34 protein-coding genes are annotated in these 41,293 nt (G+C 47.7%); 22 read left to right on the top strand and 12 right to left on the bottom strand.

Annotated elements, in window-relative coordinates; genetic code table 11:
* Positions 1-196: 196 nt before the first annotated feature.
* A complete protein-coding gene (gene gppA / locus MHM95_RS18525) occupies positions 197-1,690 on the bottom strand; it encodes a guanosine-5'-triphosphate,3'-diphosphate diphosphatase (RefSeq protein WP_239385989.1) in 1,494 nt (497 codons plus the stop codon).
* A 55-nt stretch (positions 1,691-1,745) separates the two neighbouring features.
* On the bottom strand, positions 1,746-3,017 hold the full coding sequence (rhlB, locus tag MHM95_RS18520; RefSeq protein ID WP_022943567.1) for an ATP-dependent RNA helicase RhlB: 1,272 nt from the start codon (positions 3,015-3,017) through the stop codon (positions 1,746-1,748).
* A 91-nt stretch (positions 3,018-3,108) separates the two neighbouring features.
* Here rhlB and trxA point away from each other — a divergent pair, with 91 nt between their 5' ends.
* The 3 genes from trxA to MHM95_RS18505 all read left to right on the top strand — a co-directional run bounded on the left by trxA (position 3,109) and on the right by MHM95_RS18505 (position 6,248).
* Complete coding sequence (gene trxA / locus MHM95_RS18515; protein ID WP_022943568.1) at positions 3,109-3,435, top strand: thioredoxin TrxA; 327 nt, start codon at positions 3,109-3,111, stop codon at positions 3,433-3,435.
* 173 nt (positions 3,436-3,608) lie between these two features.
* A complete protein-coding gene (rho, locus tag MHM95_RS18510; RefSeq protein WP_022943569.1) occupies positions 3,609-4,868 on the top strand; it encodes a transcription termination factor Rho in 1,260 nt (419 codons plus the stop codon).
* A 117-nt stretch (positions 4,869-4,985) separates the two neighbouring features.
* Positions 4,986-6,248, top strand: coding sequence for a methyl-accepting chemotaxis protein (locus MHM95_RS18505; RefSeq protein WP_239385988.1), 1,263 nt, complete (start codon positions 4,986-4,988; stop codon positions 6,246-6,248).
* On the opposite strand, the gene MHM95_RS18500 is transcribed toward MHM95_RS18505, so the two are convergent.
* A complete protein-coding gene (locus MHM95_RS18500) occupies positions 6,240-9,026 on the bottom strand; it encodes an ATP-binding protein (protein WP_239385987.1) in 2,787 nt (928 codons plus the stop codon). The two genes, MHM95_RS18505 and MHM95_RS18500, sit on opposite strands and share 9 nt — an antisense overlap.
* A 72-nt stretch (positions 9,027-9,098) precedes the next feature.
* On the opposite strand from MHM95_RS18500, the gene MHM95_RS18495 reads away from it, so the two are divergent.
* From MHM95_RS18495 to MHM95_RS18475, 5 genes are all read left to right on the top strand, one after another.
* A complete protein-coding gene (locus MHM95_RS18495) occupies positions 9,099-9,698 on the top strand; it encodes a DNA-J related domain-containing protein (protein WP_152440082.1) in 600 nt (199 codons plus the stop codon).
* 51 nt (positions 9,699-9,749) lie between these two features.
* On the top strand, positions 9,750-11,819 hold the full coding sequence (locus tag MHM95_RS18490) for a TonB-dependent receptor (protein WP_152440081.1): 2,070 nt from the start codon (positions 9,750-9,752) through the stop codon (positions 11,817-11,819).
* A gap of 114 nt (positions 11,820-11,933) precedes the next feature.
* Positions 11,934-13,328 (top strand): M20/M25/M40 family metallo-hydrolase, encoded by a 1,395-nt coding sequence (locus tag MHM95_RS18485; protein ID WP_239385986.1) that lies wholly within the window; start codon positions 11,934-11,936, stop codon positions 13,326-13,328.
* 64 nt (positions 13,329-13,392) lie between these two features.
* On the top strand, positions 13,393-14,244 hold the full coding sequence (locus MHM95_RS18480; RefSeq protein ID WP_239385985.1) for a tetratricopeptide repeat protein: 852 nt from the start codon (positions 13,393-13,395) through the stop codon (positions 14,242-14,244).
* Between the two features lie 121 nt (positions 14,245-14,365).
* Entirely contained in the window at positions 14,366-15,652 is a 1,287-nt protein-coding gene (locus MHM95_RS18475) for a hypothetical protein (protein WP_239385984.1), read from the top strand.
* A 109-nt stretch (positions 15,653-15,761) separates the two neighbouring features.
* On the opposite strand, the gene MHM95_RS18470 is transcribed toward MHM95_RS18475, so the two are convergent.
* Positions 15,762-17,720: a S9 family peptidase gene (locus tag MHM95_RS18470; RefSeq protein WP_239385983.1), complete on the bottom strand. Its 1,959-nt coding sequence runs from the start codon at positions 17,718-17,720 to the stop codon at positions 15,762-15,764.
* 380 nt (positions 17,721-18,100) lie between these two features.
* On the opposite strand from MHM95_RS18470, the gene MHM95_RS18465 reads away from it, so the two are divergent.
* The 4 genes from MHM95_RS18465 to MHM95_RS18450 all read left to right on the top strand — a co-directional run bounded on the left by MHM95_RS18465 (position 18,101) and on the right by MHM95_RS18450 (position 21,279).
* Positions 18,101-18,406 carry an MliC family protein gene (locus MHM95_RS18465; protein ID WP_045979496.1) on the top strand — a complete coding sequence of 102 codons (306 nt, stop codon included), beginning with the start codon at positions 18,101-18,103 and terminating at the stop codon, positions 18,404-18,406.
* A 58-nt stretch (positions 18,407-18,464) separates the two neighbouring features.
* Positions 18,465-19,931: a 4-hydroxy-3-polyprenylbenzoate decarboxylase gene (gene ubiD / locus MHM95_RS18460; RefSeq protein WP_053911849.1), complete on the top strand. Its 1,467-nt coding sequence runs from the start codon at positions 18,465-18,467 to the stop codon at positions 19,929-19,931.
* A gap of 69 nt (positions 19,932-20,000) precedes the next feature.
* Entirely contained in the window at positions 20,001-20,714 is a 714-nt protein-coding gene (gene fre / locus MHM95_RS18455; protein WP_239385982.1) for an NAD(P)H-flavin reductase, read from the top strand.
* Between the two features lie 151 nt (positions 20,715-20,865).
* A complete protein-coding gene (locus tag MHM95_RS18450) occupies positions 20,866-21,279 on the top strand; it encodes a CBS domain-containing protein (RefSeq protein WP_138549049.1) in 414 nt (137 codons plus the stop codon).
* A 1-nt stretch (position 21,280) separates the two neighbouring features.
* Here MHM95_RS18450 and add read toward each other — a convergent pair whose 3' ends face one another.
* The 8 genes from add to cyaY form a co-directional block, all read right to left on the bottom strand.
* Entirely contained in the window at positions 21,281-22,285 is a 1,005-nt protein-coding gene (gene add, locus MHM95_RS18445) for an adenosine deaminase (protein ID WP_239385981.1), read from the bottom strand.
* 62 nt (positions 22,286-22,347) lie between these two features.
* Positions 22,348-25,014: an ATP-binding protein gene (locus tag MHM95_RS18440; RefSeq protein ID WP_239385980.1), complete on the bottom strand. Its 2,667-nt coding sequence runs from the start codon at positions 25,012-25,014 to the stop codon at positions 22,348-22,350.
* A 27-nt stretch (positions 25,015-25,041) separates the two neighbouring features.
* Positions 25,042-26,154, bottom strand: a complete 1,113-nt coding sequence (locus MHM95_RS18435) for a heme biosynthesis HemY N-terminal domain-containing protein (protein WP_239385979.1) — start codon at positions 26,152-26,154, stop codon at positions 25,042-25,044.
* 1 nt (position 26,155) lies between these two features.
* The gene (locus MHM95_RS18430; RefSeq protein WP_239385978.1) at positions 26,156-27,994 is read right to left on the bottom strand and encodes a uroporphyrinogen-III synthase; all 1,839 of its coding nucleotides are present in this window, start codon (positions 27,992-27,994) and stop codon (positions 26,156-26,158) included.
* Between the two features lie 15 nt (positions 27,995-28,009).
* The gene (gene hemC / locus MHM95_RS18425; RefSeq protein ID WP_045979489.1) at positions 28,010-28,951 is read right to left on the bottom strand and encodes a hydroxymethylbilane synthase; all 942 of its coding nucleotides are present in this window, start codon (positions 28,949-28,951) and stop codon (positions 28,010-28,012) included.
* Between the two features lie 18 nt (positions 28,952-28,969).
* On the bottom strand, positions 28,970-29,845 hold the full coding sequence (locus MHM95_RS18420; RefSeq protein ID WP_239385977.1) for a DUF2914 domain-containing protein: 876 nt from the start codon (positions 29,843-29,845) through the stop codon (positions 28,970-28,972).
* Between the two features lie 22 nt (positions 29,846-29,867).
* Positions 29,868-30,527, bottom strand: a complete 660-nt coding sequence (locus tag MHM95_RS18415) for an alpha/beta fold hydrolase (protein ID WP_235420180.1) — start codon at positions 30,525-30,527, stop codon at positions 29,868-29,870.
* On the bottom strand, positions 30,528-30,848 hold the full coding sequence (gene cyaY / locus MHM95_RS18410; protein ID WP_239385991.1) for an iron donor protein CyaY: 321 nt from the start codon (positions 30,846-30,848) through the stop codon (positions 30,528-30,530).
* Positions 30,849-30,994: 146 nt separating this feature from the next.
* Here cyaY and MHM95_RS18405 point away from each other — a divergent pair, with 146 nt between their 5' ends.
* The 10 genes from MHM95_RS18405 (at position 30,995) to MHM95_RS18360 (ending at position 41,071) form a co-directional block, all read left to right on the top strand.
* A complete protein-coding gene (locus MHM95_RS18405) occupies positions 30,995-31,180 on the top strand; it encodes a lipoprotein (RefSeq protein WP_022943589.1) in 186 nt (61 codons plus the stop codon).
* A gap of 66 nt (positions 31,181-31,246) precedes the next feature.
* Complete coding sequence (gene dapF / locus MHM95_RS18400) at positions 31,247-32,077, top strand: diaminopimelate epimerase (RefSeq protein WP_022943590.1); 831 nt, start codon at positions 31,247-31,249, stop codon at positions 32,075-32,077.
* Entirely contained in the window at positions 32,074-32,685 is a 612-nt protein-coding gene (locus tag MHM95_RS18395) for a DUF484 family protein (RefSeq protein ID WP_022943591.1), read from the top strand. Before dapF ends, MHM95_RS18395 begins: the two co-directional genes overlap by 4 nt.
* Positions 32,682-33,614 (top strand): tyrosine recombinase XerC, encoded by a 933-nt coding sequence (gene xerC / locus MHM95_RS18390; protein WP_275442115.1) that lies wholly within the window; start codon positions 32,682-32,684, stop codon positions 33,612-33,614. Before MHM95_RS18395 ends, xerC begins: the two co-directional genes overlap by 4 nt.
* A 2-nt stretch (positions 33,615-33,616) precedes the next feature.
* Positions 33,617-34,309, top strand: coding sequence for an HAD-IA family hydrolase (locus MHM95_RS18385; protein WP_130144806.1), 693 nt, complete (start codon positions 33,617-33,619; stop codon positions 34,307-34,309).
* Complete coding sequence (locus tag MHM95_RS18380) at positions 34,287-34,724, top strand: GNAT family N-acetyltransferase (RefSeq protein WP_239385976.1); 438 nt, start codon at positions 34,287-34,289, stop codon at positions 34,722-34,724. Before MHM95_RS18385 ends, MHM95_RS18380 begins: the two co-directional genes overlap by 23 nt.
* A gap of 142 nt (positions 34,725-34,866) precedes the next feature.
* Positions 34,867-37,032 carry a DNA helicase II gene (uvrD, locus tag MHM95_RS18375; RefSeq protein WP_239385975.1) on the top strand — a complete coding sequence of 722 codons (2,166 nt, stop codon included), beginning with the start codon at positions 34,867-34,869 and terminating at the stop codon, positions 37,030-37,032.
* A complete protein-coding gene (locus MHM95_RS18370) occupies positions 37,010-39,073 on the top strand; it encodes a GNAT family N-acetyltransferase (RefSeq protein WP_239385974.1) in 2,064 nt (687 codons plus the stop codon). Before uvrD ends, MHM95_RS18370 begins: the two co-directional genes overlap by 23 nt.
* Positions 39,074-39,081: 8 nt before the next feature.
* The gene (locus MHM95_RS18365; RefSeq protein ID WP_138549038.1) at positions 39,082-40,164 is read left to right on the top strand and encodes an ABC transporter substrate-binding protein; all 1,083 of its coding nucleotides are present in this window, start codon (positions 39,082-39,084) and stop codon (positions 40,162-40,164) included.
* 73 nt (positions 40,165-40,237) lie between these two features.
* Complete coding sequence (locus tag MHM95_RS18360; RefSeq protein WP_151172252.1) at positions 40,238-41,071, top strand: chemotaxis protein; 834 nt, start codon at positions 40,238-40,240, stop codon at positions 41,069-41,071.
* Positions 41,072-41,293 lie beyond the last annotated feature (222 nt).

The following is a 41,293-nucleotide window of genomic DNA, read 5'->3' as shown; positions in this document are numbered from 1 at the left end:
ACTCACCCAACTCGTTGAAGTGCTTGTTTATAAGCAGTCCGCCGTGTCGGTGGATGCGCATTATAGGGAGATTCGATTTCCACGCAACCCCTTTTTTAAAGAAAACTGCAAAAAATGGATCGTTTGCTTTTAATTTAGGCATTACGGCTTAAATTAATACAAAAAGCCGCTGTTCGGCGGCTTTATTGTGGGACTTTTATTGTTGGATGGTTAACTTCCAACCAGCATTACGTTGGTAGAGTGTCTCTTGGTTAAGTTCGCTTAGCATAAGCGGGTGTTGCTTTAACCATTGCGAGTCTATAGATAAGATGAGTGCCTCACCTTGAGCATTAATGGCTAGTTGCGGTAGAACATCGTCTTTACGGCGCATAGAGAGAATAACAGCTAAACGCAAAACTCTAACCAAACATATCGCTAGTTGTTGGTGCGCACCAAGGGACTCAAACTGGTTTGCACTCAAGTCCCCCTTGTGGCTTTGCACTAACATCGTCACTAATAAGTGCTGTTGACGAGTGAACCCTGGCATATCGGTATTTTTAAGAATATAAGCGCCGTGTTTTGGATATTGCTTATATTCAATTAATAAACCCACTTCATGGAGTTTTGCAGCGCTATGCAGTAAAGCGTGATCAGTCTCATTCAAATGCCAATCACTGGCCAGTTGTGTGGCGAGCAATTTGGCGATACAGGCTACGCGCTCACCCTGGCTATGATCTACATGGTAACGGGTAACAAAGCTGTCGATAGTACGTTGTCTAATATCTTTACGCTGTAGTTCGGGGATCATGCTATAGAGCACCCCTTCGCGAAGCGCACCACCGGCCAAGCCCATCGCTTCAATTTCTAACACTTCAAAGATAGCAATCAGGATTGCTAATCCAGAGACAAAGACCAAACGACGTTCTTCGCTTAAGCCAGGAAGTTGAAGGCTATCAATATTGCTATATTGTACCGTTAGCTGTCGAATATCATGGAGCTTATCCAGGGTCAGTGTTTCGTCCTGACGCTGTGCGACCATAATTTCTTGAATTGCTTGTACGGTGCCCGATGCACCAGCGGCATAGTCCCATCCGGTGTGTTTATACTTAGCGGCGATCGGCTCGACAATATTTTTCGCCGCAGCAATAGCAGCATTATAGTTTTCTTGGCTTAAAGCGCCGTCTTTGAAATAAGCTTCTAGGTAGGTAACACATCCCATATTGAGGCTTTGATAATGTATAGGGTGGGACCCTTCACCGATCACCACCTCGGTGCTCGCGCCACCAATATCAATAACCAGTTGCTTGCCACTGCATGAAGAAGTGTGTGCAACGCCTTGATAAATGGTTTTAGCTTCCTCTTCACCACTAATAACATTCACCGGGTGACCGAGAATCTCTTGCGCACGGTTCTTAAACTCTTCGGCGTTAGTGGCTAAGCGCAGCGTTGCCGTGGCAACAATGCACACCTGATGGGCAGGAATATCCTGCAAGCGTTCAGCAAATAAGGCCAAGCACTCCCAACCGCGCTCCATCGCCTCTTGGCTCAGGCACATTTGCGCGTCTAACCCTGCTGCAAGACGTACTTTACGTTTAACCCGACCAATTGTTTGCAAAGAGCCAGCAACGGTCTTAGCTATCAGCATGTGAAAACTGTTTGAGCCAAGATCGATTACCGCATATAAATCATCTTGGAGGGAAGGTTTCACCACTTGTTATTACCTCAAAAAAAGCTTGGCATAGGCCAAGCTTGGGGATCATTTACTTCTAACGCGGCTGACGACGCCGATTCTGCCCTTGGCCTTGGCCTCGACCGCCATTACGAGAGCGTCCTTGCGGCCCTCGGCGTTTAATCATTTTTGGTGCTTTGATGTCATCCAACAATGCACTCTTGTCATAATGGGATAATGGGATGCTGTGTTCTATATACTCTTCTATCTCTTGAAGGTTATATGCATACTGCTCACAGGCAAAGCTAATAGCGTGTCCTGAAGCACCAGCGCGCCCAGTTCGACCGATGCGATGCACATAGTCTTCGCAGTCATCCGGTAGGTCATAGTTAAATACATGACTTACTTCCGGGATATGCAATCCGCGAGCGGCTACATCCGTAGCTACCAGAAAGTCTAAATCACCTTTAGTGAATTGCGCCAGGATAGACTGACGTTTTTTCTGATTGACATCGCCTGTTAATAGCCCGACTCTGTGGTCGTCAGCTTTAAGCCATGCATATACCGTTTCGCAACTGTGTTTAGTATTAGCAAACACAATCGCTTTATCTGGCCATTCTTCTTCAATTAAGGTTAGCAGCAGCTTCATCTTGTCTTCTTGTGAAGGATGGAACAGCTCTTCTTGAATACGCTTACCCGTTTTCACATCCGGCTCAATTTGCACATGCTCTGGATTTGTCATGTGCTCAAACGCGAGCTCTTGGACACGATAAGACAGTGTCGCGGAGAACAATAAGTTCAGTCGCTCACTTGCTTCTGGCATCCGCCTAAACATATAACGGATGTCTTTAATAAAACCAAGGTCAAACATACGGTCGGCTTCATCAAGGACGACCACCTCAATATCATTGAGGGTGTAACAACCTTGCTTATAAAGGTCGATCAATCGTCCCGTGGTGCCAATTAAGATATCAACACCTTTTTCCAGCTGTGCCCGTTGTTTTTCATAATCCTCGCCACCATATAATAAACCTAGTTTAAGGTTGCAGTGTGGCGCCAAGATTTCTGCGTCTTTGTGGATCTGAATCGCGAGCTCCCGAGTGGGAGCCATGATCAGGGCTCTTGGTTGCTGACCCGATGGCTTTTGACTACGCAATAAGTAATGGCAAGTGGCCGTAAGAAACGCCAAAGTCTTGCCGGTGCCCGTTTGTGCCTGACCAGCAATATCTTGGCCAGCCATAATGTATGGCATACACTTTGCCTGAATTGGCGTGCAGTATTCAAAGCCACTTGCTTGCAATCCGGCAACCACTTCCGGTGCTAAAGCAAAGTCTGCAAATTTTTTATCGGTTAAATGTGTCTTATTCATAGCGATAAAGCATAACGCTTAAACTTGCAATAAGAAACAAGAGTGTTTAAATACGCACTAAATAAATTCGCCAAAATTAACGGAGAACGTGATGAGCGATAAAATTATCCAATTAACTGACGACAGCTTTGACGCTGACGTATTGCAATCAGACAAGCCTGTACTAGTCGACTTTTGGGCTGAATGGTGCGGACCTTGTAAAATGATTGCGCCAATCCTTGACGAAGTAGCTGGCGAATTTGACGGCCGTGTAAGCATTGGCAAACTCAACATCGACCAAAACGCAGGCACTCCGCCTAAGTTTGGTATTCGTGGTATTCCAACTTTATTGCTATTTAAAGATGGCCAAGTTGCAGCAACGAAAGTAGGTGCATTATCTAAAGCTCAGCTAGTTGAGTTCTTAGAGAACAACCTGTAATCACGCCGTTAAAAAAGGGCTTTGGCCCTTTTTTACTCTACAATTGTGTTTAAACACTGGACGATGCGCTTTCGAGCTGCTAGTTTATAACCCCAACAATCCTAAGTTTATCCAAAAACCTCACTCGGGATACTTCCATTTCGAGACGATAAATAGTTAAAGAACCCACCAATATGCATTTACGCGAACTGAAAGACAAGTCTATCAAAGAACTTGTAAAACTAGCCGAGTCTATGGGCTTAGAAAACGTAGCCCGCCTTAGAAAACAAGATATTATCTTCTCAATCTTAAAAGCGCACGCCAAAAGCGGTGAAAACATTTATGGCGGCGGTGTCTTGGAGATTTTGCAAGACGGCTTTGGCTTTTTACGTAGCTCTGAAGCCTCGTACCTAGCCGGCCCTGATGATATTTACGTCTCGCCAAGCCAAATTCGTCGTTTCAGTTTGCGTACTGGCGATACGATTGCGGGACTGATTCGTCCACCTAAGGATGGTGAACGCTACTTCGCACTATTAAAAGTGAACGAAGTTAACTTCGATAAACCTGAAAACTCCCGTACTAAAATCCTCTTCGAAAACCTTACTCCACTGCACGCAAACGAACGTTTACGCATGGAACGTGGTAATGGTAGTACCGAAGACATCACCGCACGGGTGCTGGATTTAGCCTCACCAATTGGTAAGGGTCAGCGAGCCCTGATTGTTGCTCCGCCAAAAGCGGGTAAAACCATGTTGCTGCAAAACATTGCCCAGTCTATCAGCTACAATCAGCCTGATTGTGAGTTGATGGTTTTACTGATTGACGAGCGCCCAGAAGAAGTAACAGAAATGCAGCGCTTGGTGAAAGGTGAAGTAGTAGCGTCAACATTTGATGAACCTGCCAGCCGTCACGTACAAGTAGCCGAAATGGTAATTGAGAAAGCCAAACGTCTGGTTGAGCACAAAAAAGACGTGGTTATTCTTTTAGACTCCATTACCCGTTTAGCCCGCGCCTACAACACCGTAATCCCATCATCAGGTAAAGTACTGACCGGTGGTGTTGATGCGAATGCGCTACATAAACCAAAACGCTTCTTCGGTGCAGCGCGTAATGTTGAAGAAGGGGGTAGCTTGACCATCATCGCTACAGCTCTAATTGATACCGGCTCAAAAATGGACGAGGTCATCTACGAAGAGTTTAAGGGTACAGGTAACATGGAACTGCACCTTAACCGTAAGATTGCAGAGAAACGCGTATTCCCAGCAATTGACTTCAATCGCTCAGGTACACGCCGCGAAGAATTACTCACCAAGGCAGATGAGCTTCAGAAGATGTGGATTTTACGTAAGATTGTCCATGACATGTCGGAAATCGATGCCATGGAATTCCTCATCGATAAGCTTGCCATGTGTAAAACCAACGATGAATTCTTTGATTCGATGAAGCGCAAGTAACAACTGCTTTAGCTTACTCGTAGGCCGTGACTGTTTTGCAGTCGCGGCCTTTTTTATTTTGCGCCTAGACGAGATTAGTCTATATCTTAGATAGGGCAAAATATAATCAGTAAGCTAATGAATCTTAGAAATTTTTACCTTCTCTTTGTGGCGGTATTAACATTCACGCAAGTGATAGTGGCCTACCAGTTCACGTCATCGTGGTGGCACACCGCACTTATTTTATTGCCCACTGTGGTTATCCTCGCCTTACTGATCTGCGTTTTGAAGCGAGGCTCTGTACAAGATCATGAGCTGACCGCTGCCCTAGCACAACATTTGGTGGATGGAGAAAAAGTGAACGTCAGTTTTCGCTTTGATGACAGCAAACACGCTCCCCAATCTTACCTGGTATTCAATAGCTGCTTAGCCACTATTGAGCACTTAATCATGGAGATTCATGCCAGCTCTGCACGCCTTCTTCCGATGGCTGATGAACTTACCGATACCTATTCCTCAGTCACTCAAAAAGCGATGATGCAAAGTACCCATGGTAACGACATGGTAAACTCATTTAATGACATGCTGCACATTACGACCCAACTCGGCGATGGCATTGACAATATTTGTGGCTCGTTGGAGCTGGCAACAAACTCAGTAAAGCAAACCAAAATCGATGCTGATAAAAGCCAGCGCAGCATGCAAACGTTATCATCACAGATAGCACAAACCAACGATGAATTAGCGCAGTTGCAACAAGACAGCGAAAAAATTAGTTCGGTGATTGATGTTATCAATGCCATTGCTGAACAAACCAATCTACTGGCATTAAACGCCGCGATTGAAGCGGCGCGCGCGGGGGAAATGGGCCGTGGCTTTGCTGTGGTCGCTGACGAAGTTCGCCACCTCGCCGCACGCACGACCAAATCCACCAGTGAAGTGCGGGAAATGGTGCACCATATTCAGCAAGGGACGCAGCGGGTCACCGAGTTGATGCAACAAAGCATCTCGCTGACACAGGAAACCGTTGAATTATCCGCGCAAGCGACTAACGAGGTCGACCAAATAGAGCATTCCATGCTCGACATTAGCGCCCATTCAGAACAAATCCGCAGTCAACTGCAGCAACAGCATACGTTGTCGGATAGAGCGCAAAGCTGCGTCGATGCCATGCAAGAGCTCAACTCAGACGCGCTGTCTAGCTCGCGGATACAATCAGTATCATCACAAGACTTGCTCAATCTCGCACAGTGTATAGAGCAGAAGATAAGCTTATTTATTACCAGTGAAGAACATTATGATACCCGCAAACGTAATGATCCCAGCCGAAAACACATAGATGCGCTGCCGCAAAAGACAAGCCATAGTGAGGACCTTACGGGTGATATTGATTTATTCTAGTTCCAGATTTGCCAAGTCTTCGATTAATACGCCGACTTGCTCTTTATCCTGATACTTTGCCGCAAGTTCAATATCGCATACCAACTCCGCAATGGTTTGGCTGGCAAACATCTGCGCAGCCCCTGCTAAGCGGTGGGCGACGGCCTTAATTTCATCGAGGTCATTACGAGCGTGTGCGCTAACCAAGCTTTCGATCTCTCTTGGCAAGGTGTGCATAAAGCTTTCGTGCAAGTCGCTCATATCCACACTCTGAGCCGCACGAGCGTCTATTTCAACATTCAAAAAGTGCTCTAGGGTGCGGCAAAACTCTTCTTTTTCGATAGGTTTCGCCAAGTGATTAGTGAACCCAGCAGCTTTGTACCTCTCAATATCATGGGTCATGGCGTTCGCCGTTAAGGCGATGATCGGTTGCGTATAGCCACATTGGCGCAACAAATTAAGAGCCTCAAGACCATCCATTTTTGGCATTTGGATATCCATCAACACTAAATCAGGGCAGTGCTGCAAAGTAAGCTCTACAGCTTGTTCACCATTAGCAGCGCTGTGCACTTTAATACCCAAGTTGGTAAGTAGACGCTCAATTAGTCTACGATTATCCTCGTGATCCTCGGCCAGTACCACCTCACCGGAAAAGCTCAGGGCCCGTGCTGCCTGAATCGTGTCGTTGCTGCGCTCGTCCATTTCCATACAACGACATGGGATATAGAAGCTAAATGTACTGCCCTGCCCCAAAACACTGGAGACGCTTATATCTCCACCCATAATCTGCGCTAGTTGCTGCGATAGGCTAAGGCCGAGGCCTGTGCCGCCAAAGCGTCGGCTGATGGAGTTATCACCTTGGCTAAAGTTCGCAAAAATGGCATCAAGCTTATCTTCAGCAATACCAATCCCGGTGTCTTTTACACGAAAGCACACACCTTGCTCATCAGCAGTAATAGCAAGTTCAACCTCACCTTGCTCAGTGAACTTCACCGCATTAGAGCATAAGTTCACCAGCACCTGTTTTACTCGAATGTAGTCAAACTCCGCGCCGAAGCTTGCTGGCAACTTATTATTAATACGAAAAAGAATGCCTTTTTGTGATGCGCTTGGCTGGAACATGGCATTTATATCCGCAAGCAAGGAACAAATACTCACTGTTGAAATAACCAACTCCAGCTTGTTGGCCTCGATTTTACTCAAATCGAGTACATCGTTAATCAGCTCTCCAAGATGTTGGCTGTTGTTGTAGATAACTCGTAGCTCCTTGGCTACTTGCTCAGCAGGCACATCGCCTTCGATGATTGCTTGCGCTTGACCCATAATAGAGGTCAAGGGGGTGCGTATTTCATGGCTGATATTGGCCAAGAATTGGCTTTTTATTTCGTTTGCCGCACTGAGCTGATCGGCCAACTCCTCCAGCTCTTTGGTGCGTTGCTTTACTTTATCCTCTAGCATTGCCGTTGCTTTGCGCTCGGCAGAGCGCCGGAATAACAGCACTATACTGATAAAAGCCAATATCAGTATACCTGCAGCTAGAAATGTCATTTGACGACGCTGCTGCGCTTCGAGTTTGTCTAACTGTTGCTGTTGCTTGAGCGAGTCAACCTGTTGTTGTAGTTCCGTGGCATTGTACTTAGCTTGGAAATCATTCAAAGAACTGGCTATTTTATTGCTTAGCATCTCTTGCTGCTGGCGCTCATAGCGCTCGTATAGCAATGCGCTTTTGACATGATCACCCTGCGCCGCAGTCACGAGTAATTCAATTAAGGAAATCGCAGGAGAGGCTTTGTCATCGGTCACCTGCTCGCGCATGGTGTATACCTCTCGCAGCGCTTGCTGTGCCTGCTTATATTGACCTTTAGCGAACAGCAACTTGGCTTCAATTTCTTTAATATTGCTGTTGTAATGCAAATTATCCATTACCTCAGCCTGCGCTTGGGCGTCACGCATTTGCGTATAAGCGGCATCAAAACGCCCTTGCACGAAGTTTAATTCAGCTAAGCGAATAAGATTGACAATATGGTTTGGGCGGTCGCCATTTTCTTGGTACTTCACCAGAGCCTTTTGGTAGTAAATTTCGGCTTGTTCGAAATCCATACGTGATTGGTAAATAGAGCCTAAGTTAGTCTCCATTTGCGCTTGCCCTATCGTATCCCCCAAACGCTCAAAGCTATCACCTATTTGCTCATAAATATCAAATGCAGCTTCGAAGCGGTACCAGTCCATATAAGCAACGGCGATGTTGTGCATGATATTAACTTGGTCATATTCGTCGCCATATTCATCGTAAAGCTCTTTTGCCTTTGAATAAGAGGCGATGGCCGCTTCGATTTGGTCTGCGCCAGAATAAGCCAGGCCAATATTATTATATAAATGCGCCGCAATAATGGGTTTGTCGATTTGCTCGATGATCTCGATGGCGCGAAGATAATCTTCGATAGCGGTTAAATCTTGACCCCGGTAGTAGTGGCTAACGCCTTGCATCTGTGCATATCGGGAATGCTCAATTACCGTGCCGTGTTTTGCAGCTAGTTGCTCTGCGCGTAAATAGTAGCGAGCCGCCTTTTCATAGTTACTGTCTTCAAAAAACTGTTTGGCGATAAAGGCATTGACTGCTAATTGTTGTGGTTCAGAAAGAGGTTGAGCGAGTTTGCTGATGGCGTAATCGCGTTGCAATTGCTGAGGTTGGGAGCGAATATCGTCAATCAGCGCATCACCATAGCTCAGGCTAGTAAAAAGTGAGCATACAAGTAACTGGATACACACCAGTAACCGAGGGAGCTTCCTTTGCGACATATTCCATTTCACTGTATTTTAAACCCTGTACACCCTACGCTGGGCAATCTCAATTACGTTAACGGTTTTATTATGGACGACTCACATTACAACCCACTCATAGAGCCTATTTTAGCGCTCTTAACGGACGGTCAAAGTTGGAAAGTCCATACCCTGGCTAGCCAATTAAAAGCACACGGTCACCTTGGCCGCCTGGATGAAGACTCCATGGCCGATCTAGCTAAACGCAACTTCATCATTATGAATGCACTGTTTCAGCTGCAAGATGAATTGCTCAAAAGCGACTGCTATTTGTCCATATCTAGTTTACATATTCAGCTCGTTTACGGCCACCCAAAACAACGACCTAGCAGCAACGATTCATTGCGAGAATATTACCTCAATTGGCAGAATTACGCCTTATCTCGCGAGCAAGTTATAGACTTGTTAGACCAGTTTTGGCAAGCCTTGCCCATTAACACTTTAGACGATACGACCCTAGCACGTATTAACAAACGTTGGAAATTGTCACAGCCGATTCAAATGCAGGCACTAAAAAAGCGATGGCGCGCGCTTGCGCTGGCGCACCACCCGGATAAAAACACCCACAGTAACGCAGACTTTCAACAAATTCATAATGAATACCAACAGTTACTTCAATATGTACGAGTAAAAAATAACAATTGCAATTGATAATTACTTTCATTAACATGCGCAACGTTGTTTTTTATCTAGGTAATTATTATGAACCGCCACGCGCTCACCTTAGCAATCGCAGCTGCCTTCCCTACCGCGACTCTCGCAACTGAAAACATGGAAAAGATCGAAGTCGTCGGCTCTTATTTTAACGACTATAAAGTGGATAGCGCTTCAGGCGCCTTACGCACAAATACTTCACTGCTAGAGACGGCTCAGTCTGTGACTGTTATTCCTGACACTATCGTTAATGAGCAACTGGCCACCACACTCGGCGAAGTACTGAGTAATGACGCCAGCCTTACATCGGGCTCGAAACAGCGTAACCGAGAAACATTCAACATGCGTGGGTTTGGCTTAAGTTCATCGACTGGCTACTTACGCGATGGCCACCAGCATTGGTCTCATTACCAACAACCGATTGAAATCCTTGAGCGTGTTGAGGTTATCAAAGGCCCTTCGAGTATCCTCTATGGTCAGTCTGGTCCGGGCGGATTGGTCAATATGGTGACTAAAAAGCCCACCGCCAATCAATTTATTAACCTTGCGGCAGATATCGATCAACACGGCTCCACTCGCTTTATGCTTGATGCAAGCTCTGCACTAACCGAAGATGAGCGCCTGCGCGGACGCGGTATTTTAGTCAAGCAAGATGTAAACTTCTGGCGCGAATACCCCAATGGCGAAGAACGCGAACGAGACCGCTTTTTGGGCGCTGTGGTGTTAGATTATGACCTCACGGACGACACCTTAATACGCGTACATTACGACCGCACCGATGATAAAACAGGATTAGACACTGGGGCTTGGCTAAACAACGATGGCGAGCTTATCGGTGACGATAAAACGATTTACGATTTTTCTTGGGCTTTCACTGATATTACTGTGGAAAATATCGGTCTTGATGTACGCCATTTCATTAACAACCAGTGGCAAGTGAAAGTAGGCTACAACGAGCAAACGTTCGAGCGCCAACGTTTTGAGTCAGCACCGCGCAAACCGAGCGACTATCAAGTCGGTGATAGCTACACCTCGCGCCCCTATGATCGCTTTGATGATTGGCAATTTACTACCGCCTACATCGACTTTGTTGGCGAATTTAAGCTGGCCAATATGCAACACCAACTACTGATTGGTGCCAATAGTCTAGATTACTATTATGGACAGCTTCGCACCCGCGCAGATGCAGTGGATTACACACTCGCTCAGCAACAGCCAAGCCGCCCCAATGTAAGCTATCAGAGCGATGATAGCTTATACACCGCAGAATATGACTACTATGGTATCTATATTCAGGATTTGATCACTGTGAACCCACAGTGGCAAGTCTCTATTGGTGGGCGCTACGATAAGCAAAATAAAACCGGTGCCGACAATGAATCTGTACTTCCTAAACTAGGCGTACTTTACCACCCACTGGATACCGCCACGATTTACCTCAGCTACTCAGAAGGCTTCGAGCCGCAGGGCGCCGATAAGCTCAATAATGAAACCGACAAGAATCATAATATGAAACTTGACGCTGTGACTTCTGAGCAAATAGAGCTCGGTGCTAAGTGGCAGTTGTTCGATGACCGTTTACTGCTAAGCGGCTCACTGTTTGATATCAGTAAAGACGGCACCTTAGTCACTGAGCTCGTTGAACACCCTGATTATGATTCAATCACTACACAGGTGGGCGAGCAGCGTCATAAGGGCCTAGAGCTCGCCGCACAGGGCGCGGTCACCGATCGTTTTTTCGTCATGGCGTCCACTATGTATTTAAATGCTCAATACGAACGTGATGAGAATTATGAGGGCAACCGCCCTGCGGATGCACCCAAGTGGTCGGCTTCACTGTGGTCACGCTATGAGCTTAACGATGCCCTGGCCTTTAATGCTGGCGTTTTTTACACCGGAAAACGCTTTGCCGACAGTGCCAATACCGTTGAGAAAGATGCGTATACGCGCGTCGATGTCGGTGCTACCTACGCGCTTAAGCTTGCCGGTAATGACATTGACTTAAGACTCAATATTGAGAACCTATTTGATACTGACTACCTTGCCGGCGGTGGCGTCAGTAATGTCACTGTTGGCGAAGGCACGAACTTCCGCCTTGCGGCCCAGTTCAGCTTCTAACCATAAAGAGGTCGCCAATTGGCGGCCTCCTTCCCTCCCGACCTACCGCATAAATTATCACCATGAGTAAGGATGTGATTAAATACACTTTTATCTCTATACCTAGGAACAACCATGAAGTTTGTCTCTTTGTTGGCACTGCCCCTACTCGCATTAGCGCCAATACAGCAAGCAGCCGCGGAGCAATTTACCACTGAGCAATTACAACACACCGCACAAATTCGTCAGCAGGCACAAAATAGCGAGTTAAGTTGGCAGCTCGTGGAGTCCCTTACCACCGAGGTCGGCCCTCGCCTTCCGGGTACCGAGAATGATAAAAAGGCCGTCGCTTGGGCCAAAGCTCAATTCGAACGGCTCGGCTTCGATAAAGTGTGGCTCGAAAAAGCCCACTTCCCACACTGGCGTCGCTATCATGAATCAGGACATATACTCACTCCTAGCAAACAACCGCTGCATCTAACGGCTTTAGGCAACAGCGTCAGCACCGCAAAAGACGGCCTAACCGCCCCTATCGTACTGTTTGAAACGCTGGCAGAGTTACAAGCTGCACCCGCCGGCTCGCTAGCAGGAAAAATTGCCTATGTGAACTATCGTATGAACCGTGATATTGATGGCAACGGTTATGGGCCTGCAGTAAAAGCGCGCAGTTCAGGCGCCGTTGTCGCGGCACAAAAAGGCGCAATTGGCTATATGATGCGCTCAGTCAGCACCAGCCATCACCGTTTTGCTCATACCGGTGGCAGTCACTATAAAGAAGGAGTAAGCAAGATCCCCAATGTGGCTATTGCCAACCCAGATGCCGATCAAATTGCGCGACTTATCGCTCTCGGCGAACAAGTCACCGTGCACATCAATATACAAACCGAAGACTTAGGACAGGGCGAGAGCTACAACGTGATTGGTGAAATAACTGGCCACAGTAAACCTGATGAATACGTGCTCTTAGCTAGCCACCTTGACTCATGGGATTTAGGCACCGGTGCCTTAGATGACGGCGCAGGGGTTGCAATCACCATGGCAGCAGCAAAGCATGTGGCAGCGGTGAAACGCCCGCAGCGAAGTATTCGTGTTGTCCTCTTTGCCGCTGAAGAGCTTGGCCTGTGGGGTGCTAAAGATTATGTCAAAGCACATAGTGATGATTTAGATCACATCGTTGCCGCCGCCGAATCGGATTTTGGCGCCGATGTCGTGTATGCGTTCGAATCGAACGTGCATGCCCAATCCTTACCTATAGTGCGCGCGATTGCTGAGCAACTGAGACCTCTCGATGTAACCTACATCGGCGCAAACTCAGCCCGAGGAGGGCCGGACTTAATCCCGTTTGAACGAGCACAATCGAGCCCTATATTTGCCTTGCATCAAGACGGCACCGACTACTTTGATTACCATCACACCGCTGATGACACTCTAGATAAAATCGAACCACATAAGCTAAAGCAAAATACCGCTGCGTATGCCGTTTTTGCCTATATGGCCGCCGATGCTAAGGACAAAATTCAAGCAAAATAAAATCTTGCTAACATTTTTTAGTTGCGCTAGTGTGAAAAATACTTGCGCAACAAGGAATGTTAGTATGCCAGTTTCTGCCGTCCCCACCGAGCGGCTCGCTCCGACACACATCAATAAACGCTTTGGCCGCTATTCAGTTCTCAGTGCTTATGGCTTACCCTTGATGCCGCTAGGCAGGCCCGGCGCAGCTCTGAGCCATTGGCTCATTTGGGCGACTTACCATAGCTTGGGCTTGTGGCTTATTGCAGCATTAGTGGTTTTGCTTGTTAATCATAACCACCAACAAGGGCAACAAATGGCTGCCTACTTAGCTGCGCCCAAAGTTTGGGATGTGTACGTCTTCGAAAAGCAAGGCTTAAGTCGTGCACTTGGCAAAGACGCAGCGCCGGGGTATCAAGTGCTTCAGGTTAAAGCTGTTGATCCTGATACCGTCACTTTCAAAGTCAGTAGTGTCACTTATAAGCGAGAAAGCGGCACAGACAAAGCCATCAGCATGGATAATTTAATGCTTGATAGCTACTTTTTAACAAATTCCATCTCTCTTGAGCGTCAGCAGCTCGCCCCTTTATTTGCACAGGGCACGATTATTTCAGCCCGTCGCCCCGAGCATATCTACATTGACGGCGGCATCGTTCGTCCACGACCTAAGCCAAAACCTCTCTACGAAGGGCCTAAATTAAATCAAGCCAACCAAAAAGGTATTGAGTATTTTCGTCAAGGCTTGTGGGCTGAGGCATTGAGCGCTTTTCAGCGTGGTGCCGAGCAAGGTGATGCCTGGTCGCAATACAACTTAGGTGACATGTATTTAAAAGGCCAAAGCACTGAACAAGACACTCAACAAGCATGTCTGTGGTTTAAGAGAGCCGCCGAACAAAACCATCCTAAAGCTAAAATAGCGCTAAAGCACTGTAGCTAGTAAGCGATAACTCCTAGCTGTTACTAAAAACTGGCGCTAAGTAATGTTATGTTGCAATATAACACCTTGCTGTTACTATATAACAAAACATGGAGCCAGAATAATTATTAAGGAGCTTGCTTTGCGCTTACGTTATTTACCATTATTAGTTGCGACGACATTATTGTGGGGTTGTGGCGACAGCATCGATGACCTAAATCAACCCACAGAAGCTGTACCTGAAGAGCATTCAGAACATGAGCATAATTATGAACACATTGCCGGACGCCTGTTAATTTCGGCGGCTGAACAGGCTGAAGTAAGCGTATTTAACGCTGAGGACTTAAGCCTCGTCGAGCTACTACCGACAACGCATGTGGTATCTGGCATGTACGCTACACCCTCATTGCGTTACGCCGCGTTGATCCAGCGAGACCAGGGCTTAGTAGAGTTTATTGATGGTGGCGTTTATAGCGAAGATCATGGCGACCATATGCACCCTTACGAGCAAGCCCCTAGCTTGTCATCGTTACAACTTAGTGGTGCTAAGCCGACACACTTTGACGCTGCAGAGCAACAAGCGGCCTTATTTTTCGATGGTGATAAACAAAATACGGTCAACGCATCAGTCACCTTACTTGACGATCATCATATTGGCGAAGGTGAGGTAATTGCCCACCACGAGTTTGCTACTTATATGCATGGTGCCGCACAGATACGCGGCGACTACGTGCTAGCAACCTATCGAGAGGCTAGCAGTGACACTGTATTGCCTAGCCAAGTTGAGCTGTTTCACCGCCATGATGATCATCTTCACCATGAACTACGCTTTGCACCAACCTGCCCGATGCTCCACGGCAGCGCGCAAAATGAAGAACATATCGCCTTTGGTTGTAGCGATGGAGTACTGCTAATAGAGCAGCAAGATACGAGCTTCAGTGCTCATAAGATAGCCAACCCAGAGGGGCTTGAGGGTCGCATTGGCACCATCAAAGCAAGTCATAACTCGCATGACCTGCTTGCCATTACCTCAGCAAAGCGATTGTTCAACCTCGATCCAGAAAATCATGATATGACCGAAGTGTTATGGCGTGATGAAGCAGACGTCGATGCTTTGACTAGCACCTTTAGCGCTCATCACGGTGCTTACTTTATTCTCGATAATCATGGTGACTTGCACGTTTTTGAAGGCGATGGTGGCTGGCATCACAGCACTCACTTCAACCTTTTTTCGGAGGTATCAGAGAACTACCAGTTAGCGGTTGCCGCAGACGAGGAAGCTCTTTACGTGCTCAATCAGCAAGAGAACATGCTACACAAAGTGGACTTAGAGTCGCAGGCCATCACTGCGACCCAAGAGCTTAACTTTGCTGCCAGTAAATTGCAGTGGTTAGGTATCGCTGAAGATGAGCATGACCACGCACACTAGGTTTGTTCCCGTGGCCTGCTTGCCCTTGCGGCTGTAGGCCATTTTCTTACTAAAAGGCCCTGTTTTAAAACAGGGCCTTTTTACATCGCTCAATCACAAGCTAAACCTTTTATAAATTAAGGTGTTCAGTGACAAACGCGATCATCTGCTGGTAATAATGAAGTTGGTGCTCGGCGTTATAAAAGCCGTGCCCCTCATCCTCCAGCAACACATATTGATACGGATGTTCGGCCTTATCTAAGGCGGCTATCAAAGACTCGGCCTGTTCAATGGGGGCGCGCTGATCTTCTCCTCCATGAACAATGAGTACGGGCGCCTTTAATTTATCGACATTGTAACTCGGTGAGAACGCCTTTAGCTGCTTCTTGTCGTTGCCTAAGACCTTGCGTAAGTAGCGCTGGCCACTATCGCGAGCAGCTACGTCACCCTCATCAAACATCAACGGCAAATCATAGACCCCGACTACGCCCACCGCACATTGAAACATATCGGGTTCAATAATAGCGCTTTGCAATGCTGAGTAAGCGCCAAAGCTGGCTCCCATGATGCACATATTATCTTTATCAACCCAGCCTTGCTCTGCCACGTAGTTAACACCGTCAATGATGTCATACTGAATATCACTGCCCCATTTGCGATACCCTGCACGCTGGAAGTTGCCACCAAAGCCGCCTGAGCCCCTGAAGTTGACCTGCAACACAGCTATGCCTCTGCTAGCCAAGAGCTGTACTTCGGGATCGAATCCCCACCAGTCACGAGGACCATGGGGGCCGCCGTGGGGAAGTACAACTAATGGTAAGTCTTTTAATTCCTTACCATGGGGCACGGTAAAGTAACCGTAAATATTCAGCCCATCACGCGCAGTATACTGAATGGGCTTGGTTTGTGACATTTGCGTAGTATCAATCCAAGGCCGCGACGAGAACAAAAACTTCAACTCGTTGGTACTGGCATTAAACAGGTAAAAGCTACTGGGGTGACGATCGCTACCTGTCCACACCACACTCAGGTTACCGTCTTCGGTGCTACTGGTGATACGCACTTGCCGTCCAGGAACTGCTTGCAAAAGCCCCTTAAGACGCTTTGCCATAGGCGCATTCTTATCGACAAAAGCATAATTAGGATATTGCGCTTCATATTCAATCGCGAATACCGATTTATCGACCTCATCAACCCACACCTTGCTAGGAGAGACATGCTCTTCTTGATAGACCAATTCATGGGTTTTAGTCTCTAAGTTCAACTTATAAAGGCCAGCTGGTTCACCATTTTTAGAGGCACTGGCGTACACGACATTCCCTTTTTGGTTAAAGCCATGCAACTTAATATCTGACAACCCCATGGCCCCGCGCTCAAGCTCAACCCACTGACCCTCATCAAGGTCACGTAAGTGAATCTCTTGATCGGTGTAATTATCAGTAGAGACCGATACCCGCAAGCGTCCTTGCTCGTCAGTTAAAAACTGCGCCATACGCGACGGTGAACGGGTGACCTGACGGCGCAACCCGCGATACACATCCACTTCATAAACGATGGTATGGGGCTCCTTGCTGCCAGTCCAAGGGTAGGTAACCACCAGCATGTGTCGCTCATCATCAACCAATGGGTCAAGAATATAAGAGGTGCCGTATACGGAGGTCGCCTTGCGTAAACGCGAGCCTGTCTGTTGCTCCCCCTGATAGCCCATCAGATATTTAGAGCGGCTACCATCGACGTTTACGCCAAATAATTCACCATAATACTCAGGATGGTCTTTCCAGCCTCGTAAATATTCTTTGCTTAACACCACGCGCTCATTATTGACCCACTGATAATCGCCAACCTGTGCGTTGCCGGGAAAACTGACGCCGTGATGCATTTTGAAGTTTTCGGTATCAAGAATAAACAGAACATCCTTGCCCTCTTTTTTGGTCATCGCCCCTAAGTAGGCGCCATCGGGAGATAATTTAAGAGAGTGGTACTGTGCGCTACGGGAGAAATGTTCTAGGGGAATAAGCTCTGTTTTGGCTTCCTCGGCACCAACGGCCGTGCTAACAAGCCCCAACAGCAGGGCAATAAATAATTTCATTATTTCACTCCATGAAATGCATTTTAAAAGTAGTACTTTTTATTTTTGTTAAATAAGTTATAAGAGTGTACCGCGATAGCAATCATGGTTCCAGCTACGGACTAGATGAAAGGGTTGCTAACATCAGCACAAACGCCAGTCTCTAGCCCAACGTTGTGTGCGATGCGGATTCAGCGCAATACCAGCACCGAATGCGCCCGCGATTTTTGTTTGTGCTGATAACTTTATTTATCGTCGCTCACCCAAAGGGTCAGGCGCTCAAGTCATAGCAAAAAGACGGTGAGCTAACGCAGCTTCAATAAATCCTAAAAAAGGGTAATAGGCCCAGTTAAGTGCATACGCTACACTGTAGTTGTCCACAAAATAGGAGTCTTTCACTTATGAAGCCCTCCCTAATAATATTATTACTTGTCACTTTGTTATCTGCGTGTTCAGAGTTATCCATAGAGCCATCCGACAATTCCGTTGGCATTAGCTATCGGTGTGATTCTGGTTCGGTATTAAAGGTCGAATATAACGACAGCACGGCCACATTAACGCTTGACGGCGATACTTACAGTTTATCGGGAGAACGCTCAGCCTCCGGAAGTAAATATACTAACGGTGAAATGACCTTCTGGGGCAAGGGCGATGAAGCAATGCTAATGATAGGGAATGAAACCTGGCAGTGTCACCGTAGCCACTGATCGCTTTTCCATTGGGTTACAGTATAATGCTGCAAACACTCAGGCTTAACGAGGCGTAATGAAATATAAAGATCTTCGCGACTTTATCGCGTTACTGGAAAAGCGCGGCGAGCTCAAACGAATTAGCCAGCCCATCGATACTTACCTGGAAATGACGGAAATAGCCGATCGCACATTGCGCGCTAAAGGCCCAGCCCTATTATTTGAAAACCCCAAAGGTTACGACATTCCGGTATTAGCTAACCTCTTTGGCACTCCTGAACGCGTAGCCCTGGGTATGGGCCAAGATAATGTAGAAGCCTTGCGTGAAGTAGGTAAGCTGTTGGCCTTTTTAAAAGAGCCTGAGCCCCCGAAAGGCATTAAAGAAGCCATAGGCCAGCTGCCGGTGTTCAAGCAAGTGCTTAACATGCCAGCGAAGGAAGTGAAGAAAGCGCCATGCCAACAAGTGGTATTAGCTGGGGAGCAAGTAGATTTAACCCGCCTGCCCATTCAGCACTGCTGGCCGGGTGATGCTGCACCGTTGATCACTTGGGGCCTAACCGTTACCAAGGGCCCGTACAAGAAACGTCAGAACCTCGGTATATATCGCCAGCAATTACTGGGGAAAAACAAAATCATCATGCGTTGGCTATCCCATCGCGGTGGTGCGCTTGACTTTCAAGAGTGGTGTAAAGAGCATCCGGGTGAACCTTACCCGGTGTCGGTTGCCCTCGGAGCCGATCCTGCCACCATACTAGGGGCGGTAACACCTGTGCCCGATACTCTGAGTGAATACGCCTTTGCAGGTTTACTTCGTGGCGGTAAGACCGAAGTGGTCAAGTCTGTTTCCAATGATTTACAGGTTCCCGCTAGTGCCGAATTCGTGCTTGAAGGTTACATTGCTCAGGACGAGCGCGCCCCAGAAGGGCCTTATGGTGACCATACCGGGTATTACAATGAGGTCGATGACTTCCCTGTTATGACGGTGACGCATGTTACGCACCGTGAAAATCCTATTTATCACAGCACCTATACTGGCCGCCCACCCGATGAGCCGGCTATTTTAGGCGTCGCCCTGAACGAGGTGTTTGTACCTATACTGCAAAAGCAATTCCCAGAGATAGTCGATTTTTACCTGCCCCCAGAAGGCTGCTCATACCGCATGGCCGTAGTGACCATGAAAAAGCAGTATCCAGGACATGCAAAACGAGTAATGATGGGAGTCTGGTCGTTCTTACGCCAGTTTATGTACACTAAGTTCGTCATTGTCTGTGATGACGATGTCAACGCACGCGACTGGAATGATGTCATTTGGGCGATCACCACCCGTATGGACCCCGCTCGTGACACCACCCTAGTGGAAAACACCCCGATCGATTATCTCGACTTTGCTTCACCTGTTTCTGGCTTAGGTTCGAAAATGGGCATGGACGCAACCAATAAGTGGCCAGGAGAAACGGATCGCGAATGGGGTGAGCCTATCGTTATGGATGACAAGGTCAAACAACGCGTTGACGAAATCTGGGATTCCCTAGGTATCGACTAAAGTGCAGACTTATCGCCACAGCCGCTTATGTGATACGCTGTGGCGCAGCTAAAATCATAAAGGTTAATCATGCAAACACTAAAAGCGGATGTGGTAAGCATCACGCCACTGACAGAATTTGTTTCCAAGGTTGTCTTGGCACCAGAGCAGCCAGCTGAGTTTGAAGCGGGTCACTACTTGCAGCTCGTTTTAGCCGAGAAAGATAAGCGCGCCTTCTCTATCGCCAGCCGCCCAAGCCAAAAACAGCAAATTGAGCTGCATATCGGCGCATCGGGCGCTGATAGCTATGCGATGCAAACCCTCGATCATTTGCGCCAGCACCATGAAAATGGCACCCAAGCGCTGATTGAAGTAGGTTTAGGCGTATCGCAGTTACGCATCGACTGCACCCGTCCGGTGGTATTGTTAGCCGGTGGCACCGGTTTTTCATACGTAAAATCAATGGCCGACCACCTAGCTGAAATTGACTGTGACCGTCCCGTCTTTTTTTACTGGGGTGTGAAGCATGAAGATGCTTTATATGCCAAAGAGGAAATGCAGCAGTGGGCAGCTAAACGCAGTAACTTCACTTTTATCCCGGTGGTTGAGCAGCCTCAAGGTGAATGGCATGGTCATACCGGCCTTGTGCACCACGCGGTGATGAAAGACATTGTTTCCTTGGAGCCTTACTCTATTTATATGGCGGGACGCTTCGACATGATAGGCATTGTACGCGACGACTTCATAGAGCATGGTGCCCAGCGCGAATATATGTTTGCCGACGCATTTGCTTTTATCAAGTAGCGGCAGCAAGCTAAAGCCCTACATTTCATCGATGTAGGGCTAACTCTCACTCAGCCATCCGTTAAATCGAACACTTCCATTTATTTATTCCCTTTTACCTATCAAAAAGACAAGCCTACACTGCTCCTAAGACTTAAAGGAGTGACAGATTATGTTCGATTTAAAAGTACAGCATGCTATGAGCCGCAGCTTTCTTTCTCTCAGCCCAGACTTGGAACTAACAGCGGCCATTGCGCTGCTCAAGAAGCACCAAGTTATAGGCGCACCTGTTGTTGATGAGCAACAACAGTTGGTGGGTTACTTGTCGGAGCAGGATTGTCTGGCACCGCTGACCATCAATAGCTATTTTTGTGATGGCCGCATTACAGTGGCTGATGTGATGCACCAAGATGTGCTCACAACATCCACACAGACGCCACTGCTGGAGGTTGCGCTAAAAATGCAACAACCTCATAAACCCAAGCAATACCCCGTAGTGGAGCAAAACAAAGTGATAGGCATCGTTAGCCGTACTCAGGTTTTACATGCGCTAAGTCGCAGCTATCAAAGCTGCAATGCAGCCTAATTTATGAACGCTGCGCCGCTTTCACTTTTAATGCAGCTTTATCACCGTCACTTAAATAAGCGATAGTCAGGGCGTTTTCTTGGGCCTGAGTGATATGCTCTTGGCTGAGGCCGGCTTGGTAGGCAGCATGCTGATATTCATTAGCAAGCTCGATGCCTTGCACCGCTGGGTCATCGGTGTTGATGCTAGCCAAAATGCCATACTCTAAAAATTGTTTGAGCGGATGTGTATCAATTTGAGCCACTGTGCTGGTGAGTACATTACTGGTCAAGCAAGATTCAATACCGATACGGTGATCGCGCAAATAATCCATCAGTTTGGGGTCTTTAGCGGCGTTAACGCCGTGGCCGATGCGGTCAGCCCCTAATCCTTCAATGGCTTGCCAGATACTGCGTGAATCTTCGGCCTCGCCAGCGTGAATAGTCGCTCGCAAGTCGGCTTTATGAACTTGCCTAAAGTGATCAACAAACAACTCCCCGGGGAAGCCCAACTCATCACCAGCTAAATCAACGGCGACCATGTGCTCTTTGAAGGCTAAGATGGCATCGAGTTCTTGCTGACACTTTTGCTGGCCAAAGGTACGCGATAAAATGCCAATTAAGTTGACTTGAACGTCATGCTCTTGCACCGCGCTGTAGATACCATCAACCACCGCTTCTACTACACCTTGCGGATGCAAACCATGACTCATCGCCATGTAATAGGGGCTAAAGCGCAACTCGGTATAGTCAATACCTTGTGCAGCTGCGTCTTCGACATTTTCAATAGCAATACGACGACAGGCGTCATAATCCCCTAACACTTTCACTCCCCAATCCAGCTTAGCCAGAAATGAGACTAAGTCTGGAGCAACCTCGATGACCTGAACATGAGGGCGTAGCGATTCAAGATCGCTGCCTGGAAGGTCAAGATTAAACTGCTGACCAAGCTCTAAAATTGTTTTGGCACGCACATTGCCATCAAGGTGGCGGTGTAAGTCGAGCAATGGTAACTGGCGATTGATCATAATGACCCCCTAGGTTTCGATAAAATTTCGCGGATCATACGCACTTGAGGGATAAATTCAAGCTACGCGTGCTGCTTCGCTGGGTGCTGTTTTAATTGCATGGCGATACTACTAAATAACCGCTCCGCGTCTATAGGTTTGACCACATAATCATTCATGCCGTAGTGCTCAGCCAGCTTAAAGTCATGCTCTTGAGCATTGGCAGAGAGCCCAATAATTGGCAAGTCGTCTAGCAGTAGCTCATTGCGAATAGCTCTAGCTGCGGTTAAACCATCCATGTTCGGCATTTGAATATCCATTAATACTAGGTCGTAGTGGTTTTCACTCACCATCTCAATAGCCTCGACACCGTCGTTAGCAATATCAGGCTGAGCTCCTTTGCCCTCGAGCATGGCTTTGGCGACTTGTTGGTTTAATAAATTATCCTCAACTAACAAAATAGCGACGCCGGTGAGGTCTAACTCCAAAGTGGCTTGCTCTTTTGCCTTGGGCACATCGGGACGCACAGCTAAAGGGCTTTGTTTGGGCAAATAGACACGAAAACACGAGCCTAGCCCCTCTTCACTTTCTAGGGAAATACGCCCGCCCATTAAGGTGACCAGTTTCTGACAGATACTCAAACCTAACCCTGTGCCGCCGAAGCGTCGCGAGGTGGAGCCATCGGCTTGAGAAAAGGGCTTAAACAATTGCTTTTGAATATCTTCGCGAATGCCCATGCCGGTATCCGTGACACTAAAGCAAAGCTCGTTATCGTGTTCGTCTACCTTTAGGCGGATCGCCCCTTGCTGGGTGAATTTAACGGCATTATTTAATAGGTTTAATAACACTTGCTTAAGGCGAATTGCATCGGTGTGGAATACAGGGTTCACTCCCTCGTTAATTTCATAGTCAATCACTAAACTTTTGTTACCCGCTTCCACACTCATAAGGTGTTTTAGTTCTTTGCACAGCTCTTCAAGTTCTAAAGGCTCTTGATACAACTCTAGTTTGCCCGCCTCCATTTTCGAAAAGTCGAGGATATCATTGAGCACCCGAAGTAATACGCTCAGAGCACTGTCGGCTTGAGTGATATATTGCTGTGCTTGTGGCCAATCTTGTTGTTGCAACGCTAAATAGTGCAAACCTTTAATGCCATTGATTGGCGTACGAATTTCATGGCTCATGTTAGCCAGAAACTGAGACTTAGCGTCATTGGCACTATCAGCTTTGGCTTTTTCTTCTCGTAACACCCGGGTTTGTTTTGCTACTTGGTCACGCACCCGAATATTACTGCCGGTAATAGCGATTAAAAAAGTAATTAGTAACCACACAAACAACATGCCTATGACCTGTGCATACCAGTAGCCAGACCATGCGTGGGCTATTCCTTGACGGTGCAAATTAAGTTGCCATTGGCGGTTAGCTATCGCAAAGTCATGACGCATGATAACGGGTCCGGACTGCGCTAAAGGTAAAATAACTTTATGAGGCTGCGCACTCATATCCACCAGCTCAACCCCAACATTATTAAAGGTCAGGTTGGCCATCGCCGAGCGATACAACAAGGGCAAGCTAACCACCGCAGCCACATACCCTCTGATACTTTTATCTTTGGCTCTGACAGGCGACAACACCAAAAACCCTAAGTCTCCTTGAGGGCTACTCTCTAGCGCAAAGGTATCAGTGACGAAGAGTTCACCTTTATAAGCTTGAAGATGCTTAAAATAAGGCTCAGCACTGATATCTAAACCAAAAACCTGTCGCATTCCCTGAGAAAAGTGGCCGTAGTAAACCGGAAAGTGTGCGCCGTTATTAGCGTCGCGCTCATAGCGGGCAAACACTTTGAAAGGGTTGCTCATTTCCACCGTGGTAGATTGTTCAAACTGAGCGATATCTTGGCTTTTTACTTTAGGCATCCACACCAGCGCGTTGATTTCTGGATTGTAATTCATCTGTTTAGCCGTAAACTCACGAAACTCGCCACGAGTCACCGACTGTTGATTACCAATGAAGGAGGCTAACACTTGAGTATTGGCCCGCAGGCGAGTAAGAATTTCGTCGAATTGGTCAACGACGACCTGAGCTTGAGCTTGGAATAATTCTTGGTCTTTATTGTGCTTATTGGTTGCAGCAGCATAAAAGGTCAGGCTAATGGCCGCATAAATCACCATGGATGGCACAATCACTTGTAAGCGATGACGCATCACCGCGAAGTTGAAGCCTGCCAACAACAACGGTGTAAAAATCATAACTCCGATGCTATCGCCTATCCACCAAGTGACGAAGCTGTCCCATCGCGCCACCTCAGAAATAACGCCATTAGTGATAAGCAGCTCAGTACCCACTGCAGCGGCGAAGACACAAACAACTGGTCCACCAAAAATAATACTGGTGATGGTCAGTTTAAGGTCTGAGAGATCCAGAGGCGCTTTTATTATTCGAGTGATGACCCAGTAACCTAGAAAGGCCTGAGCAGTTGAAGCTGCGGTCACAGAGGCCGCATGCAAAGCAACCTGCCAGTGTAAGATGTCGGCGACCACTTCAAGGTGAAGTAAGTTGGTCATCAACGCGCCAAGCACAATGCCAACCAACGCTCGCCGCCCTGCAATCAATAATGCCGCTAACGCTATTCCTGAGGGGGGCCAGGAAGCCACCGCATAGCCATCAATAGCCAGTAGCGCGTTGCTTAAAAAGCCGGTAATGAAGTAACCCAGTGCTACTACAAAGGTTAAGTTAAAGAGATTCTTCATTACCTTCCCTGCTTCTGGTCTTAAGTCTTAGCTATGATCGAGAACCAATAATGCTTTTTCAGCTTGCTGCGTTGCGCGATAACTACGCATCGCACGCTGCGGATGAGGCAGGGTTTGTTGTTGTGCTAGCACCTTATCGAAAATACGCGATGCGAGGTCATGCTCTCCTTGGCTTTGTGCCAAGTAAGCGAGGCACAATAGCATTTCTGCTTCGTCAGGTTGCTTCTTCAGCTCTTGTTGCAGTGCCTTTTGCAGCGCTTCAACGTCACCTTGCTCTATCTCACTAAGGATAGACAATAATTGCGAATATTCACCGCGTTTCAATAACTTCTTCAGGGCATCAGTCACCGACGCAATGTCGCCTATGCGCACAACAGCACGTAAATAGTGTGTATGCGCCGCCTCACGGATATGCTTTGGCAGCTCACTTTGGCGCTTATCGAGCTGAGTTTTATCTGCTCCTTGGAAATATTGTCGTAGCGCCCAGTCCCATTGGTATTCATTAAGACTTTGTGATTTCACCAAACGCGGCACTAGCTCTGCAAATTCACTGTATTTGCGTAATCTTAGTAGCACCTGTGCATACAAATTTAGCTGCTGTGATGTCGCTTTTTTACTATTACACTGTTGCCGTAAGGTCGCTAATACCTCTGCATCTGAGTGGCTCTCTAACCACAGTGCTGCCGGCTTCGCACGGTTGGTATCCGAGAGTTCATCAAGCAAGTTTAGGGCTAGATCTGGCTTATCTTGACGCAAACTTGCTTTGGCGCGCATTGCCAATGCAAAATCCTGCCAATGGTCTTCCACCTTGCCTTTGCTCAATGTATGTTGCAGCTGCTCCATGTCGTCATTAATCAGCGCCCAAATCGCTTGTTCCAATACGGCCTGTTTGCGCTCTTTCGCGCGCGCAAAAAAGCCATGACGCAAATTGCGGTAACTGCCCCAGCCATAGCGCACCAAGCTGTAAATTAAGTAGCCAAAAAACAGCGCCAAGGCGGTAAGAATGGCGAAGCTTACAATGCTTCCCTCTACAGTCCACTGACCGAACGCAATAAGAACATAACCTTTCTCGTCTATCAGCCAAGGCGCTATCGCTGCAACTGCAGCAATAACAATAAAAACAATTAATAAACGCGCCATATTAAGATTCCCCCACAACCTGAACAGAGCTGAGCGTAACTGGCTGCTGAGGAACCAAGGTTTTTAATTGTAGCTGTTTAAGCTGACCCAAAAACTGGCTGGTCTGCGGTTGTTGCAGGTTAAAGTAACGCGTGACAATCTCGGCGGCACTTTGCAGAGCTTGTGTATACAACTTGGGATGTTTATGGCTAGCGGCAAAGCCTGCCTGATCGAGATAAAAGTGAAGTCGCTGTTTAATAAGTCGCTGCTGCTGGTTATCTAATAATGGCTCTATAGCGGCCTCGCGCTTGCGCACTTTTATAAAATCATCCACCAGCTTATCCCAGGTTGCAGCTAAATTGCGTCGCCAATCAGATACATTGTCCGACAATGCCTGTGATTGCTCGCCATTGTTTTCGGTAGGCGCCAATTCAACCATATTAAATTGTAACTTATCGACCTGACCACCAAGGCCGTGAAGTCGAAGCACCACCGCTTCAACATCGGCCACTTCGATGCTGGCCAGCTGCTGTAAATCAGTGTGAATAGCGCGTCTTAATTGGGCATTGCCAGGATAACTTGCCAGTAATGCATCGAGTCGCTTCAGCGTTGCTGCAGCGCCTGCGTAGTTTGCTTCCGACCAAAGTTGAAAATCAGCCATGGCGACCAAGCGCTTCACTTCGTTGATGTCTAACGGCGGTTGCTCCTGATTGTTCAAGCCATCAATGGCTTGCTCTATTTGCCCAGCTACGGCACGTTGATTAGCACTTAGCTCACCATTAACTCTATCACTAAACCGTCGTTGCCATTGCTGAGCACTATGTTGCTGTTGTTGCAGAGCGTTGGCCAATGCTTCGAGGCGTTGGTTGAGCGCTTGATTATCGCTTTGTAGCTGCTCTAAATGCTGTTGTAGTTGGTTCTGTTCTTGGTCTTGCGCCTGCTGTTGTAACCAATATTGATATCCAGTTACCCCAGCCGCAGCCAATGCCACCAGCAACGCTAGAACGGCTGTTTTACTTATTTTTTGTGTCATTGGTTTACTCTGTGATGGTACTGCTTTAGGTTGTGTTGCGCTTGGCGCAGGCTCACTCTTTGGTGTGTTTTTTGGTTGTTCGCTCATGTTTCCTTCCTGCTCGGCACCAATACATGCGGCAATGGCCTCGTTGTCGACATCGGCTGCAACCTTAATGTGCTCGCCTTTCACCCCAAGCTTCACTAGGTGCGCCTTAGTGCGCTCACTTACAATATAAAATTGCCTTGATTTAAGCCACTGTAACAGGCTTTCATCTTGGCAAGCAAAAATAGCATCTGCACCACTGTTACTGGTGATTACCAACGCCTCAACACCCTGCTGCTGCCACTGCTGTAACCATGCCTTGCTGCTACCATTGACAGCTTTGCGCTCGTAAGTCACCAGTGAGTTAACAAAAGCACCTCGGTCTTTCAGCGTTTTGGCAATCAAAGTGCGCCCACCTCGACCTTTGATTAACACGACTGTTTTGCCTTCAACCTTCTGCAGCTCGGGTAATCTCAATAACCCTTCAGAGTCATGCTGTTTTTTTGGCACCTTGGCATTACATAAGAATTGCTGTTCAAGGGCTTGAGCGGTCGTGGGTCCAACCGCAAAGCAAGCCAAATTGGCGGGTAAGGTATCGCGCTGTTGATACAATCCTTGCACAGCATCTTGCGACACAAAAATAGCGATATCAGCCTCATCGAGGGTAGCCAGCTGATTTGCGTCGACTGAGAGATAGTCAATCTGCAGCACAGGTGTGGTACTGACGCGATGACCTGCAGCAATCAACAGCTCAGCGAGTGCTTCTCCTTTGCCTTGAGGGCGGGTGACCACAATATGCGCCATAGTAATAAATCCGTATTATTTTAGTTCGCCATATACTTCGGCAAGAATACTTCCCGCCCCTTGCGCTAACAGGTCATCCGCTAGCGAAATACCAAGCTGCTCAGCTTCAGAAGCGGGACCGGAGATCTCAGCTCGTAAAATTTGCTGACCATCCACCGAACCCACTAAACCACGTAAATAAACGTGATCTTCGTTGAGCTCGGCATAGGCTCCTATTGGTACCTGGCAGCCTCCCTGAAGTCGACGATTCATCGCTCGCTCGGCATCAACTCTAATCCGGGTTTCGCGATGCTCCAGCGGTGCTAGCAATGCCTTAATCGCCATATCATCACTGCGACACTCGATACCCACAGCCCCTTGGCCATTGGCAGGGAGTGATTGCTCAGCACTGATATAACTGCGAATACGCTCGGGCATGTGCAACCGTATTAAACCGGCCGCAGCAAGAATAATGGCGTCATATTGACCATCATCTAGTTTTGCCAAGCGGGTGTTCACATTACCTCGTAAATCACGCACCTCTAAATCTGGGCGCTGCTCTTTAAGTTGGCACTGCCGGCGTAGGCTGGACGTGCCGACCACAGCACCTGCAGGCAAGCTATCAATGTTATCAAACGTATTCGAAACAAAGGCGTCACGAGGGTCTTCACGCTCGCAGATGGTGTGTAACTCGAGACCCTCGGGAAACTCTACCGGGACATCTTTCATTGAATGCACAGCGATATCAGCGCGACCATCCAGCATCGCTTGCTCAAGCTCTTTAACAAACAAGCCTTTTCCACCCACTTTTGCCAGTGGCGTATCAAGAATAATGTCACCCTTGGTGGTCATGGTGACGAGCTCTACGGTAATACCCCTGTGATGACGCTCTAGTTGCGCTTTTACAAACTCAGCTTGCCATAGCGCTAAGGCGCTTTTGCGAGTAGCAATACGCACTCGCGCGGTCGAATTGGTCATGAAATTCCTACTTCGAATTTATCGTGAGCCAACCAAGCGAAATGCTCGGGTAGCCAATAGTTTATTATTTTCGTCTCTCAGCTCTACTCGCCATGTGCCGAGCTGGCTTGGCATGATGTTCTTAGACGAGAAGGTACGGTAACGAGTGGTATGAACACCGAGCTCAACGTTGGCCATAGTTTGGTCATTAAAGTACCACACATGCTTTACTTTTTGTCCTTGTAAACCATGTAATTCGGTGAAGAAAAACAGCTGTTGCTGGAAGTCACTGGTTTTTACTTCTTGGCCAAGAGAGTTAATCGGTTCACGGTCTTGCACAGCGGTTGTGAGCACCGCTCGGCTTACCTTGTCGGTGTCAATTTTGGTGCCTTGAGACAAGCTTGCTACTTTAGCCTCAGTATTAAACTCACTCTCGGGCGCAGGCGCATCTACTGCCGTGTCATTCGCCTGTGCCTCAGTTGAGGGCGCGGACGTGGAGCTCTCAACAGTGCTTGTTTCATTGGTACTCACTTGTGCCACCAGCGTTTGCTCAGACTCCATCATGGCGCTCTTTGAGTCAGCCTCTACTTCATCTTCTTTGTGGGGCTGGCTCGGTTGCACTGGTGCCTGCGCAGCTAACGCGACGGGTGCTGCTTTTGCAACCGTGACCTCTTGCGCACTTTCATTGGGCGCTTCAGCCTGACTCTGTATACCATCGGAAGAGGCCGTATTCACCTCGCCCTGCTCGGCGTTGGCAGGCGTAAATGCTAGGTACCAAATCGCAGCCACAGAACACAAACCAAGCGTTGCAGCACCAACGATGCGGCGCCAATGCCATTGATATTGCACTTCCTTGCGCTCAATACGTTGAGTCTTGTTATTCATATTCGCTGTGATCACGATTTTTTGTCCCATTACCGTTGTTCCTGAATCATTATTAACTTAGTCGCTCAAGCAGCCATTGTCGAATAGCATGCAGCTCGGCATCACAGACTTGGTGGGCCATAGCGTAAGATTGCCAAGATACGTTCATGCCTTCATTTTGCAGGTAAGTATAGGCTTGTTTACCTGCTTCTAAAGGCACCACATTGTCAAAATCGCCATGAGCCATGAAAATATTAAGATCGCGATGGCGGGCCTCATCCGTTAAGCGCTCAGGCTCAGACATATAGGTTGATAGCGCCATAACACCGGCCAGCTTATGATGGTAACGCGGCGCTAAGTGTAAGGCGATAACTCCCCCTTGAGAGAAGCCAGCTAAAATAATTTTATCCGCAGGGATCCCGGCCGCTATCTGCTCGTCTATTAATGCACTGATACTTTGCGCCGATTGTTGCACACCTTGGGCATCTGCACGTTTATCTAGATCAAGAGATTTGATGTCGTACCAAGCCCGCATTTCCATACCACCATTGATGGTCACCGCTTGCACCGGGGCGTGTGGGAAGAGGAACTTGACCCCGAGCTCGGCTGGTAGGTTTAAGTGTGCAGCAACAGGTGCAAACCCTTCACCAGAATCGCCTAAACCGTGAAGCCAGATAACTGTACATTTGTGCTCTGGCGCATCAAACACACTCACGCCGTCAAAGCTACTCACTTAATCATGCTCCCAGCGGATTTCAACACCCGCTTGTTTACTCGCCGCATCACACATAAACTGCCAAAATTCCGCACCAGAGCGGTTATCAATCCAAATATCGCCGCGTAGTTCAAAATGGTGTCCGTTAAACTTAGTAGCGACCCAAACTTGATGTAATGGCGCTTGTTTATTAATGACGATTTTGCTGCGATCAGCAAAGATAATTTCTAATATGCCAGCTGCAGACTCATAATCTAAATCCGCATCAATATCGTCTATCTGCTCTTCTATTGTTAGCATCAAGGCATCGGCTAACTGATGGTATTCGGTATCGGTCATGGTGGTTTCGCTCATTGTGGCTGCGCTCCTATATGCTCGCAGTAACGTTCGATGGGAAATAATTCAACAGCAACGACTACATTTTTTGTATTTTCTGTTACTCTGCGATTATAAAACGAGTCATATTAATTATCTATCGAATCGCTATGTACAAAAGTCATCGTTTGCTTCGTATCCTTGCAGCCTCCAGCTTAACGCTTCTCAGTGCGTGTGGTCAAAGCGGCGCCCTCTATTTGCCACAACAAGAACAAGTAGATAACCAACAAGCAGAAACACCGCTAAATGCCAAGGAAACCGCAAACGATAACGCAGAGCCGTCGCCACAGCAGTAAAAGCAATGGCCTTGGCGCAACTTTGTAGGCATAGTAACAGCATAGAGTGAGCGATTATAAAGCGTTATGTTAGTTAACTTTTCAAAGATGCATGGTTTGGGTAATGACTTTATGGTCGTGGACAATGTTACCCAAAATATTTTTCTCTCCCGAGACCAGATCAAGCGCTTGGCGGATCGCCATTTTGGCGTTGGCTTTGACCAGCTGCTGATGGTGGAAGCACCTTATTCACCGGATTTAGACTTTCATTACCGCATTTTTAACGCCGATGGCAACGAGGTTGAACAATGCGGTAACGGCGCACGTTGTTTTGCTCGCTTCGTACGTATGAAGGGACTCACTAATCGTCATAAAATCACCGTTTCCACTAAAGGCGGCAATATGACGCTGTATATTGAAAAAGACGGGCAAGTGACGGTCAATATGGGGCAGCCAATATTAGAGCCCAAAGATATACCGCTGCAAGCCAATAAGCGTGAGCTAACCTATATTCTTCGCCACCAAGAACATACATTATTTATGGGCGCCGCATCGATGGGTAATCCACACTGTGTGATCGAGGTTGAAGACATTACTGCCGCCGAGGTGCACACCCTAGGTCCAGCTGTTGAGCAGCATGAACGCTTTCCAAAGCGTGCCAATGTCGGTTTTATGCAGATTATTGACGAGTCTCATATTAAACTCAGAGTGTGGGAGCGTGGCGCAGGTGAAACCTTAGCCTGTGGCAGCGGTGCATGTGCAGCCGCCGTTGTCGGCCAGTTGCAAAGCAAGCTTGGGCGCAACGTCAAGGTCGACCTACCAGGCGGAGCTTTGCAAATACGGTGGCAAGGTGAAGGTCATCCAGTCAAGATGACGGGTCCCGCAGAGCATGTTTTTGACGGACAAATAGCCTTATGAGCGAATTAACTACACAGCAAGTCAGTGAATACCTACAACAGAACCCAGACTTCTTTTTAGAAAATCCGGGCGTGTTTGCTTGTATGAACTTTGGCTCTCAGCATGAGAGCGTCGCTTCCTTACAACTGCGCCAGCAGCAGCTATTAAGAGAGCAAAACCTTGCTCTTCAAGAACAATTACAACAACTTGTAAGTCAAGCGAAGCAAAATGAACAGGTTTACCAAGTATTCAGTGCCTGTCATCGCCAGCTTATGAGTGACTGTGAATTTGTCGAGCTTGCCAGTAGCCTAGAGCAACTTATTTGCGAGCAACTGCAGCTTAACGAGTGCAAGTTGGTTCAGTACAATGACGCTCTGCAACCGCTAATAAATAGCCGTTTACACGCACAAGGCCATTATCTAGGACGTCTCTCGGAGCAAGAGCAGGCATTGATCTTTAATCATACCTGCAAGAGCGCGGCATTGTACTTAATTGGTGAGCCGGATGCGCCCTTAGCATTGCTCGCGTTTGCCAGCGAAGATGAACTGCATTTTGAGCCCGCGCAGGACAGCTTTTTTATCTTCGAGTTTGTGAAAGCATTACAAGAGCGTCTTGCTACCAGTTCATGAGCGAGTCGCAGGCGCTAACATTTTCGACCATGGCTGACACTTGGGCCACACCTGTCCAGTCGTACAGTGATTATCTTCGTTTTGAAAAACAATATTCGCCACTCACCTTAGAACAATATCAACGACAACTTCTTGAAGTGGCGAGGTATTATCATGAAGAGCGTGATGGTTGGCTGACCTTAAGCGCTGATGATATTCGCCGGTTCGCCATGTCATTGCGAGCACGAGGCCTAAGTGCACGTACCGTCAGTTTAAAATTAAGTTGTCTGCGGGCTTTTTTTCGCTATTTGAAGCTTTACCACCAGCACCACGACAACCCGGCGCAGTACGTAAAAGGGCCAAAATTCGATAAGCCCCTGCCTCGTAACTTAGATGTAGACCAAATGCATCAATTGTTGGATATTGATGATGATGATCCTCTGGCAGTTCGTGATAAAGCCATGATGGAGCTGATGTATTCCAGTGGTTTGCGGATCAGCGAACTGGTGAGCTTAAATGTAACCGATATAGACGTGCGTGGCGGAGAAGTTCGGGTCCTAGGTAAAGGCCGTAAAGAGCGTATTGTTCCTGTGGGCCGCCAAGCCATTAGCGCATTAAACTCGTGGCTAAAAATACGCCCAGCGCTGATCGGCCAAGACTCTGATGCGCTATTTTTATCACAGCGCAAGTTGCGCATTTCTGCTCGTCACGTACGTGAGCGCATGCGTGAATGGGGTGTCAAACAAGGGATTAGTGTCCAGGTACATCCACACAAACTACGCCACTCTTTTGCTTCGCATGTACTTGAGTCCAGTGGTGATTTGCGCGCGGTGCAAGAGTTGCTTGGACACAGCAGCTTGTCCGCCACTCAGGTTTATACCCATTTGGACTTTCAACACCTTGCCAAGGTGTATGATAATACCCACCCTAGAGCCAAAAAACAGAAGTAACTATGATTCGATTCAATCGCGCCTTAGAGCAAGCCAAAGTGCTCAGTTTTGATTTGGATGACACGCTGTATAACAATCATCCGGTTATTAAGGCTGCACTGCAGGCGCAACATGATTACTTACAAACATTGCCGCAATGGCGCGAGCAAGAAGCTGATTTTTGGCAATACTGTCGCGAGCAGGCGTTAATGCAGCAGCCAGCATTAGCGCATGATGTTACCGCCCTACGTAAGCAGGCACTTACTCACGCCATGAATCACATGGGTGTTGATAACAGCCATGCTGAACATGCCTATCGGGCGTTTGCCGAGGCCCGCAGTGACATTGTTGTTGCCGACAGTGTGCTGGCATTATTGGACACTTTGCGCCAACGCTTTCGCCTGATAGCCATCACCAACGGCAATGTCGATGTCACCCGCTTTAACCTTCATGGCCAGTTTGATGCCGTGTTTATGGCCGGCCCGGACGGTCGTGCTAAACCCTATAGCGACCTTTACCACAAAGCAGCGCAGGCAATGGCAGTCACACCGCAGCAAATAATCCATATCGGCGATAGCTTAGACACTGATGTACAAGGCGCCAATAATGCTGGTTGCAAGAGTGTATGGCTGAATAACCAAGCGATTAGCTACCAGTACAAGGGGCTAGCGGATATGGAGATTAGCGATATCCATGAGCTCGAGATTCTCACTTAAACCGGTTAGTTTGTCCGAGTGTTTAACAGCTCAGCGTTGTATTCCAGAGCTTGCCACTGGTGCCAGCCTGGCTCGCTATGAGCGAAAAATCGCAGCGGCTCCTTTCCTTGCTCTCGTGGCTTATCAGCAACATCATATTATCGGTTTTAAACTGGGCTTTGCGTTGTCACCACAATGTTTTTATAGCTGGCTTGGCGGTGTGGTGCCCAGTTATCGCTCTCAAGGGGTAGCCAGAGCGCTGCTGCAATATCAAGAGCGCTGGGCCAAAGCCCATGGCTATCAAGAAATTCAAGTTAAGAGCATGCTGTGCTTTAGCGCTATGCGTGCCATGTTGGCGAAATATCAGTACTTACAACTCACTGCCAACAGCCAAATTGATGCCGATACTAAGATTGTATTTAGCAAGCTGCTATAAAGCCATCAAGTGCCAGTGTCGGGCCTGCAAAACCATAGCGAATGACAAAGAGACAGCGCACTGGTTATAAAAACAGTATTCTATTTAGCCAAGCTGGAACTCTTGTTATACTGGTGGCAATTATGACAGGTGGAATGCGGCGATGGATGTATCTGAATTACTTGATGGCTTAAACGACAAGCAACGCGAGGCGGTAGCAGCGCCGTTGCAAAATATGCTGGTATTAGCAGGAGCTGGCTCGGGCAAAACCCGAGTCTTGGTGCACCGCATCGCTTGGCTTACTCAAGTTGAAGGAGCCTCGCCTTTTAGCATCTTCGCCGTAACCTTTACCAACAAAGCCGCAAAAGAGATGCGTGCTCGTGTCGAGCAGACCATTCAAGGCTCTGTTGGCGGCATGTGGGTAGGCACATTCCACGGCTTGGCACACCGTATTTTGCGCGCCCATCACCGCGAAGCCAAGCTACCTGAGTCTTTTCAAATTCTTGATAGCGATGATCAACAGCGAATGATCCGCCGCTTACTCAAGGCCATGAATATTGATGAGAAGAAGTGGCCAGCCAAACACCTTGCGTGGTATATCAGCGCCAAAAAAGATGAGGGCCTGCGCCCGGGTGACATTCAAGCCTATGATGTCAACGAGCAGCTATTGCTGCGCGTCTATTCAGCTTACCAAGAGGCTTGCGATCGCGCCGGACTGGTCGATTTTGCAGAAATACTGTTGCGTTGCTACGAGGTACTGCAGCAAAATCCAACACTGCTGCGCCATTATCAACAGCGCTTTGCGCATATTCTGGTGGATGAGTTTCAAGATACCAATACCATTCAGTACCGCTGGCTAGCACTGATCGCAGGCGATACCAACAGCATGATGATTGTCGGCGATGATGATCAAAGTATCTACGGCTGGCGTGGTGCCCGTATCGAGAATATCAAACGCTTCTTGGACGACTTCGACGCCGAAACCATTCGTCTTGAACAAAATTACCGTTCGACTGCTACCATCTTGAAAGCAGCGAACTCTCTGATTGAGAATAACGCAGAACGCATGGGTAAAAATCTGTGGACCGACGGCAATCAAGGCGAGCCTATTTCCATTTATGCTGCTTTTAATGAGCTAGATGAAGCGCGCTTTATTGTTGGCAAAATAAAAACTTGGATGGATGCAGGCAATGCGCTAACCGATACCGCAATTCTTTACCGTAACAATGCGCAATCTCGAGTCTTAGAGGAAGCCTTGTTACAAGAGGGGTTAAAGTACCGTATTTATGGCGGCATGCGCTTCTTCGAGCGCCAAGAAATCAAAGATGCATTATGTTATTTGCGCCTGGTGAGTAATCGTCAAGATGATGCCGCCTTTGAGCGTGTGATCAACACCCCAACTCGAGGCATTGGCGATAAGACGCTCAGTCATATTCGTGACTGTGCCCGAGCCGAGTCGCTGCCGTTATGGTATGCCGCCAAGGCTATCTTAGAGCAGAAACATTTGTCTGGTCGCGCCGCCACGGCAGTTAATCGCTTTATTGAGTTGGTTGAGGGGGTGGAGCAGCGTATTGCTGAGTTGACCCTCGCAGAGCAGGCAAAATACACCATAGAGAATACCGGTTTGATGGCCATGTATCAGGCCGAAAAAGGCGAAAAAGGCCGTGCTCGCGTGGAAAACTTAGAAGAGCTTATTAACGCTTGCGAGCAGTATGAATTACCTGTTGATGAAGAGTTTTCCTCACCACTGCAAGGCTTTTTAGCCTATACCTCTTTAGAGGCCGGAGAGGGTCAAGCCGAAGAGCACGAAGACGCTGTGCAAATGATGACTCTGCACTCTGCCAAAGGCTTAGAGTTTCCACTGGTATTTATGGTCGGCGTAGAGGAAGGCATGTTCCCATCACAACAAAGCCAAGAGGAAAGTGGTCGCTTAGAAGAAGAGCGCCGTCTATGTTATGTGGGCATGACCCGAGCCATGGATAAACTCTATATTACCCACGCTGAAAGCCGGCGCTTATATGGCCAAGAAAAGTATCACAGCCCGTCACGGTTCCTACGAGAAATGCCGGAAGACTGTGTAGAGGAGATCCGCGTTAAAACAAAAATCTCAGCGCCACAACAAGCTAACCGCTTTAGCCCTTCATTGACTCAAGCAGCGTTTGCCGAAAGCGGCTTTAGTCTCGGCCAGCGAGTTATCCATGCTAAGTTTGGTGAGGGTACCGTGCTTAACTACGAAGGAGCTGGCCCGCAATCACGGGTACAAGTAAACTTCGACGATGTTGGTAGCAAATGGTTGGTCACCGCTTATGCGCGCTTACAAGCAATCTGAGCTAGCCTCGTTACTGAGTGGCTTAACCCAGCGGCGTTGGCGACAACTGCTGCTGCTGCGGGGTGAGCCGTCATGGTGCACACAGCAACTGCAATATTTGCAACAGGATACCGACAGCGACTGGTTCACTTTAAGTAAATCTAACCACTGTGTTGATAACCAATGGCCGGAGCATCTGCATCAAATTCTTGGACAAGAGCATAGCTTTGTTGCCTACGATTGCTACAGCGGCTTTTATGCCGATAAGGTAGCCGCAGCCGCTGGCACTGTTAAAGCCGGGGGCCTGATGGTCGTTATGCTGCCAGAAAATACCCACGACTTTGTCGACCCTGGTATCAATAAAATTCTGCCTTATGGCCACCCTCAACCCGAGAGTTGCTTGTTTTGGCGCTGGTTTGAGCAACAATTAGTCGACTGTAAGCCACTTAGCCTCTGTCAATCAGCGCATACTCATCAAGCACTTACTTATCAATCGCTAACTTACACGACCGCAAGTTCTCAGGACTACAGCGAGCAAGAGCAAGCTATAGCGATGATCATCAAAACAGCCACAGGGCGTGCCAATCGGCCTTTGGTGCTCAGCGCTGATCGAGGTCGTGGGAAATCAGCTGCACTTGGCATAAGTGCCGCGAAACTGCCTGACAAAGATATCATCCTCTGTGCCATTCAGCGCCGCTCCCTCGACAGCGCTTTTAAGCACTTAGCAGAGCAGACACAACTCGATGCAGACAACGGCAATCAACTGGCTAACGTACGATTTATGCCGCCGGATAAATTAATCAGTGAGCAGCCGCAATGTGACGTGTTATTTGTTGATGAAGCGGCCACCATACCCATTCCGATACTAAAGCAACTCTTAACTCTTTATCCTCGGGTTGTTTTTGCCAGCACCATGGCCGGCTATGAAGGCAGCGGTCGCGGCTATACATTGCGATTTTTGGACTTCTTGAAAAAAGCCTATAAGAATCACCGCACCTTCAATATGGTTACTCCCATACGTTTTGCTAACGGCGATCCACTAGAGCAAAGCATCAACCGGCTGCTGTTACTGGATATGCGCACACCGGTGCCCGCACAAAGGGTGGACAACAGCGAGGTGGAGCTGCTTAAAGTGCCAGCCCATAGCTTGCTGACTGATGCCGCCTTACTGGAGCAATGCTTTTCCTTATTGGTACTCGCTCACTACCAGACGTCCGCCAACGATTTGCGGCAACTGCTTGATGCGCCGTCACAACACCTTTATATCTGCCGGGATGGCGCCAAGATTATTGGCGTGGCCCTTGTCAGCATGGAGGGGGAATTAGACGAGGATATATCAAGCTCAATCGCCATCGGCCAGCGCCGCCCTCAAGGCCATCTATTAGCGCAAAGTATGATTAATATGTCCGGTGACGCACAGCTCGGACAATTAAGTTATGCACGCATAGTGCGCATCGCCATTGTGCCCGAGCTGCACCATCAAGGGTTGGGTCATTTATTGTTGTCCTTTATTGAGGGGGACTTACGGCAGTCGCAGGTAGCGGTTATTGGTACTAGCTTTGGCGCGCATGCAGCGCTGCTTGCGTTTTGGCAATCGGCCAACTATCGCACTATCAAACTAGGTAGTAAACGCGACCATGTCAGTGGCGAACACAGTGCCTTGATGGTTAAAAGTCTCAATACCCTCGGTGCTTCGAGTGTTGCGACTCTGAGTCAGAGCTGGTGCCAAGATATGCCACTGTTGCTAAGCCACTGCTTTAATGACATAGCACCAAAGTTAACATTACAGCTGTTAAAAGAAGCGCCAACAAGGCCACTCACCGAAGCGGACAGGCTTTGTCTAACTCGCTTTGTGAATAATGAGATACCATTGAACCTATGCTACGGAGCCCTGTACCGCGCAATCGCAGGTAATTGGTCATTGCTGTTCAACGTGGACGATGAAGCCCAAGCGCTTATCTTGCATACCTTAGGTATAAATAAGCGGGTGGTTGATTTGCAGCAAAGCAAAAAGCAGACTAATAAGGTATTAATAGCTTTAGCTTCACAAATACTAACCTAAGGATCAGCATGCTCAGTGCTCTACTGCTTTCGCTCACCCTTGACGTTGCAATGCCCGTGGCGACGAAGCAAAAGCAATCTCTGAGTTTGGGCATGTCATGTGCACTCACCGGCCCCGCACAAGAAATTGGTAAGGCACTTAAGATTGGCGCCCAACTCTACTTTGATAATCATAATAGACACAGTGATACCATCATCAACCTGACGGTCTTGGATGATGGTTATGAGCCAATTAATACTGTGGCTAATACCCATGAGTTCATCACACAAAGAAAGGTCGATGCCCTGTTTGGCTATATGGGGACACCGACTACTGCAGCCATCGTCGATTTAATTTCCAAACACCAAGTCCCGCTATTATTTCCCTACTCTGGAGCAGCTTTTCTGCGCAATCTAGAAACATCCAACGTTATTAATCTGCGTACTAGCTACGACGATGAAGCTATGGCTCATGCCCAGTACTTTAAAGATCGAGGTGTAAAAAGTGTGGGGATAGTTATTCAGGCTGATGAGTTTGGTCTCGAAGCAGGGTCTAGCACCCTAAAAGCACTAGCCAGCAAAGGGTTAGCTGTTAAACAAACGGCACGATTTCGGCGCAATACACAAGATTTAGCCATCGCGCTAAAGAAGCTTTTGCCTCTACGTCTTGATGCCATCGTATTGATAGGAACCTACGTTCCGGTTGCTGAGTTTATAAATACCGCAGCAGAACAAGGGCAAGAACCTTGGTTCGCGGCAATGTCATTTACTTCCGAAAGTGCATTACGGCCTCACCTTAAGCAAAGCTCTCGAGCTATAGTCACAGAGGTAGTGGCGGACCCTAACACGTGTCAGCAACCCCTATGTGAAGCCTTTCGGCGGGATTTCTCCGCCGCAGGCATGAGTAAGGCCAATCGCTTACATTTTGAAGGTTACTTAAATGCTTATGCGATGACACTGATTGCTGAATTCTGCCAGCAAAGGCAAGCCCCTATGTCATCCTGCATTGCTCAAAATGGCGCACTCATCAGCTCTCAAGATCCGCAGCTTGCAACACTCTTCAAGCTTTCAAAGCCCGTTGGTGAGAATAGTTACATCGTTCCACTTAATTAACTGTATTTGCTGGTTAAAAAGTCTATCTAGACTAAGCTTTAGAATAACGATTGCGGGCAACTCTTAGACTTTTATGGACTTTGTTAATTTTCGTATTGGCGCTAAAACCATCTCTTTAAAGATCCTTGATATCTTACTCACTGAGCGTTACGACGATAACCTCACCAGTCTTCCTAATGAGCACAAAGCGTTTCTCGGGGTCAAAGACTATATGGATATACCAACACCGGTATTCGATTTAGGTATTATGCTCAATGGTGTCTCCACGAAGCAGAGTAATGCAAACTTGGCGCATAAGTTGGACCAGTTTATTACATTAAATAAAACGTGGTTTACGGCGCTGGAGAACGCCGTAGAAAATACCCAAGCCATGACCAACGAGTACGACGATGATATTCGTCAGTTTGTGCGCTGGTACCAAAATATGCACGCCCACGACAGTGACCTAAAAGATATCCTACAGCGCTTAAGTGACAGCCATCAGCGTCTATTAGAGCAAGCTAAATTGGTGCGCACTGCCACACAAGAACAAGGGCGTGAAATATTGAGCTATGAAAAGCATCACAGCTTTGCTCACCTCAATCGCTTATTAGAAACCGCCAAAGATCAGATCTTATACAACTATAAGCCTATCATCGTTTTTACCACTAAAGATGGTCTAAACCCCTATATTGGTTTGCTTATAGACAGAGTGGAAGACAGCATCAGTGTCGAGCAAGATGATATTAAGTCACTAAGTGAATTAACGTCGGTTGGGTTTAATATAGATAATGAAACCAAACATATGATGGCCGGATTAATAAAGCTCGGCGATAGTCACTCAGTGATCATAGAGCCCAGTGCTATTTTTAGGCCTGAACACCTTTCTCACAGTCCAGAAGAAACGCCCGCATATGGATTATTCTAATCAGTAAAGGTTTATCCTGACTAGGTTGCTGTGTTGTAGGTCAGGGTTTTACCCTGACTAGGTGATGCAAGGCTGAAGCCTGGCCTACAGGCATAAAAAAACCCGCTGCACTTCTGCAACGGGTCTCTCTAATTAGGAGCCTGGTGATGACCTACTTTCACATGGGCGAACCCACACTATCATCGGCGCAGTTCCGTTTCACTTCTGAGTTCGGCATGGGGT

This window comes from Pseudoalteromonas sp. CnMc7-15 (genome assembly GCF_022347925.1).
GTDB classification, from domain to species: domain Bacteria; phylum Pseudomonadota; class Gammaproteobacteria; order Enterobacterales; family Alteromonadaceae; genus Pseudoalteromonas; species Pseudoalteromonas ruthenica.
The sequence above is the reverse complement of the archived record's forward strand: the minus strand, read 5'-3'. Positions and strand labels throughout refer to the sequence as shown.

What these genes read in the sequence shown, in the direction of transcription:
- rhlB (WP_022943567.1), bottom strand. Translation starts at nt 3,017, where the DNA reads ATGAATAAGACACATTTAACCGATAAAAAATTTGCAGACTTTGCTTTA.
- trxA (WP_022943568.1), top strand. Translation starts at nt 3,109, where the DNA reads ATGAGCGATAAAATTATCCAATTAACTGACGACAGCTTTGACGCTGAC.
- rho (WP_022943569.1), top strand. Translation starts at nt 3,609, where the DNA reads ATGCATTTACGCGAACTGAAAGACAAGTCTATCAAAGAACTTGTAAAA.
- MHM95_RS18505 (WP_239385988.1), top strand. Translation starts at nt 4,986, where the DNA reads ATGAATCTTAGAAATTTTTACCTTCTCTTTGTGGCGGTATTAACATTC.
- MHM95_RS18500 (WP_239385987.1), bottom strand. Translation starts at nt 9,026, where the DNA reads ATGTCGCAAAGGAAGCTCCCTCGGTTACTGGTGTGTATCCAGTTACTT.
- MHM95_RS18495 (WP_152440082.1), top strand. Translation starts at nt 9,099, where the DNA reads ATGGACGACTCACATTACAACCCACTCATAGAGCCTATTTTAGCGCTC.
- MHM95_RS18490 (WP_152440081.1), top strand. Translation starts at nt 9,750, where the DNA reads ATGAACCGCCACGCGCTCACCTTAGCAATCGCAGCTGCCTTCCCTACC.
- MHM95_RS18485 (WP_239385986.1), top strand. Translation starts at nt 11,934, where the DNA reads ATGAAGTTTGTCTCTTTGTTGGCACTGCCCCTACTCGCATTAGCGCCA.
- MHM95_RS18480 (WP_239385985.1), top strand. Translation starts at nt 13,393, where the DNA reads ATGCCAGTTTCTGCCGTCCCCACCGAGCGGCTCGCTCCGACACACATC.
- MHM95_RS18470 (WP_239385983.1), bottom strand. Translation starts at nt 17,720, where the DNA reads ATGAAATTATTTATTGCCCTGCTGTTGGGGCTTGTTAGCACGGCCGTT.
- MHM95_RS18465 (WP_045979496.1), top strand. Translation starts at nt 18,101, where the DNA reads ATGAAGCCCTCCCTAATAATATTATTACTTGTCACTTTGTTATCTGCG.
- ubiD (WP_053911849.1), top strand. Translation starts at nt 18,465, where the DNA reads ATGAAATATAAAGATCTTCGCGACTTTATCGCGTTACTGGAAAAGCGC.
- fre (WP_239385982.1), top strand. Translation starts at nt 20,001, where the DNA reads ATGCAAACACTAAAAGCGGATGTGGTAAGCATCACGCCACTGACAGAA.
- MHM95_RS18450 (WP_138549049.1), top strand. Translation starts at nt 20,866, where the DNA reads ATGTTCGATTTAAAAGTACAGCATGCTATGAGCCGCAGCTTTCTTTCT.
- add (WP_239385981.1), bottom strand. Translation starts at nt 22,285, where the DNA reads ATGATCAATCGCCAGTTACCATTGCTCGACTTACACCGCCACCTTGAT.
- MHM95_RS18440 (WP_239385980.1), bottom strand. Translation starts at nt 25,014, where the DNA reads ATGAAGAATCTCTTTAACTTAACCTTTGTAGTAGCACTGGGTTACTTC.
- MHM95_RS18435 (WP_239385979.1), bottom strand. Translation starts at nt 26,154, where the DNA reads ATGGCGCGTTTATTAATTGTTTTTATTGTTATTGCTGCAGTTGCAGCG.
- MHM95_RS18430 (WP_239385978.1), bottom strand. Translation starts at nt 27,994, where the DNA reads ATGGCGCATATTGTGGTCACCCGCCCTCAAGGCAAAGGAGAAGCACTC.
- hemC (WP_045979489.1), bottom strand. Translation starts at nt 28,951, where the DNA reads ATGACCAATTCGACCGCGCGAGTGCGTATTGCTACTCGCAAAAGCGCC.
- MHM95_RS18420 (WP_239385977.1), bottom strand. Translation starts at nt 29,845, where the DNA reads ATGGGACAAAAAATCGTGATCACAGCGAATATGAATAACAAGACTCAA.
- cyaY (WP_239385991.1), bottom strand. Translation starts at nt 30,848, where the DNA reads ATGACCGATACCGAATACCATCAGTTAGCCGATGCCTTGATGCTAACA.
- MHM95_RS18405 (WP_022943589.1), top strand. Translation starts at nt 30,995, where the DNA reads ATGTACAAAAGTCATCGTTTGCTTCGTATCCTTGCAGCCTCCAGCTTA.
- dapF (WP_022943590.1), top strand. Translation starts at nt 31,247, where the DNA reads ATGTTAGTTAACTTTTCAAAGATGCATGGTTTGGGTAATGACTTTATG.
- MHM95_RS18395 (WP_022943591.1), top strand. Translation starts at nt 32,074, where the DNA reads ATGAGCGAATTAACTACACAGCAAGTCAGTGAATACCTACAACAGAAC.
- xerC (WP_275442115.1), top strand. Translation starts at nt 32,682, where the DNA reads ATGAGCGAGTCGCAGGCGCTAACATTTTCGACCATGGCTGACACTTGG.
- MHM95_RS18385 (WP_130144806.1), top strand. Translation starts at nt 33,617, where the DNA reads ATGATTCGATTCAATCGCGCCTTAGAGCAAGCCAAAGTGCTCAGTTTT.
- MHM95_RS18380 (WP_239385976.1), top strand. Translation starts at nt 34,287, where the DNA reads ATGAGCTCGAGATTCTCACTTAAACCGGTTAGTTTGTCCGAGTGTTTA.
- uvrD (WP_239385975.1), top strand. Translation starts at nt 34,867, where the DNA reads ATGGATGTATCTGAATTACTTGATGGCTTAAACGACAAGCAACGCGAG.
- MHM95_RS18370 (WP_239385974.1), top strand. Translation starts at nt 37,010, where the DNA reads ATGCGCGCTTACAAGCAATCTGAGCTAGCCTCGTTACTGAGTGGCTTA.
- MHM95_RS18365 (WP_138549038.1), top strand. Translation starts at nt 39,082, where the DNA reads ATGCTCAGTGCTCTACTGCTTTCGCTCACCCTTGACGTTGCAATGCCC.
- MHM95_RS18360 (WP_151172252.1), top strand. Translation starts at nt 40,238, where the DNA reads ATGGACTTTGTTAATTTTCGTATTGGCGCTAAAACCATCTCTTTAAAG.